The 57,139-nt window shown below is 62.2% G+C and carries 51 protein-coding genes and 1 pseudogene (2 of these 52 cut by a window edge); 20 read left to right on the top strand and 32 right to left on the bottom strand.

Annotation, left to right across the window (positions count from 1 at the left end; all coding sequences use genetic code 11):
• The 12 genes from HFO99_RS06225 to HFO99_RS06280 form a co-directional block, all read right to left on the bottom strand.
• Positions 1-1,206, bottom strand: the 5' portion of a protein-coding gene (locus HFO99_RS06225) for an NAD(P)-binding domain-containing protein (RefSeq protein ID WP_222359983.1). 132 nt of this gene lie to the left of the window's left edge; only the first 1,206 of its 1,338 coding nucleotides appear in the window; its start codon is at positions 1,204-1,206; its stop codon lies off the left edge, out of view.
• A 40-nt stretch (positions 1,207-1,246) separates the two neighbouring features.
• Positions 1,247-2,287 carry a heme-dependent oxidative N-demethylase family protein gene (locus HFO99_RS06230; RefSeq protein ID WP_222359984.1) on the bottom strand — a complete coding sequence of 347 codons (1,041 nt, stop codon included), beginning with the start codon at positions 2,285-2,287 and terminating at the stop codon, positions 1,247-1,249.
• A 31-nt stretch (positions 2,288-2,318) separates the two neighbouring features.
• Positions 2,319-3,284, bottom strand: coding sequence for a PDR/VanB family oxidoreductase (locus tag HFO99_RS06235; protein WP_222300749.1), 966 nt, complete (start codon positions 3,282-3,284; stop codon positions 2,319-2,321).
• Positions 3,281-3,886: a dimethylamine monooxygenase subunit DmmA family protein gene (locus HFO99_RS06240; RefSeq protein ID WP_075224575.1), complete on the bottom strand. Its 606-nt coding sequence runs from the start codon at positions 3,884-3,886 to the stop codon at positions 3,281-3,283. The genes HFO99_RS06235 and HFO99_RS06240 overlap by 4 nt, the downstream gene beginning before the upstream one ends.
• 11 nt (positions 3,887-3,897) lie before the next feature.
• Positions 3,898-5,031 carry an aminomethyltransferase family protein gene (locus HFO99_RS06245; RefSeq protein ID WP_222300747.1) on the bottom strand — a complete coding sequence of 378 codons (1,134 nt, stop codon included), beginning with the start codon at positions 5,029-5,031 and terminating at the stop codon, positions 3,898-3,900.
• Between the two features lie 149 nt (positions 5,032-5,180).
• The gene (purU, locus tag HFO99_RS06250) at positions 5,181-6,065 is read right to left on the bottom strand and encodes a formyltetrahydrofolate deformylase (RefSeq protein ID WP_222359985.1); all 885 of its coding nucleotides are present in this window, start codon (positions 6,063-6,065) and stop codon (positions 5,181-5,183) included.
• 97 nt (positions 6,066-6,162) lie between these two features.
• Positions 6,163-7,470, bottom strand: a complete 1,308-nt coding sequence (glnT, locus tag HFO99_RS06255) for a type III glutamate--ammonia ligase (RefSeq protein ID WP_027665464.1) — start codon at positions 7,468-7,470, stop codon at positions 6,163-6,165.
• 79 nt (positions 7,471-7,549) lie between these two features.
• Positions 7,550-8,878, bottom strand: coding sequence for an FMN-binding glutamate synthase family protein (locus HFO99_RS06260; RefSeq protein ID WP_003548137.1), 1,329 nt, complete (start codon positions 8,876-8,878; stop codon positions 7,550-7,552).
• Between the two features lie 14 nt (positions 8,879-8,892).
• The gene (locus HFO99_RS06265; RefSeq protein ID WP_222359986.1) at positions 8,893-9,579 is read right to left on the bottom strand and encodes a GXGXG domain-containing protein; all 687 of its coding nucleotides are present in this window, start codon (positions 9,577-9,579) and stop codon (positions 8,893-8,895) included.
• A gap of 38 nt (positions 9,580-9,617) precedes the next feature.
• Positions 9,618-10,526: a class II glutamine amidotransferase gene (locus tag HFO99_RS06270; RefSeq protein ID WP_222250511.1), complete on the bottom strand. Its 909-nt coding sequence runs from the start codon at positions 10,524-10,526 to the stop codon at positions 9,618-9,620.
• An 88-nt stretch (positions 10,527-10,614) separates the two neighbouring features.
• Positions 10,615-11,298, bottom strand: coding sequence for a helix-turn-helix domain-containing protein (locus HFO99_RS06275; RefSeq protein ID WP_168305081.1), 684 nt, complete (start codon positions 11,296-11,298; stop codon positions 10,615-10,617).
• 79 nt (positions 11,299-11,377) lie between these two features.
• Positions 11,378-12,337 (bottom strand): GlxA family transcriptional regulator, encoded by a 960-nt coding sequence (locus HFO99_RS06280; protein WP_222359987.1) that lies wholly within the window; start codon positions 12,335-12,337, stop codon positions 11,378-11,380.
• An 87-nt stretch (positions 12,338-12,424) separates the two neighbouring features.
• On the opposite strand from HFO99_RS06280, the gene HFO99_RS06285 reads away from it, so the two are divergent.
• Genes HFO99_RS06285 through HFO99_RS06300 form a run of 4 tightly spaced genes read left to right on the top strand, consistent with a single transcriptional unit; the run spans position 12,425 to position 17,482 of the window.
• A complete protein-coding gene (locus HFO99_RS06285) occupies positions 12,425-13,675 on the top strand; it encodes a sarcosine oxidase subunit beta family protein (protein ID WP_222359988.1) in 1,251 nt (416 codons plus the stop codon).
• Positions 13,676-13,687: 12 nt separating this feature from the next.
• The gene (locus tag HFO99_RS06290) at positions 13,688-13,969 is read left to right on the top strand and encodes a sarcosine oxidase subunit delta (RefSeq protein ID WP_222333886.1); all 282 of its coding nucleotides are present in this window, start codon (positions 13,688-13,690) and stop codon (positions 13,967-13,969) included.
• A complete protein-coding gene (locus HFO99_RS06295; protein WP_222359989.1) occupies positions 13,966-16,938 on the top strand; it encodes a sarcosine oxidase subunit alpha family protein in 2,973 nt (990 codons plus the stop codon). The genes HFO99_RS06290 and HFO99_RS06295 overlap by 4 nt, the downstream gene beginning before the upstream one ends.
• Positions 16,916-17,482, top strand: coding sequence for a sarcosine oxidase subunit gamma family protein (locus tag HFO99_RS06300; protein WP_222359990.1), 567 nt, complete (start codon positions 16,916-16,918; stop codon positions 17,480-17,482). Before HFO99_RS06295 ends, HFO99_RS06300 begins: the two co-directional genes overlap by 23 nt.
• Here the strand turns inward: HFO99_RS06300 and HFO99_RS06305 are convergent.
• Together HFO99_RS06305 and HFO99_RS33330 are read right to left on the bottom strand one after the other, a co-directional pair.
• Positions 17,479-18,621, bottom strand: coding sequence for a CpaF family protein (locus HFO99_RS06305; protein ID WP_222272113.1), 1,143 nt, complete (start codon positions 18,619-18,621; stop codon positions 17,479-17,481). The two genes, HFO99_RS06300 and HFO99_RS06305, sit on opposite strands and share 4 nt — an antisense overlap.
• On the bottom strand, positions 18,621-18,752 hold the full coding sequence (locus HFO99_RS33330; RefSeq protein ID WP_257785324.1) for a hypothetical protein: 132 nt from the start codon (positions 18,750-18,752) through the stop codon (positions 18,621-18,623). The genes HFO99_RS06305 and HFO99_RS33330 overlap by 1 nt, the downstream gene beginning before the upstream one ends.
• A gap of 508 nt (positions 18,753-19,260) precedes the next feature.
• Between HFO99_RS33330 and HFO99_RS06310 the strand changes: the two genes are divergently transcribed.
• The 11 genes from HFO99_RS06310 to HFO99_RS06360 are packed head-to-tail and all read left to right on the top strand — an operon-like array spanning position 19,261 to position 29,562.
• Positions 19,261-19,464, top strand: a complete 204-nt coding sequence (locus HFO99_RS06310) for a hypothetical protein (RefSeq protein WP_003548168.1) — start codon at positions 19,261-19,263, stop codon at positions 19,462-19,464.
• 13 nt (positions 19,465-19,477) lie between these two features.
• On the top strand, positions 19,478-20,041 hold the full coding sequence (locus HFO99_RS06315; RefSeq protein ID WP_017968491.1) for a prepilin peptidase: 564 nt from the start codon (positions 19,478-19,480) through the stop codon (positions 20,039-20,041).
• Positions 20,042-20,046: 5 nt separating this feature from the next.
• A complete protein-coding gene (locus HFO99_RS06320; protein ID WP_222250525.1) occupies positions 20,047-20,844 on the top strand; it encodes a TadE/TadG family type IV pilus assembly protein in 798 nt (265 codons plus the stop codon).
• Positions 20,841-22,481, top strand: coding sequence for a TadE/TadG family type IV pilus assembly protein (locus HFO99_RS06325; protein ID WP_222359992.1), 1,641 nt, complete (start codon positions 20,841-20,843; stop codon positions 22,479-22,481). Before HFO99_RS06320 ends, HFO99_RS06325 begins: the two co-directional genes overlap by 4 nt.
• Positions 22,453-23,133, top strand: a complete 681-nt coding sequence (locus tag HFO99_RS06330; protein ID WP_222359994.1) for a TadE/TadG family type IV pilus assembly protein — start codon at positions 22,453-22,455, stop codon at positions 23,131-23,133. The genes HFO99_RS06325 and HFO99_RS06330 overlap by 29 nt, the downstream gene beginning before the upstream one ends.
• 1 nt (position 23,134) lies before the next feature.
• Positions 23,135-24,049: a hypothetical protein gene (locus tag HFO99_RS06335; protein WP_222359996.1), complete on the top strand. Its 915-nt coding sequence runs from the start codon at positions 23,135-23,137 to the stop codon at positions 24,047-24,049.
• A complete protein-coding gene (locus HFO99_RS06340) occupies positions 24,046-24,984 on the top strand; it encodes a Flp pilus assembly protein CpaB (protein ID WP_222359998.1) in 939 nt (312 codons plus the stop codon). Before HFO99_RS06335 ends, HFO99_RS06340 begins: the two co-directional genes overlap by 4 nt.
• 20 nt (positions 24,985-25,004) lie before the next feature.
• A complete protein-coding gene (locus tag HFO99_RS06345) occupies positions 25,005-26,903 on the top strand; it encodes an ATPase, T2SS/T4P/T4SS family (RefSeq protein WP_222250535.1) in 1,899 nt (632 codons plus the stop codon).
• Positions 26,904-26,915: 12 nt separating this feature from the next.
• A complete protein-coding gene (locus HFO99_RS06350; protein WP_222250537.1) occupies positions 26,916-27,779 on the top strand; it encodes a type II secretion system F family protein in 864 nt (287 codons plus the stop codon).
• Positions 27,779-28,681 carry a type II secretion system F family protein gene (locus HFO99_RS06355; protein WP_222360000.1) on the top strand — a complete coding sequence of 301 codons (903 nt, stop codon included), beginning with the start codon at positions 27,779-27,781 and terminating at the stop codon, positions 28,679-28,681. The genes HFO99_RS06350 and HFO99_RS06355 overlap by 1 nt, the downstream gene beginning before the upstream one ends.
• Before the next feature lie 2 nt (positions 28,682-28,683).
• Complete coding sequence (locus HFO99_RS06360) at positions 28,684-29,562, top strand: FHA domain-containing protein (RefSeq protein WP_222360002.1); 879 nt, start codon at positions 28,684-28,686, stop codon at positions 29,560-29,562.
• Between the two features lie 72 nt (positions 29,563-29,634).
• Here the strand turns inward: HFO99_RS06360 and HFO99_RS06365 are convergent, their stop codons facing one another.
• Complete coding sequence (locus tag HFO99_RS06365) at positions 29,635-31,563, bottom strand: adenylate/guanylate cyclase domain-containing protein (RefSeq protein ID WP_222360004.1); 1,929 nt, start codon at positions 31,561-31,563, stop codon at positions 29,635-29,637.
• Positions 31,564-31,896: 333 nt separating this feature from the next.
• On the opposite strand from HFO99_RS06365, the gene HFO99_RS06370 reads away from it, so the two are divergent.
• Entirely contained in the window at positions 31,897-32,337 is a 441-nt protein-coding gene (locus HFO99_RS06370) for a hypothetical protein (protein ID WP_222360006.1), read from the top strand.
• A gap of 172 nt (positions 32,338-32,509) precedes the next feature.
• Here HFO99_RS06370 and HFO99_RS06375 read toward each other — a convergent pair whose 3' ends face one another.
• The 8 genes from HFO99_RS06375 to HFO99_RS06410 all read right to left on the bottom strand — a co-directional run bounded on the left by HFO99_RS06375 (position 32,510) and on the right by HFO99_RS06410 (position 44,037).
• Positions 32,510-32,821 (bottom strand): DUF982 domain-containing protein, encoded by a 312-nt coding sequence (locus HFO99_RS06375; RefSeq protein WP_180696810.1) that lies wholly within the window; start codon positions 32,819-32,821, stop codon positions 32,510-32,512.
• Positions 32,822-32,989: 168 nt separating this feature from the next.
• Entirely contained in the window at positions 32,990-35,395 is a 2,406-nt protein-coding gene (locus HFO99_RS06380; protein ID WP_222360008.1) for a protein kinase domain-containing protein, read from the bottom strand.
• A gap of 42 nt (positions 35,396-35,437) precedes the next feature.
• A complete protein-coding gene (locus HFO99_RS06385; RefSeq protein ID WP_222360010.1) occupies positions 35,438-36,610 on the bottom strand; it encodes a serpin family protein in 1,173 nt (390 codons plus the stop codon).
• Positions 36,611-36,623: 13 nt separating this feature from the next.
• The gene (locus tag HFO99_RS06390) at positions 36,624-39,140 is read right to left on the bottom strand and encodes a trypsin-like serine protease (protein WP_222360012.1); all 2,517 of its coding nucleotides are present in this window, start codon (positions 39,138-39,140) and stop codon (positions 36,624-36,626) included.
• Positions 39,137-40,750: a caspase family protein gene (locus tag HFO99_RS06395; RefSeq protein ID WP_222360014.1), complete on the bottom strand. Its 1,614-nt coding sequence runs from the start codon at positions 40,748-40,750 to the stop codon at positions 39,137-39,139. The genes HFO99_RS06390 and HFO99_RS06395 overlap by 4 nt, the downstream gene beginning before the upstream one ends.
• A 23-nt stretch (positions 40,751-40,773) precedes the next feature.
• Entirely contained in the window at positions 40,774-42,723 is a 1,950-nt protein-coding gene (locus tag HFO99_RS06400) for a DUF4384 domain-containing protein (protein WP_222360017.1), read from the bottom strand.
• Between the two features lie 211 nt (positions 42,724-42,934).
• A complete protein-coding gene (locus HFO99_RS06405; protein WP_222360019.1) occupies positions 42,935-43,312 on the bottom strand; it encodes a hypothetical protein in 378 nt (125 codons plus the stop codon).
• A 134-nt stretch (positions 43,313-43,446) separates the two neighbouring features.
• Positions 43,447-44,037, bottom strand: coding sequence for a hypothetical protein (locus HFO99_RS06410; RefSeq protein ID WP_222360021.1), 591 nt, complete (start codon positions 44,035-44,037; stop codon positions 43,447-43,449).
• A 258-nt stretch (positions 44,038-44,295) separates the two neighbouring features.
• Here HFO99_RS06410 and HFO99_RS06415 point away from each other — a divergent pair, with 258 nt between their 5' ends.
• Positions 44,296-45,903 (top strand): hypothetical protein, encoded by a 1,608-nt coding sequence (locus HFO99_RS06415; RefSeq protein ID WP_222333861.1) that lies wholly within the window; start codon positions 44,296-44,298, stop codon positions 45,901-45,903.
• A gap of 249 nt (positions 45,904-46,152) precedes the next feature.
• Here the strand turns inward: HFO99_RS06415 and HFO99_RS33335 are convergent.
• From HFO99_RS33335 to HFO99_RS06440, 5 genes and pseudogenes are all read right to left on the bottom strand, one after another.
• Positions 46,153-46,534, bottom strand: a pseudogene (locus HFO99_RS33335) (hypothetical protein); the annotation flags it as partial.
• Positions 46,535-46,621: 87 nt separating this feature from the next.
• Positions 46,622-46,942, bottom strand: a complete 321-nt coding sequence (locus tag HFO99_RS06425; protein ID WP_222360025.1) for a hypothetical protein — start codon at positions 46,940-46,942, stop codon at positions 46,622-46,624.
• 24 nt (positions 46,943-46,966) lie between these two features.
• A complete protein-coding gene (locus HFO99_RS06430; RefSeq protein ID WP_222360027.1) occupies positions 46,967-49,546 on the bottom strand; it encodes a caspase family protein in 2,580 nt (859 codons plus the stop codon).
• 224 nt (positions 49,547-49,770) lie between these two features.
• Positions 49,771-51,048, bottom strand: a complete 1,278-nt coding sequence (locus HFO99_RS06435; protein WP_222360029.1) for an L-fuconate dehydratase — start codon at positions 51,046-51,048, stop codon at positions 49,771-49,773.
• A 109-nt stretch (positions 51,049-51,157) separates the two neighbouring features.
• Positions 51,158-51,892 carry an SDR family oxidoreductase gene (locus HFO99_RS06440; protein WP_130680108.1) on the bottom strand — a complete coding sequence of 245 codons (735 nt, stop codon included), beginning with the start codon at positions 51,890-51,892 and terminating at the stop codon, positions 51,158-51,160.
• A gap of 441 nt (positions 51,893-52,333) precedes the next feature.
• Between HFO99_RS06440 and HFO99_RS06445 the strand changes: the two genes are divergently transcribed.
• The 3 genes from HFO99_RS06445 (at position 52,334) to HFO99_RS06455 (ending at position 54,643) form a co-directional block, all read left to right on the top strand.
• Entirely contained in the window at positions 52,334-53,119 is a 786-nt protein-coding gene (locus HFO99_RS06445; protein WP_222360031.1) for an IclR family transcriptional regulator, read from the top strand.
• A gap of 77 nt (positions 53,120-53,196) precedes the next feature.
• Complete coding sequence (locus tag HFO99_RS06450) at positions 53,197-54,033, top strand: amidohydrolase family protein (RefSeq protein WP_222360033.1); 837 nt, start codon at positions 53,197-53,199, stop codon at positions 54,031-54,033.
• 205 nt (positions 54,034-54,238) lie between these two features.
• On the top strand, positions 54,239-54,643 hold the full coding sequence (locus HFO99_RS06455) for a helix-turn-helix domain-containing protein (RefSeq protein ID WP_018071616.1): 405 nt from the start codon (positions 54,239-54,241) through the stop codon (positions 54,641-54,643).
• 62 nt (positions 54,644-54,705) lie between these two features.
• Here HFO99_RS06455 and HFO99_RS06460 read toward each other — a convergent pair whose 3' ends face one another.
• The 4 genes from HFO99_RS06460 to HFO99_RS06475 all read right to left on the bottom strand — a co-directional run.
• On the bottom strand, positions 54,706-54,972 hold the full coding sequence (locus HFO99_RS06460) for a hypothetical protein (RefSeq protein ID WP_017968524.1): 267 nt from the start codon (positions 54,970-54,972) through the stop codon (positions 54,706-54,708).
• 66 nt (positions 54,973-55,038) lie between these two features.
• Positions 55,039-55,782 carry a TfuA-like protein gene (locus tag HFO99_RS06465; RefSeq protein WP_222360035.1) on the bottom strand — a complete coding sequence of 248 codons (744 nt, stop codon included), beginning with the start codon at positions 55,780-55,782 and terminating at the stop codon, positions 55,039-55,041.
• Complete coding sequence (locus HFO99_RS06470) at positions 55,779-57,041, bottom strand: YcaO-like family protein (RefSeq protein ID WP_222360037.1); 1,263 nt, start codon at positions 57,039-57,041, stop codon at positions 55,779-55,781. The genes HFO99_RS06465 and HFO99_RS06470 overlap by 4 nt, the downstream gene beginning before the upstream one ends.
• Before the next feature lie 13 nt (positions 57,042-57,054).
• Positions 57,055-57,139, bottom strand: partial view of a hypothetical protein gene (locus HFO99_RS06475; protein ID WP_003553391.1) — the 3' portion only. The gene runs 59 nt beyond the window's last position; 85 of the gene's 144 nt are visible here — the last part of the coding sequence; its start codon lies off the right edge, out of view; its stop codon occupies positions 57,055-57,057.

The raw sequence follows: 57,139 nt of genomic DNA on the forward strand, positions 1-57,139 counted from the left end.
GTGATGTTCCCACTCCATGAAGGTCTGGTTGGTCCCCTCGATGTCGAAGGAGGGATAATCGGTTTCGGCGAGCAGTTCCTTCACATAGTCGCCCTGATACCAGATCATCTGCTCGGCATCTTCGAGCGTCTCCTCGCGGGCGCGCCACATGTCGAAATTGGCCTTCAGCTCTTCTTCCGGCGGCAGGGTGATGCGGCCCATCATCACGTCGCGCGCCCACCAGGCCTGCACGTCGAACATGTTGAAGGTGTAGAACTGGTCCTGCATGCCGATGTAGAAAAGCTGCGGGTTCTTGTCGAAGATCACCCCCTTGTAGAGGCTGTCTGCCCAGAGGCGGTTGGCCGTCTTCAGCCGGAGATCGTCAGGCAGGAAGGGGAAATGGTGCTGGTATCCGGTGCAAAGGATCACGGCATCGACCTCTTTGGTCGAGCCGTCGAGGAAGTGGGCGGTGCGGTTTTCGAGCTTCATCAGCAGCGGCCGTTCTTCGAAATTCTCCGGCCACTTGAAGCCCATCGGCTTCGAGCGGTAGCTCGTCGTCACCGATTTCGCGCCGTATTTCCAGCATTGCGAGCCGATGTCCTCGGCCGAATAGCTGCGGCCGACGAGCAGGATGTCCTTGCCCTTGAACTCCAGCGCGTCGCGGAAGTCGTGGGCGTGCAGCACGCGGCCGTTGAACGTCCTCACGCCCTCGAAATAGGGCACGTTCGGCGTCGAGAAGTGACCCGATGCCACGACGACATAGTCGAACTCCTCGTCATACATCCGGTCCTCGACGCGGTTATGCGCCGTCACCGTGAATTTCTTCGTCTGATCGTCGAAGCGAACCATGCGCACCGGCGAGCTGAAGCGCACCCAGTGGCGGACATTTGCCTTCTCGACGCGGCCCTTGATATAATCCCAGAGCACGGCGCGCGGCGGATAGGAAGCGATCGGCTTGCCGAAATGCTCCTCGAAGGAATAATCGGCAAATTCGAGGCATTCCTTCGGGCCGTTCGACCAGAGGTAACGATACATGCTGCCGTGGACTGGCTCGCCATATTCGTCGAGCCCGGTGCGCCAGGTATAATTCCAGAGCCCACCCCAGTCCGACTGCTTTTCGAAGCAGACGATCTCCGGGATTTCGGCGCCCTTCTGGGCGGCCGATTGAAAGGCGCGCAACTGCGCCAGCCCGGAAGGCCCGGCACCGATGACGGCTACTCTTGTCATGAAGCATTCCCCTCTTGATTATATCGCATTGTCGTGCGTGTCAGTCCGGATAGATGCCGGGGCTGGTCGGCGCCCCGTCGTCATATTTGGAAAGCCAGTCGACCGTCGTTTCGCGGAAGCGGGTGAGGCCCTTGTAGTCGATGAGCTCGGGCGGCAGCGTTTTCAGCACGCGCGGGAAGCGCCGCGCCCATTTCGGCACGGTGACCAGCTCTTCCATGTTCATCAGGTAGCAGCGGATGACGAAAAGGATGGCGTTGGAGCGCGGCAGGCGCCAGAGGCTCTGCACTTCGACGCGCAGATGCACCTTCTCGCCGACATTCTCCGGCGTCACCGTGGTACGGTCGGGACCCCATTTGTGATAATTCTCCGGGCTGGTGTCGAGCCGAGGATTGATCGTCATCGTCCAGTTGAAGCGCCGTGTCGGCTTGCCCTGCTGCAGGTTCAACAGGAATTTCAGCGCCCGGTCGAAGACGCCGATCTGGTGGGCGAGCGGCACCGGGCCATGCCATTCCATGAAGTTCATACCGATATCGAAATCGAGCGACCAGTCGGCCTGCGTCGTCACCATGCCGGCATCCATCCAGAGATTGCTGTCGCGTTGGTCGACGATGCAGAAATCGCCTTGGGCCTGGCGGGTGATATATTCGAAGGGTTCATAAGGCAGCGTCGAGGCATCGCCAAAGGTGAAGCTGTCGTCGATGCCAAGCGGGCGATTGATCCAGCGCCACTGGTCGCCGTTGCGGATCAGCGTGAAATGGTCGGGGTAACCCGCCGCCTGCTCTTCCATCAAAAGTTCGAGCGTATCCCATTGCGCGCTCATCATGTGCGGCAGCGCCTGATAGCGTAGCGGATCTTCCTTCAGGACCAGCGCCCGGTCGTGCATCTCGGCGACATAATGCTCGTCGACGTCGATGAGGCTTTCGTAGACGGTTCCCGCCCGACCGTGCACATGCGGCTCCATATTGACGGAATACATGTATTCGTCACGGTCGAAGGGAAACGGGAAACGCCGGATGTTATCGGGGCTGTTCCGATAGCTGAAATCGTTCCGGAAGGTTTCCTGCTTGAAGACGATTGCCATGTCCGGACTCCTTGTTCCGCTTCCGATGCCGCTAGAGATCAAGATGCAGCGTGTTTCCCTCGAAGCGGGAAACGCAGATCATCACCTTGCTGCCGGATGCTTTTTCTTCGTTCGTCAGATAGACGTCGTGGTGCAGCAGCTTGCCGTCGCAGGTGACGACCCCGGTCTCGCATTGACCGCAGGCGCCGCCACGACAGAGGAAGGGCGCGTCGACGCCCGCCGCCTCGATCGCCTCCAGCATGCTTTCGTGATGGCCGACCTTCACGGTCTTGCCTGACCGCAGGAGCTCGATCGCGAAGGGCTTGCCGGGCAGCGACGACAGGAACCGTTCCGAATGCAGGTTCTGCTCCGGCCAGCCGGCATCCAGTCCCGCCTTCAGCACGCCGTCGATCATGCCTGTGGGGCCGCAGACATAGAGGTGCGTGCCGAGCGGCTGGGTGCCGAGCAGGCGCGTCAGGGGCATGGCGTCGCCTTCGGCATCGCAATAGATCTTGATGCGATGTCGGCCATAGCGCTCGACGAGTTGCTGCCAATACGCGCCGCGGTCGCGCGTGCGGATGGCGTAATGCAGCTCGAAATTGGCGCCTTCGCGGGAAAATTGCTCCATCATTGCGATGAAGGGTGTAATGCCGATGCCGCCGGCGATCAGCAGGTGCTTGCGCCCGCGCCAGTCCGGCTGGAACAGGTTGACGGGATAGCTTACCTTGAGCTCGTCACCTTCGCTGAGCTTCTCATGCATGAAGGTGGAGCCGCCGCGTGAATCCTCGACATGCAGCACGCTGATCTCATAGGCTGCGCAATCATGCGGCGGCGACATCAGCGAATAAGCATTGCGGCGCATATGACCGCCATCGTTCATCAAAACGATGACGTGGGCGCCGCCGGAGAAATAAGGCATTGGCTTGCCGTCAAGGCGTTCGAAACGGAAGCGCTTGACGCGCTCGGCGATTGGCGTGATCCGCGCCACGCGGACAGGAATTTCAGTACCACCGCTCAAAGGAACAACTCCTCCGGGTCAGGCGCGCTGCCCGGTTCTTCCGCATCGATATTGACGCCCTGGAAGGCGGCGAGCCTGCGCGAATAATGGTCGCGCACCAGAAGCGGCAGCCCGCAATGGCTACAAGTGAAAGGGCTGGTGGTGACGTCGTCGGTGATGCCCTTGCAATGGACGCATTGCACACGCCGGGCGAGCGAACCGCGATGCTCGGTGATGACGGAGGCATGGTCCATGCCGTAATCGAGCGCCACCAGCATTGCCTGGCCGATGAAGCCTTCCGTGCCCGACAGATAAAGCCGCGTGCCCATATGGGCGGTGGCAAGCGACCCCTTCAATCGGAAGAGCAGCGTGGCGATCGTCGGCGCCGTGAAGAACATGTCGGCGCCGAGGCGGGCGAGCGCCTCGTCCAGGCCGGTACCCTGCGAGCCGCGGGCGACATAGAGGATCTCGCTGCGGGAAAGAGCCGTTTCGTCCAGCCCCGGCTGCTGATCGAGCAGAGCCTTGGCGCCCTCCCCTTCGAGCGCGAAAATGTGCCGCCGGGCGCGCGGCTGGATGGTCAGGCCCGTGTAGACTGGTCGGCTCTTGATGCCTGCAACGAGCATTCGCGTGCTCCTTAACCTACGGCAATCCTCTTCTTCTTCTCCGGATCGTCGAAAGGAAGCGTGTGGGCGGTGGCGCCTGCCTTCACGGTCTTGCCGCGGACCTCGAGTTTCGTCCCATGCACCGCCTTGTCAACGTCCAGACGGGCAATCGCCATGGATTTCTTCGTCAGCGATGAATAGCTCGGGCAGGTAATGACGCCAACCTTTTTGCCGTCGGCAAAGACTTCGTCGCCGAGATCGGCCGGTCCGTCGGTCTCGATCAGCATGCCGAAGATCTTGAAGCGTTCCTTGCCCTTGAGGCGGGCATGTTCCTCGGCGCCGCGGAAGCCCGTCTTGCCGGGGCTGACGGTGAAGTCGAGGCCGAGTTCCCAGAGGCTGTCGCCAGGCGGCTGATCGGCGAAGGGATACATCTGCGAATTGTCGTAGGGGTAGAAGAGCAGGTAGCTTTCGACCCGCAGCATGTCGAGAACCGAGAAGCAGCAGGGGATGATGCCCATCTCCTTGCCTTCCTCGACGATCCGGTCCCAGACCATGACGGCGTCCTGGCCGCGCACGAAGATCTCGTAGCCGCGCTCGCCGGTATAGCCGGTGCGCGAGATCATCACCGGTGCGCCGAACAGTGTCGTCTGCATATGATGGAAATATTTGAGGTCGCGGATGCCGGGGACATATTTGGCGAGATAATCGACCGCGATCGGCCCCTGCAGCGACAGGTCGTGCAGGTCATCGTCGAAGAGCACGGCGCAATTGCGGCCGGCGGCCTGCTTGACGAGTTCCTCGTGGCCGGAGCCCGAGCCATGCACCAGCATCCAGGAATTCGGGCCGGTGCGATAGACGATGCAGTCGTCGGTGAAGTGGCCGCGCTCGTTCAGCATGGTCGCGTAGACCGACCGGCCGGGGTAGATCTTCGTCAGGTCGCGGGTGGTGATGGAGTCAAGCACGGCGATGGCGTGCGGGCCGACCAAGTGCACCTTCTTCAGGCCTGAGACATCCATGATGCCGGCCTTGGTGCGAACGGCGACATGTTCTTCCGACATGTCCTTGTCGTAGGTCCAGGCGGTGCCCATACCGCTCCAGTCCTCGAGCTTCGATCCCAGAGCGCGATGCCGATCCGCCAAGACGGAGAAACGCCATGATAAAGCCATTGTCCGTTCCCTTTTGTTTCCTCTACGGAATATTTATTTCCTGACTATATAAGTCTTTCGCGCCGTGGCAACCCCGCCCGACATGCATTTCCCAAACTTTGATGGCATAGGCGCTGTGGCGCGATGGGTGCGATGACGCCAATCATCACTCAGCCCATCCGCTCCGATGCGTAACTTCCGGGGCTTGCCGGGAAGACGACGGTGCGGTTGCCGTTGATGAAGGTGCGGTGATGGATATGGGCATGAATGGCACGCGCCAGCACCTGGCTTTCGACATCGCGGCCGATCGAGACGTAGTCGTCGGGCGACTGCGCATGGGTGATGCGCGCCGTATCCTGCTCGATGATCGGGCCTTCGTCGAGATCGGCGGTGACGTAATGCGCCGTCGCCCCGATCAGCTTCACGCCGCGGCCATAGGCCTGCTTGTAAGGATTGGCGCCCTTGAAGCTCGGCAGGAAGGAATGGTGGATATTGATGATCTTCCCGGACATTTTCTGGCACATCTCGTCGGACAGGATCTGCATGTAGCGGGCGAGCACGATCAGTTCGGTGCCGGTCTGCTCGGCCACCTCCATGATGCGGGCCTCGGCCTGCACCTTGTTGGCCTTGGTGACCGGAATATGGTGGAAGGGAATGTCGTGGTTGACCACGACCTTCTGGTAGTCGAAATGGTTGGAGACGACGCCGACGATATCGATCGGCAGTGCGCCGATCTTCCAGCGGTAGAGCAGATCGTTGAGGCAATGGCCGAAGCGCGACACCATCAGCAGCACCTTCATGCGCTTCTCGCTGTCGTGAATATCGTAATCCATCTCGAAGGGTGCCGCGACGGCTGCAAAACCGGCGTCGATATCGGCGCCCGAAAGACCTTCTTCCGAAATGAAGCTGACGCGCATGAAGAACTTGCCGGTATCGAGATCGTCGAACTGCGAGCTGTCGATGATGTTGCAGCCCTTGTCGGCCAGATAGCTCGAAATCGCCGCGACGATGCCGCGTGTCGATTTGCAGGATACGGTGAGTACGAAGTTCTTCATGCTGTCACTTTCTTCGCCATATCAAATGCAGAAGGTCCGATCACGCCGGAGCTTGTCTGCTCCGGCGCATCAGCGTGTCTTCAGAACGTCCGTCCGTTCAGATATCGAGCGTGCTGTCGCGTTCCCATTGGGTGAAATGCGAGCAGTAGGCATTCCATTCCTGATGCTTGAGCTTGAGATAGGCGGCGGAAAACTCGGCCCCGATCGCCTGCTTCAAGCCCTCGTCGGCATCATAGGCGCGCAGCGCGTCGAGCAGATTGAGCGGCAGCCGCGGCGCATCCTTCACCAGATACCCCTCGGCATACATGTCGATATCGTAGTGCCGGCCGGGATCGGCTTGGCTGCGGATGCCGTCGAGGCCGGCCGCGATGATGATCGCCTGCAGCAGGTACGGGTTGACCGCACCATCCGGCAGGCGCAGCTCGAAGCGGCCCGGTCCCGGCACGCGCACCATGTGGGTGCGGTTATTGCCCGTCCAGGTCACCGTGTTCGGCGCCCAGGTCGCGCCCGATGTGGTGCGCGGCGCGTTGATGCGCTTGTAGGAATTGACCGTCGGATTGGTGATCGCGGCAAGCGCGGAGGCGTGCTTCATGATGCCGCCGAGGAAGGTTTTACCCTGAGCGGAGAGCCCAAATGGCATTTCCTTATCCGCGAAGGCGTTGACCTTGCCATCGATGTCCCAGACCGAAATATGGGCATGGCACCCGTTTCCGGTCAGGCCCTTGAAGGGCTTCGGCATGAACGTCGCGCGAAGGCCATGCTTTTCGGCGACCGACTTGACCATGAACTTGAAGAAGGAGTGCTTGTCCGCCGTCTGAAGCGCGTCGTCATATTCCCAGTTCATCTCGAACTGGCCGTTCGCGTCCTCGTGGTCGTTCTGATAGGGCTTCCAGCCGAGCTCGAGCATGTAGTCGCAGATTTCGGCGATGACGTCATAGCGACGCATCACGGCCTGCTGGTCGTAGCAGGGCTTTTCGGCTGTATCGAACTGGTCAGAAATCACCGAGCCGTCCGCGGAGATGAGAAAGAACTCGGGCTCCACGCCGGTTTTCACCCGGAGCCCTTCTTTCGCAGCTTCAGCGACCAGTCTTTTCAGCACCACACGCGGTGCCTGTTCGACAGGCTGATCGTCCATGACGCAGTCGGCAGCAACCCATGCGACGTCTTTCTTCCAGGGTAATTGGATGACGGAGGAAGCATCGGGAAGCGCGAACAGGTCGGGATGGGCAGGCGTCAAATCGAGCCAGGTTGCGAAGCCCGCAAAGCCGGCGCCATCTTTCTGCATATCGGCGATGGCTTCCGCGGGCACCAGCTTGGCGCGTTGGCCGCCGAACAGGTCGGTATAGCTGATCATGAAATATTTGATGCCTTTGTCTCTAGCAAAAGCAGCAAGGTCCAGTGTCATTTCGTTCCCCTTTGGATTTCTTGGAGACACTTTGCTTATGGATGCGAGACGGCCGGGACGTTTGCCCGGCCGGTAGAAATCAGTAGCCTCCCTTGCCGGGATACCAGTTTGTGCCGGCGAGCGGGATCTGGGCCATGGCGGCGGCCTCCATTGTCAGGGCGCAAAGATCTTCCGGTTCCAGGTTGTGCAGGTGGTTCTTGCCGCAGGCGCGCGCGATGGTCTGGGCTTCCAGCGTCATGACCTTCAGATAGTTGGCGAGACGGCGGCCTGCGGCGATCGGATCAAGCCGCTTCATCAGTTCCGGATCCTGCGTGGTGATGCCCGCCGGGTCCTTGCCTTCGTGCCAGTCGTCATAGGCGCCGGCCGTCGTGCCGAGCTTCTGGTATTCTTCTTCCCAATGCGGATCGTTGTCGCCGATCGCAACGAGTGCTGCCGTGCCGATGGCAACCGCATCGGCGCCCAGCGCCAGCGCCTTGGCCACGTCGGCGCCCGAACGGATGCCGCCCGAGATGATCAGTTGCACCTTGCGATGCATGCCGAGATCCTGCAGCGCCTGGACCGCGGGGCGGATGCAGGCGAGCGTCGGCATGCCGACATTCTCGATGAAGACATCCTGCGTGGCTGCGGTTCCGCCCTGCATGCCATCGAGCACCACCACGTCGGCCCCGGCCTTCACAGCAAGCGCTGTATCGTAATAAGGCCGCGCGCCGCCGACCTTCACATAGATCGGCTTTTCCCAGTCGGTGATCTCGCGCAGTTCCAGGATCTTGATTTCGAGGTCGTCCGGGCCAGTCCAATCCGGATGGCGGCAGGCCGAGCGCTGGTCGATGCCCTTAGGCAGGTTGCGCATGTTGGCGACGCGATCGGAGATCTTCTGGCCGAGCAGCATGCCGCCGCCGCCGGGCTTTGCGCCTTGACCGACAACCACTTCGATCGCATCGGCGCGACGCAGATCCTTGGGGTTCATGCCGTATCGCGACGGCAGATATTGGTAGACCAGCGTCTGCGAATGGCCGCGCTCTTCATCGGTCATCCCGCCGTCGCCTGTTGTGGTGGATGTTCCGGCAATCGTCGCGCCGCGTCCGAGCGCTTCCTTGGCATTGCCGGAGAGCGCGCCGAAGCTCATGCCGGCAATGGTGATCGGCGTCTTCAGGTGAATGGGCTTTTTGGCGAAGCGCGCGCCGAGGACAACCGAGGTATCGCACTTCTCGCGGTATCCTTCGAGCGGATAGCGCGAGATCGATGCGCCGAGAAACAGCAGGTCGTCGAAATGCGGAACCTTCCGTTTGGTGCCGGCGCCGCGGATGTCGTAAATGCCGGTCGCCGCAGCTCGGCGGATTTCCGCCAGCGTGTAATCGTCGAAGGTCGCGGACTTGCGCGGCGGGGTATAGGGGTTGTGATAGCTCATGATGGTCCCTCGCCTTAATATGCGTCAGCGTTGTCGATATTGAAATTGTAGAGCTTGCGGGCGGAGCCGTAACGCTTGAATTCCTCGGGCCTCACTTCGGGCACGCCCGCCTTTTCAAGAAGTTCGGCCAGCTTCGTCAGGTGCTCGGGACGCAGCTCCTTTTCGATGCAATCGGCACCCAGGCTCTTGACCGAACCGCGCACGAAGAGCTTCGCTTCATAGAGCGAATCCCCAAGCGCATCGCCGGCATCGCCGAGCACCACGAGGTGGCCGGACTGACCCATGAAGGCGGACATGTGGCCGATATTGCCATGAACGACGATGTCGATGCCCTTCATCGAGATGCCGCAGCGCGATGCCGCATTGCCCTTGATGACAAGGAGGCCGCCGCGGCCGGTTGCGCCGGCATACTGGCTGGCATCGCCCTCGATGACGACGGTTCCAGACATCATGTTTTCCGCAACGCCCGGACCTGCCGAACCGTGAACGGTGACGGTCCCGCCGTCGTTCATGCCGGCGCAGTAATAGCCGACCGACCCCTTTACATCGACCGTGACCGGCGCATCGATGCCGACGGCAACCGAATGGCTGCCGCGCGGATTGACGACTTCGAAGGAAAGATCGTTCGAACCGTTCTGGATGTTGTGCAGGGCGCTGTTGAGTTCACGTAACGGCGTAGTGGCAAGATCAATGACAGGCATGTTTTGATAACCCTTGGAGAATACGCATGAGGCGCCGGTCAAGCGACCTTCTGGTGATCCCAGAAATAGACGGTTGCAGGCTCCGGCTCCCAGACCCGGGCATTCTCGATGCCGGGCAGATTGACGAGCGCCCGGTATTCCGAACCGAAGGCGACATACTGCTCCGTTTCGGCCATGACGGCGGGCTTGCAGGCGATCGCATCGCGCACGACGCCGAAGCCGGACTTCGTGCCGACGACGAAGGTGAAGAAGCCGTCGAGGTCATCCACCGCGCCTTCCAGCGCCTGGCCGAGATTCTTGCCCTTGGCCATCTCAGCCGTCAGATAGGCGGCGGCGACCTCGGTGTCGTTTTCGGTTTCGAAGGTCATGCCTTCGCGCTTCAGCTCGCGGCGGAGATTGTTGTGGTTGGACAGCGAGCCATTATGCACCAGGCATTGGTCGGAGCCGGTGGAGAAAGGATGGGCGCCGAGCGTCGTGACGGCTGATTCCGTCGCCATGCGGGTATGGCCGATGCCGTGGGTGCCGGCCATTGAATTGACCGCGAAGCGCGAGACGACATCCTTCGGCAGGCCGGTTTCCTTGTAGATCTCGATGGCGTCGCCGCTGCTCATGATGCGGATGTTCGGACGCAATTCCGAAACGGCTGCCTTGCCAGCGTCGAGTAGATCCTTCGCAAGCGTGATGACGGCATGCGTGCTCTTCACCTGGATGGCGACCGATGCGCCAACCGCCTGGCCGAGCTCGGCCTCGAGGCCGGCGAAATCCTTCTTCGGATTGGCCGACTGGATGGTGATCTTGGCATTGCTGCTGCTGGCGTCGCCATAGATCGCGATGCCGGCGCTGTCCGGCCCCCGATCCGTCATCGTCACCAGCATCGAGGACAGCAGTGCCCCGAGCTCCGGTTCGAGACTTTTATCCTTGAGGAAGAGACCCACAATTCCGCACATGACCAGACCTCCGTTCGTGTTGAGAAAGGACTAGCAGGTCTGCTTTCGGTTTTCAACTCGGAAGAAAGATTTTTTCTTTTAAAGCAAGTCAGCTTTTCGAGCTCTGCTGTGGATAGCTGATGATCGACAGGTATTTGCTCGGCAGTTTCACCAGCTGCTCCGGCCCATGCGGCGCATCGGCGTCGAAGAACAGGCTGTCGCCCGGCTGCATCTGGAAAAGCTGGTCGCCGTGGCGGTAAACGACTTCGCCCTCGAGCATATAGAGAAACTCCATCCCCTCGTGCTGGAAGGTCGGGAAGATGTCGGAGTCGGTCGTCAGGGTGATGAGGTAGGGCTCGACGATGACGCCGCTGGTATTGTTGTCGATGTGACCGAGCACATTATATTGGTGACCGGCGCGGGTGCCGCGCCGTTCGAGCTCGATGCCCTGGCCTGCCTTGACGAAGACGGCGTTGCGCGGTTCCTCGAAACGGCGGAAGAAGGCGGTCAGCGGCACGCCAAGCGCCCGCGAGAGCGATTGCAGCGTCGTGAGCGACGGCGATATGTTGCCGTTCTCGATCTTCGACAGCATGCCGAGCGAAATGCCGGTCGCCGCCGCCAGATCGGTCACCGTAATGCCGAGTTTCTTGCGGTAGGCGCGCACCTCATGGCCGATCGCCATTTCGAGGTTGTTTTCCTTCGGCTCGCGGACGGCGTGCGGGTCCTGGGAAAAGGGAGCGCGTCCGCCATGCGCCTGTTCCGGTTGCTCTGCCGCTGCACGCTTGGATTTCATGGATTTTCCCCCGCCGCCTTCTCTTTTGTCCAAGGCAACCCTATCGTCATAGTGAAAATTCCTCAACCGTGAAGAAAACTTATTCCCGTCGCGCCTCGCGCGGGGCGATGCCGTAGACGGCACGAAACATGCGGGAAAAATGGCTCAGGCTGGAAAAGCCGGTGGCCACCGCGATTTCCGAGACGGAAAGCGGGCTCTGCTTCAGCAGCCGATGGGCATGCTGCAGCCTGATCCTGCGGTACTGCTCGAGGAAGGTACTGCCGAGGTGAGCCGAAAAGAGCCGGTCGAGATGGCGGGTGGTGACGCCGGCGATGCGCGCCATGGCGGCGCGCTCGAGCGGCATCTCGATCGTCTCCTCCATCCGTTCGAGAACGCTAAGAAGGCCGGGATGATGGACGCCATAACGCTGCGCCAGCGAGGCGCGCTGGGGCGCAGCCGGCTCGTTGACCTCGGTATGAAGATACCAGTCGCTGACGCGGCGGGCGAAATCCGGCCCCATGCGCTCGGCGATCAGCACATGCATCATGTCGAGCGGGGCGATGCCGCCGCCGCAGGTAATCCGGTTGCTGTCGATCATGAAGCGTGCCTGGCGCGGCGTGAGATCCGGGAAGGCTTCGAGAAGGGCTGAGGCATGCTCCCAGTGGATGGTGAAGTCGCGGCCGCCGAGCAGTCCGGCGGCGGCCATCAGATAGGGACCGCCCGAGATGCCGCCGATCCTCACACCTTCGCGCGACAGCTGCCGCAAGCAGGACAGCACGCCGGGATACCGCCAGTCGCGGGGCAAGCCGCCGGCGCAGACGAAGGCCGTTCCGAGCCCCGAGCCCCTGGCGGGCAGAGGTTCGGCGGGGACGCTGACGCCCGACGAGGAGAGCGCCGGTGCGCCATCCGGCGAGAAGATCTGCAGCCGATAGATCTCGCGTCCGGCCAGAAGATTTGCCGCCCTGAACGGTTCGGTCGCCGAGGCATAGGACATCAGCGCAAATCCCGGGATGAGGATGAAGCCGATCGTCTGCACATTTCTGCTATCAAGCGAGGACATGTCTCATTCTTAGCGATTGATGTCCCTTCTGTGCAAGTCCGTCCTCCCCTTTCTGGCATCATGCACCTGTTCTTTCCGGGGTGACCCATGCGCTATTCCGCTCTTTCGATTTTCCTGAACGGCCTTCGCGGCAACAAAGGCTGGGCGCCGGCCTGGCGCGATCCGGCGCCGAAGCCGCATTACGACGTCATCATCGTCGGCGGCGGCGGCCATGGCCTTGCCACCGCCTATTATCTTGCCAAGGAATTCGGCGTCACCAATGTCGCCGTCCTCGAAAAGGGCTATCTCGGCTCCGGCAATATCGGCAGGAACACGACGATCATCCGCTCGAACTACCTGCTGCCTGGTAATAATCCCTTCTACGAGCTGTCGATGAAGCTCTGGGAAGGGCTGGAGCAGGACTTCAACTTCAACGCCATGGTCTCGCAGCGCGGCGTGCTCAACCTCTTCCATTCCGACGCGCAGCGCGACGCCTATACGCGCCGCGGCAACGCCATGCGGCTGCACGGCGTCGACGCCGAGCTTCTCGATCGGCAGGCGGTGCGCAAGAAATTGCCCTTCCTCGACTTCGACAATGCCCGTTTCCCTATTATGGGCGGCCTGTTCCAGCCGCGCGGCGGCACGGTGCGCCATGATGCCGTCGCCTGGGGTTATGCGCGCGGCGCCGATCAACGCGGCGTCGACATCATCACCCAGTGCGAGGTGACCGGCATCCGCCGCGAAAACGGTGAGGTGACCGGCGTCGAGACCAGCAAGGGTTTCATCGGCTGCGGCAAGCTGGCGCTGGCGGCCGCCGGCAATTCCACCGTCGTCGCCGATATGGCCGGCCTTCGCCTGCCGATCGAAAGCCATGTGCTGCAGGCCTTCGTCTCCGAAGGGCTCAAACCGTTCATCGAGACGGTCGTCACCTTCGGCGCCGGGCATTTCTACGCGTCCCAGTCGGATAAGGGCGGCCTTGTCTTCGGCGGCGACATCGACGGCTACAATTCCTATGCCCAGCGCGGCAATCTCGCTTCGGTCGAGCATGTCGCCGAAGCCGGGCTGGCGCTGATTCCGTCGCTGTCGCGCGTGCGTTATCTGCGCTCCTGGGGCGGCGTTATGGATATGAGCATGGACGGCTCGCCGATCATCGACCGCACCCATATCGACAATCTCTATCTCAACACCGGCTGGTGTTACGGCGGCTTCAAGGCCACACCCGCCTCCGGCTTCTGCTACGCCCATCTGATCGCCCGCAATACGCCGCATCAGACCGCCCGCGCCTTCCGGCTCGATCGTTTCGCGCGCGGCTATCCGATCGACGAAAAGGGCGTCGGCGCCCAGCCCAATCTGCACTGAGGATTTTCGACGATGGCAAGCCTGATTTCCTGCCCTCACTGCGGCTCCCGACCGAAGGAGGAGTTTTCGATCCGCGGCGACGCGGGCCTGATAAGGCCCGCGCCGGATGCCGGTGCGGCGGCTTGGTTCGATTATGTCTATCTGCGCGACAATCCGAGGGGCCGGCACAGCGAATACTGGCACCACTCCTCGGGATGCCGGCGCTGGCTGATCGTCGAACGCGATACCGTCACCCATGCGGTCCACGGCGTCAGGGATGCCGCCCTCTCCAAGCTCGGTGGAGAACCGGCATGACGAGCTTCCGTCTTTCCTCCGGCGGCCGCATCGACCGCGCCACGACGCTCGGCTTCACCTTCGACGGCAGGGCGCTCGAAGGTCATACGGGCGATACGCTTGCCTCGGCGCTGCTTGCCAACGGCGTCCAGCTCGTCGGCCGCAGCTTCAAATATCACCGCCCGCGCGGCATCCTGACGGCGGGAGCTGCCGAACCGAACGCGCTGGTGACGACAGGCAGCGGCGGGCGCACCGAACCGAATACGCGCGCGACGATGATCGAGCTTTACCAGGGGCTGACGGCAAAGAGTCAGAACCGCTGGCCCTCGCTCGGCTTCGATGTCGGCGCGGTCAACGGACTGCTGTCGCCCTTCCTCAGCGCCGGTTTCTACTACAAAACCTTCATGTGGCCGGCGGCCCTCTGGGAAAAGCTCTACGAGCCGGTGATCCGCAAGGCGGCAGGGCTCGGCAGAGCATCCTATGAGGCCGATCCCGATTCCTACGAAAAATGCTGGGCGCATTGCGATCTGCTGGTGATCGGCGCCGGCCCCGCCGGTCTTGCCGCAGCGCTGACCGCCGGCCGTGCCGGTGCGCGCGTCATCCTCGCCGACGAGGGATCCGAACTCGGCGGCAGCCTGCTTTCCGACAGCGGCACCATTGACGGCAAGCCGGCGGACGCGCTTCTCGGTGAGCTGCTTGCCGAACTGGCGAGCCTGGAGAACGTGCGCCGCCTGCCGCGCATGACGGTGTTCGGCTGGTACGACGACAATGTCTTCGGTGCGGTCGAACGGGTGCAGAAGCATGTGGCGATGCCCGACCCCGAACGTCCCGTCGAACGATTGTGGCGCATCGTCGCCCGCCAGGCGATCCTTGCAACCGGCGCCGAAGAGCGGCCGCTCGTCTTCGGCGGCAACGACATTCCCGGTGTGATGATGGCAGGCGCGATGCGCAGTTATCTCAATCGGCAGGCGGTCGCACCGGGCAGAAGTACTGTCATCTTCACCACCAGCGACGCCGGATATCGCACCGCTGCCGATCTTGAAGCCGCGGGCCTCGCGGTAACAGCGATCGTCGACAGCCGCGGGGATGGAGGTGGGAGTTGGCAGGGCCGCGCCGCAGTGCTGGAGGGCGCCAGGGTCATCGATGCGTTTGGCGGCAAGAGCCTGCGCGGCGTCAACGTCAAGACCGCAGACGCCACCCGCCGGATCGAAGCGGATGCGCTTGCCATGTCGGGCGGCTGGAGCCCGATCATTCATCTTGCCTGTCATCGCGGCGCGAAGCCGCAATGGTCGCACGAGGCCTCGGCGTTTCTGGCGCCCGCCCAGCAGGAAGGTCTTGCCGTTGCCGGCTCGGCCGCCGGCCTTGCGAAGACGGCGACCTGCCTTGGGGATGGCGCCGCAAAGGCAGCTGCCGCATTGAAGGCGATCGGTTTCGCAGCGGCGGAGCCGGCCTTTGCCGCGGCGTCCGAGACGGCTGCACAGGCAAAGCCGCTCTGGTCGATCAAGGGCTCGAAGGGTAAGGCTTTCGTCGACTACCAGAACGACGTGCATCTCAAGGATTTGGGTCTCGCCGTCCGCGAAGGCTACGGCCATGTCGAACTCGCCAAGCGTTACACCACATCAGGCATGGCGACCGACCAGGGCAAACTTTCCAACATCAACGCCATCGGCATCCTTGCCGAGGCGCGTGGCTTGTCACCCGCTGAAGTTGGAACGACGACCTTCCGGCCCTTCTATACGCCGGTTTCCTTCGGTGCTTTGACCGGGACATCGCGCGGCAAACATTTCCAGCCGGCGCGCAAATCGCCGCTGCATGGCTGGGCCGAGAAGAACGGCGCGATCTTCGTCGAAACCGGCATCTGGTATCGTTCCTCCTGGTTTCCGCGCGCCGGAGAGGCGACATGGCGCGAAAGCGTCGACCGCGAGGTGCTGAACATCCGGAAGAATGCCGGCCTCTGCGACGTCTCGACCCTCGGCAAGATCGAAATCTTTGGCAAGGATGCCGCGACCTTCCTCGATCGCATCTATTGTAACGGCTTCGCCAAGCTCGCCGTCGGCAAGGCGCGTTACGGCATCATGCTGCGTGAGGACGGCTTCATCTATGATGACGGCACCACCAGCCGGTTCGGTGACGACCATTTCTTCATGACGACGACGACGGCGCTCGCCGCCGGCGTGCTGACCCATCTGGAATTCTGCGCCCAGACGCTGTGGCCGGAACTCGACGTCTGCTTCGCCTCCTCGACCGATCAATGGGCGCAGATGGCCGTCGCCGGGCCGAAGTCGCGCACCATTCTTGAGGAGATCGTCGACGAGGATTTGTCGGATGCGGCCTTCCCCTTCATGAGCGCCCGCAAGGTCTCCCTCTTCGGCGGCCGCCTCGAAGGCCGGCTCTTTCGGATCTCCTTCTCAGGCGAACTTGCCTACGAGCTGGCGGTGCCGGCTGGCTACGGCGAAGGCGTTGCCGATGCGGTCATGGCGGCGGGCGAGAGATATGGCATCTGCGCCTACGGCGCCGAAGCGCTTGGCGTCATGCGCATCGAGAAGGGTCATGTCACCCATGCCGAAATCAACGGCACGGTGACGCCTGGTGACCTCGGTTTCGGCCGCATGGTTTCATCAACCAAGCCGGATTTCATCGGGAGGGCAATGCTGGCGCGCGAAGGGCTGCAGGATCCCGAGCGACCGCGCCTCGTCGGCGTCAAGCCGCTTAATCCGGCAAGCGGTTTCCGCACCGGCTCGCATATCCTTGCCGAGGGTGCTGCGGCGACGCTCGAAAACGACCAAGGCTACGTGACATCAAGCGCCTTCTCGCCGACGCTCGGCCATATGATCGGCCTGGCCCTTGTCCGGCGTGGGCCGGAGCGCATCGGTGAAAAGGTGACGGTCTGGAACGGCCTGCGCAACGAATTCACCGATGCGGTGCTCTGCCATCCCGTCTTCATCGACCCCGAAAACGAGAAGCTCCATGCGTTATCTTCCGCAACATAAACCGGTTCTGGCCGGCATGGCATATAATGGCATCTCAGGGGCCGGCCTCCGGTTGGAAGCCTTGCCGGAGGGTCATATCCTGCATGTGCTCGGCTCAATCGAACCATCAGCGCTCGCCGCGGAATTGGTGAAAGCAGGCTTTGCGAAAAGTTCGATCCGCAAGGCGGGCTTCCGGCAATGGTTCGTTGCCGGCGATGAGCCGCTTGTCCAGGCCAGCCTCGATGCTCTCGCGGCAGCGCTTGCGGGAAAGGCCTTCGTCATGGATCAGAGCCACGGGCGCGTGCGTATCGGCGTTTCCGGCCGTTCTTCGCGGGCGCTTCTCTCAAGGGGGACCGCCGTCGATCTCGATCCTTCCGTCTTTCCGGAAGGCCATTCGGCCATGACGATGGTCGGTCATCTCTCGGTACAGATCATCCGCACCGGCGATGACAGCTTCGAACTCACGGTCCTGCGCAGTTTTGCCGAAAGCCTCTGGGGCGATCTCGCGCATATGGCGGCGAGCGCGGAAAAGGATAGCGTTAGAGGCGGGTTTCGATCGTTTTAAGCTATATGCAGCGCGGTGGCACCGACCCATTCGGGGCGCTCCGCACCTTGCAACTCTTCCACCGCATCGGCGGCAAAGCTCGGCACGACGCCGGTCCACAGCAGTGCGCCATCGGGATTGGAATGGCCGTCGCCCTCGAGCTTGTAGATGCTTTCGACGATATACTGGCCGTCATTGTTCAGGCCCTTGATCTCGGAGATCTCGATCACCCGGCGCCTTCCGGTGCGCTTGAAGCGGGCGATCTGCACGACGACGTCGACCGCCGAGGCGATCTGGGCGCGCAGCGGCCGAAGCGGCATGTCGATATCAGACATCAGCGCCAGCGTTTCCAGCCGGTGCAGGGAGTCATAGGGCGTGTTCGCATGTACCGTCGAAAGGCTGCCGCTGTGGCCTGATGTCATCGCCTGGATCATATCGAGCGCCTCGCCGCCGCGGCACTCGCCGACGATGACCCGGTCCGGCCGCATGCGCAGCGACGAGCGGAACAGGTCACGGATGCTGGCGCCGCCGCGGCCGAAACGGTCGGGCTTGGTCACTTCGAGATAGACGACGTGTTCCTTGCGGATCTGCAGTTCCGACGTGTCCTCGATGACGATGATGCGCTCGTGGTCGGCAAAGGCTTCCGACAGCGCGTTCAGCATCGTCGTCTTGCCGGTGCCGGTGCCGCCGGAGATGATCACGTTTTTCTGCAGCCCGACGGCCGCCTGCAGCAGCGTCAGCGACTGGTCGGTCAGGCTACCCTGGGTGACGAGATCGCGAATGCTGCGATGTTCTTTCAAAAAGCGGCGAATGGAGATGCAGAGCCCGGTGCGGGAGGCGGGCGGCTGGATCATCTGCACGCGCGAACCATCCGGCAGACGCGCCTCGATGCTTGGCTCCTCCGGCGTCAGCCGCTTGCCGGAGAACTGCGCGATGCTGCGCGCGGCCGATTCCAGATCCTCGCGGCTGGCGAAGCGCGTATCGGCCCGTTCGAGCTTGCCTCGCCTTTCGACGAAGATGTCGGATGTGCCATTGATCAGGATTTCGGACACGCTCGGATCATCGAGGAGAAAACGGATCGGCCCGAGCAGCTTGTCCAGCGCCCGGGTCAGGACCTGAAAGGTCGCCTGTTCGGCGGCGTCGTCTGAAACCGCCTTCATCAGAGCGGCATCCCGACCAGGACCGTGCTCATGCCGAATAGTGTCGCCATCATCTGAACCGCGGACGGAAAGAACATCATCAATGGAATGAGGACCAATGCAAGTATTAAGATGCTGCTCATCGTTTCCATCGTTTTCTCTCCGGATCGACTGGCGGGCGGTACCCACCATTTTGGGAAAGCTTAATCCAGATCGCCAAACAACGCCATGGCCGGGCCCCGCGGAGGCAGTCATTATGATCGCCGCACGCCGTTTCTTCTATCGCGTTGAAAGAATTGACCAATTATGGAGCAGTAGACGAGGCTCTACAAGATTGACAAAAACTTCGGCCATGCAGCTAAAATCTCAGCCCATTCAAGTGGTTAGTTGAAAAAATATGACGTCAACTGCGATTGTGCCGGCGATGCCTCCAAGACAATTGGAACCCTTCGTTTCGTTTGCTTGACGGAGGGCTGGCCTTGGGCGCACTCTTGGGTCTTAATGGTGTTGTTCAACAAACGTTGGCAGCCGGGGAAGATAAGCTGAAGCAGAAAATATCATTGGATCGAGCAACATGCTCGTTCGGATCGATGGCGTATGCTTGGTTCATCTTCACCAGGGCTTCGAACCGAAACAAACCTGGGAATGAGGAGTAATCACATGTTTGGTAAACTCAAGACTCTCGCAATTGCACTTCACAAGGACGAGCGTGGCGACATGGCCCAGATCGTCCTGGCCGTCGCCCTGATCGTCATTCCGCTGATGCTGATCCTGCTCGCATTCGGCAAACAGATCGGCGAATGGTTCAACGAAAAGAACACGGCGCTCTCGGATGCTGAGAGAATTCCTGAGCCGGGTCAATAAGCGGGTCGGGATCATGGATACGACCTATGATCTGACCCTGATGCCTGCAGCGGCGGCTCTTGCCGTCGCCTGCACCATGACCGCGGCGGTGCTCGACCATCGCCACGGTCATATCCCGAACGCCGTCACCTATCCCTGCCTGCTTGGCGGGTTCATGTTGGCGGCAGTCAGCGGCGGTCTCGCAGGAATAGGGCTTGCCTTCGCAGGCCTCCTTGCAGCCGGCCTGATCTTTTTCATCGCCTTCGCAGCCGGAAGCTGCGGCGGCGGCGACGTTAAGCTGATGGCGGCGCTCGGCGCCATTCTCGGCCTCTGGCCCGCCATCGACGTCACCCTTGCATCGCTCATGGTCGGCGGCGTGATCGCCGTTTTCTCCATGGCGAGGCGTGTTCAGTGGAGCGTGCTGGCCCGAACGGTCGGACTGTTTGCGCTTCTCCTGCCTGCTGGTTTCCGCGATGCCGCTTCCGTGCTGAAGCCGCGCGAAACACATCATACCGTGCGCTTCGGCGTTGCCGCTGCACTCGGACTTCTCTGGTGCCTTTTCATGCCCGATTTCACCCCTCTTTCACTCGTGAGGTAACGGCAATGCGCGCGGAACTCGAACGCCCCATCTTCGACGGTGCCTTCTGGAGTTCGATCCTGCACTCGCGGACCTTCTGGGTCCCTCAGGATCACGGCGCGCTCCTCGGTACCTTTGCGATCGCCATGATGCTGCTTGCCTCGATGCTGCTGCTGCCGCGGCTGTCCGCCCGCCGGCGCCGGATATCGGAGCTTCACGGCGATACCTCCGGCAGCACGACGATGATGGATTTCGTTCTCGTGACACCGGTCTTCGTCTTCTTCATGTTCGTGGTCTTCCAGTTCACCATCCTGGCCAAGAACCACCTCTTCACCCACTATGCCGCCTATGCGGCGGCGCGCAGCGCTCGCGTCTATTTCTGCCCGGCCCTGCCGATCACCATCCGGAGCTTGATCGACGCCAGGACCTGCGACGACGATGCTGCCGCCGGCAAGGCCGATCTTGCCGCCCGCCTGGCGCTGATCCCGGCCGCACCCTACGACCAGCTGAAATGCGTCGGCGCCTGCCAGCCACCGGAAGAGGCGCTCAAAAGCCTTGCCGATGCCTCGGGTCTTTCGAAGAACTGGCGGGCGATGCGCAACCAGGCCCGCTACATGTTCGATCCGCAGAACGTCACCGTGACCGTCGACCGCGCGCCGATGGCGCTCTATGCCGCCATCAACCGCTCGCCGCATGTGCCGGTCACTGCCAAGGTGGAAGCGCGCTTCCTGCTGCTCGAATATGCCGGCTGGGTTTTTGCCCGCGGTCAGAGGAAGGACGGCCGCTACTACACGATCTCGACGGCGGAGGTGAACCTGCTATGACACCGGCCCTCATCAAACGCCTGCACCGCGACGAACGCGGCTTCCTGTCACCGATCATCCTCTACATGACGATCGCGCTTGCCCTGATGATCGTCTGGATCCTGAACACGGGACAGATGATCTACGACAAGCAGCGCACGCAGGATACCGCCGATGCCGCCGCTCTCGTCCATGCCGACTGGGAAGCGCGCTATCTCAACATCATGGCGATGAACAATGTCGCATCGTCGCAGGCAACCGTCGTCATGGCCACGTCGGTCGCTTTCCAGCTGACGACGGCGGAACTGGCCCTGCGCTCGACCGTCATTCTGGCGAAACTCGCCCAATATTCCTTCACGGAAGGCTTGGGCCCGGCGTCGCTCCTGCCGCCGATGCCGCCGATGCCCCATTGCCCGGGCTGGCAGAAGGTCCCGGTCGTCGGCGGCATCATCTACGGTGCTTGCTTGGCGTTCCAGGGGTTCCGGGCGATAGGAGCCACCAAGGCGCTTGTATATACGGTAAAAGCACAGGTCGATTATGATCCCTTAGGCCTCATCGTGAAGTCTAGCGACATCATCGACGCGATGAATGATCTCAACGACTACCTCGTCGAGAGCTTTCCGCAGCGGGTCGGCAACGAAGCCTTGCATCTGGTGCGCCTGAACAAGTCGGATCACGTCGTCTTCCATCCGCCGTGTGAGTCCTGCGACCAGGCCGGAGAAGGTGCGGGCGGTAACCTGCCGGTCGATCGCGACGGCATCAATCCCGCTGCGGCCTATGCTGAAATGTGCCTGGCGATGAGCAAGGGCACGGAAGGACAGGACCCGTTTCTGATGCGCGGAGAGTTTGCCAATCGTGGGTTCCCCAACGGCAAGGGTCCGCTGACGGCAGGCGGCGTCGACGGCAGCCATATTCGCGACTGGGTCAACCACGAGAGCGGCATCGACGATGCTTTAGTGGACTTCTACATCTTTTATGAAGCCTTCGGCCCGGCCTATCTGAGCAAGGTCCCGTTCAAGGCGATCATCGAGCAATTTGGCGATCTCAGCTGGTGGGAGGAACTGCTGCTCGATGGCAGCTTCTATGTCGCCGAGAAATTCTTCGGCATCGAGTTCGGCGTCGTGAACCCCTTCCAGTTGCCGATCGACGTGCCGCCGCGCTATTCCGACAAGCAGACAAAAGACGAGAACGATTTCACCCGCAAGTTCGACATGATCTGGAACCAGGTCTGCGGCCCAGCCGGTGGCGCGATTTCCGTGGCGGGTGCTCCCCTGCCCGTCATCTCCTTACCGAAGCCTTACTGGCTGAAAGGACGCATACCGTTTAACTTCACGCCTTTTGGAGGCGAGCAGCTCGACGACTACCAGACGCTGGCGATCGTCTCCCGCGCCCCGCGCGCCAGACTGCAGATCCGCATCTTCAAGGACAAGACACCGTCCGCCTATGCGCTCGCGCAGAGCTGGGTCCACAATTACACGGCCTTCGACCTCTACACCCAGGACTGGCTGGCATCGCTTGCGCCCGCCACGCTTGCCGACGATATCGGCGAGGTTTCCAATACCATCAAGCAGAGCCCGGCGGCCGATAGTTTTGCCGGCTTGACCCGCGTCTTCGACCGAGGAGGAGCCAATGCCTGGGCTGCCGTCAACACACACTGAGCCTATGGGTGGCACTCCGGGCCGCGGGCTGCTGATGCGGCTGCACCGCGACAGGCGCGGTCTTGCCTCGATCGAATTCGTGCTCGCCGCGCCGGTCATCTTGCTGATCGTGATTTTCGTCATCCACGCGAACAAGATTTCCACCAAGAAGGTCGGAACCATGCTTGCGATGCGCAACGCCGCCTTCGCCGAGGCAAATGGGCTGAACTGCACGTCGGATTTCTCGAATGTCTTCCCGATCCCGGCTCTGCCGGCACTGCCGGGGGGCGACGCCATCAACTGCTCGCGCACACCATCGCATGAAGGCGACGGCGATCCGCAGCGCACCTTTGTCTGGGACGATGTTCAAAATACCTTGAAGAGCGACGGCCGCGACTTCGGCGACATAGTCGGCGACCTCGCCAATGAGAAGCCGCAGCTCGTCACCGCGACAGCCGACCGCGTCTACAAGTTCAGGGATTCCGACGATCTCGATACGATCAGGAGCCTCCGTTGGAAGGATGCGTTCATGGTTGATGATTCGACACTGTTTGCCTCGCACAACAATGACACCACGAGCAGCGGCTACGATCCGACGCTGCGCCGGGAAATTCGCGACGTGGCCGACGATTCCGGCGATCTGTTTGACGGCGTCTTTCCGGGAGCGAAATAAGATGAGACAAGGGCCCCGCATCTCCGTTCATCTCGCCGGTTTGGCGCTCGTCATCGGGCTTGCTGCCGCCATGGCCACACCTGTTCGAGCCGAGATCTACAAGGACTTGAGAGTGACGCTGAATTCGATGCTGGCCGGTATCGTCGGCGCGCCGGAACGGGCGCCACGCGATCTCGTCATCAACGGCCAACCGCTTGAATTCACGCCCTATCAGAGCGATCGCAGCATTTCCGATATCACCGACGAATGGCTGCGGGTATTGGCCGTCAATACAAGGCCTGCCCTGCCGAAAAGCAACGACAGGCAAGAGCTGACTGCGGTCATTGCCGCCAACATGCTGATCGTCCCGAAGATGAGCCGCATCCGCGACGATCTTGCCGTGGTGGTACGGTTCTTCGACGGCGACGGCGAGGCGGCCCTCGACTATCTCAGACGCCAGGATCCGGCCAATCCCTCGGCAAGGGCGCCGATCCCCGGCGTCTCGATCATGATCCGCCGGCCCGCCGATGCGCCGATGACCGAGGTGCTGATGAGCCGCTTCGAGGATGTAGCCGCGACGCTGCCGGCCTTCGCGGCTCCCGCCGATGTCAGCAAGCTGCCGATGTCGCTGCGTCCGCCGGCCGGTGTCGAGGTGCTGAGCGATATCGGCGATCGCGACAAGGGCCACACGTCGCGCACGGTCGTGTCGAAAGGCACGCTGTCGGCCACGCGCTGGTCGGATCAGCGCGCCGATCTTCTTGCCCGCGACGGCTTCACCATCGAGACGCCGCCAGCGCAGCACGGCCGGATCACGGCACTTTACGGCCGACGCGGCAGCGTCGAGGCCAATGTCTTGTACACCCGTAGTAAAACCGACGGCCGGACCGTCGAAGTCATCCAAATCAGGCAACCCTTCGTCGAAGGAATAACACCATGAACTGGAAGCTCATCGCGGCCGTCATCGTCGGGCTCATCACCGGCGTTCTGCTCTACTTCTGGACCGAGAGCGTCAAGAACGAGCAGGTGGCCTATGCCTTCATGCGGCTCCAGCCCGACAGGAAGGTGACGCGAGGTCAGGCGATTACGCCCGACATGCTCGCCGAACCGGTGATGCTGCCGGAAAGCTTCGGGGCGTTGGCAAAGCTCGCGGTTCCCGCGGCCAGCGCCTATCAGGAATGGCTGAAGGACAGGACGGCCGCCGCCGACATTCCGGCCGGCTCGGTGCTGCTCTTCCAGTATTTCGACGATACCGATGGCGGGCGCCTGACGACGATGATCGCACCCGGCAAGCGGGCACTGACCCTTCCCGTCAACGCCGCCTCGGCTGTCGGCCATTTCGTCGAGCCGGGCAGCTATGTCGATATCCTCGGCACGGTCGACGAACCGGTCGAACCCGTGGCGCCAGCCGCAGCAGCCCAGCCGGGAGCCCGTGGCCAGGCTCCTGCCGTCCCGGGTCAGGCGCCGGCCGCAGCCGGACAGCCGCAGGCTCCAGCCCAGCCGCAGTCGCCGGTCGAGCAGATGCTGAAGAACTATCTCACCCAGTATCCGGGCGCCGACGAGAACGATGTCAACGCTTACCGCAAACAGGCGCAGGACTATAAACTCGGCATCAGCTCGCGCACCCGCGTCGTCACCCGCACCTTCCTGCAGAATGTCAAAGTGCTGGCCGTCGGCGCGGCAACGACGGCGGAAGGTGCAGTCACCAAGGCCAACAGCACCTACAACAATGTGACCGTGGAAGTGACGCCGTCGGAAGCCGAAATGCTGATTTTTGCCATGGGCCAGTCGAACGGCAGCCTCAATCTCGTGCTGCGCAATCCGGCCGACAATACCGTCGAAGACCTGCCGAGCATCAACTGGACGCGCATGTGACCGTCGCGGGGGAATGAGCCATGCTGTTGAAGATTTCCTATGAGGACGGCAGCGGTCGGGAGGTGATCCCGCTCTCGGCGAACGAGACCTATTTCGTCGGCGAAAGCAGCACGCTGACGCTGCCGGCCGGCGCAGGCGTCGTGAGGCTGCGCGGCAGCCATGTCTCCTCGCCGCAATTCGTGCTGCGGAAATCGGGCCAGGGCTGGTCGGTGCAGCATCACGGCCGCAACCCGACACGCGTCGACGATCAGCCGCTTCGGGCCGGCACGCCGGTCGCGGTATCGGCCGGCATGTCGATCTGGGTGCCGAACGTCACGATCGAACTCGTCGAGCCGGCCGCGGCCGCGGTAGCGGTCACGCAATTTCCCGATCAGGAACGTGTGCTCGCCCTGCAGATGGAAATCCACGAGCGCCTGCTGAAGGACACGCAATATGACCGGCTGGTGAAATCCGCCGATTTCGGCCGAGAGGAGACGCGCACCCGCATCCGCGAACGCCTCGACATGTTCATAAAGGAGGCGCTCGACGCTGCGCCGCAGGATCTCGTCATCCTCGTCATCAAGAACGCCGTCTATCGCTGGCTGGCCAAACGCATCGCCCGCACGGGCCGGCGTGACGCCTCATCGAATGCTGCAACCCTGTCGCGCGAGGAGCAGGACAATCGCCGCCTCTTCGACGTCGGCAAGGCGCTGATTTCGGCCCTGCAGCTCAAGCTGAACTTCGAATCCACCCGCTCGGACTTCGCCCAGCTCGACACGCGGTTCAGCGCCGCCTTCCAGTCCCGCCAGGCTCTTTTCAACGCCGGCGACCGCTATGAGATCGCCCATATGCACCTGCGCTCCAGCATCGAGGAGCTGATGTATCGCTGGGGGACGATCTCCGAACTGATGGATCTCGACGTCATCTCGGAAATCATGGTCACGCGCTATGACGAGATCTACGTCGAAAAATTCGGCCTGCTGGAACGTTACCCCTTCGCCTTCGCCAATGAGCGACAGCTGATGAAGGTGATCGAGCGCATCGCCGTCGATTCCAACCGCTCGATCAACGAGAGCGAGGCGATGGCCGACTTCCGCATGCCGGATGGCTCACGCGTCAACGCCGTCATTCCACCGCTGGCGGTCAAGGGCGCTTGCCTCACCATCCGCAAGTTCGGCGGCAAGTCGCGGCTCGATATCAGCAAGCTGGTGACCGCCGGCGCGCTCAGCGAGCCGATGCGCGCCTTCCTCGAGGCGGCTGTCCGCTCGCGCAAGAACATCGTCGTCTCAGGCGGCACCGGCTCCGGCAAGACGACGCTTTTGAACAGCCTGTCGCAGTTCATCCCGGTCGGCGAGCGCGTCGTTGCCGTCGAGGACACGTCAGAACTGCAGCTCGACGGGATCCATGTCGTCTATCTGCAATCGCGGCCGAAGACGGCGGAGTCCGAGACCAGCGTCACCATCCGCGATCTCGTGCGCAACGCGCTGCGCATGCGGCCCGACCGCATCATCGTCGGCGAGTGCCGCGGTGCGGAGGCGATCGACATGCTGCAGGCGATGAACACCGGCCATGCCGGCTCGATGACGACGGCGCATGCCAACACGCCGCAGGACATGATGACCCGCCTGGAAGTGATGGTGCTACAAGGGCAGAGCTCGCTGCCTGTCATGGCGATCCGCCAGCAGATCGTTGCCGCCGTCGAGCTCGTCGTGCAGCTGAACCGCCTGGCGAACGGCCGGCGCGCGGTGACGGAGATTTCCGAAGTGATCGGTATCGATCCGGATACCGGCCTCATCATCGTCGAGCCGATCTTCAATCTCGTCGGCCGCGCCGGCGGCCAGGCCGTGCATGCCTTCACCGGCTACTTGCCGAGCTTCGTCGCCGAGCTCGTCGAGTTCAACGACGACGGCGAAATCGAAAAACTAGACATGTTCGTCTGATGGGGGAAAACCATGAATGTCAGCATTCTGCAGATTTTTACGGTCGCCCTCGGCGCGGTCACAGTGGGACTGCTCGTCTGGGGCGCGCCGGTGCGCTGGCCGGCGCCGTTGCTGCGCGCCACCGAACGTGACATTGCGCTCGCCAGCGAGGCAGCACAGGTCTTCGGGCGCGATGCCGTTCCGCCCTATACGATGATCCTCGCCTACGGCATCACGGCGATCGTCGTCTTCCTGGTGATCTCACTGATCTTCGGGCCGATCTTCGGCTTCGTCATCGCCATCCCGGTCGCGATCTTCCTCCCCAAGGGCGTGATCCGTTATTTTCTGCAGCGCCGCTGGCTGCAAATCGAATCGCAGCTTCCCTACGCCGTCGACCAGATCGTCTCGGCGGTGCGCACCGGCAAGCCGCTTGCCATCGCCGTCAATGCGGTAGCCGATACCGGCCAGATGCCGGCCTCGCGCGAGTTCGAGCGCATTGCCCGCGAACAGAAGCTCGGCATCGGCCTGGTCGAGGCGCTCGACCGCCACGGCCGCAACGTGCCGAGCCTGCACTTCAAGATGGTCGATGCGGCCCTCGGTCTCTTTGCCCGCCAGGGCGGCGACATTTCCGAACCGCTGACGGAAATGTCGAAATCCTTCAAGGAAATCTGGAAGCTCGATCAGAAGATCACCACCTCGTCGTCGCAGGCGCGCATGAATTTCCGCGTCGTCAACGGCGGTGCGCTGTTCATGATCCTGATGATCTTCTTCGGCCAGCCTGAACTGATCGATAAGGTGTTCGGTAACGCCATCGGCATCGTCATCGCGATCGTCGGCGCCATCCTCTACGCGACCGGTTTCTTCTGGATGCGCTCGATGATGAAGGTGTCGGTCTGATGTCTCAGATACCTCTTGGCCTCATCGCCGTCGTCTTTGCCGGGATCACCGCTGCACTGTTCGTCTGGTGGATCGGCGATCTGCTCGGCAGCATTCAGGTGGTGCGCCGGTCCGCCGGCGGCGATGGTCCGCCACCCAATATCGTCGACAGCATTGGCATGCGCACCCCGGTCGAATTCGTGCTGACGCATTTCGAGGCCCTCCTGGCCGATTACGGCGCCCAGCTCGAGCAGAAGCTGATCTATGCCGGCCGGCCGTTCGGCGGCGTCACGGGACGGGAATATATCGCACTTCTCGTGGTTCTCAGCCTCTTCGGTTTCGTCGTGCTCGGCCTGCTGTTCGGCATTGCCAGCGGCAGCGTGATCGGCGGGCTGGTGGCCGGGCTGATCCTCGGCCTGATCCCCGCCATCTATTTCTGGGTCGTCGCCGACGACAAGGCGCAGGACCGCAAGGAACGCATCTCGCGCGAATTTCCCTATTTCCTCGATCTCGTCGTCATGACGCAGCAGGCGCAGGCGACGCTGCCGGAAAGCCTGAGACTTTATGCCGAGGCCGCACCCGGCACCGTCATGAGCGAGGAGATCGAACAGACGCTGAAGGACGTGGCGCTCGGCACCGGCATGATCGAGGCGCTGCAGCGGCTGGAGCGCCGCATGACCGCCGAAGAGGTCATCCGCGTCATCCGCGCCGTGATCCAGGGCGAAGTCGAGGGCAGCAACCGCGTCGAATTGTTGCGCGAACATGCGCGCGACCTGCGTTTCCGCCGCTGGGAAAAGGCCGACAGGGCCAGTGAAAAGCTGAAGGCCAAGATCGTCATGCCGGCGATGATGATCGTCGTATCAATCCTGCTTCTGGTGCTGGCGCCTGCAATTGTCGAGATGATGTCGAGTGGGATGTTCTGATCATGGCCTTTTTTTCCTTCTTTCGCGGAAACAAACCAAGCCTTCTGCAGACCGGTCCCGGCGGCCAGAGCCGCAGCCATGTGCTCGACCGGCCGGAAATGTCGATCGGCCGGGCTGCTAATGCCGATATCGTCGTCGACGATCCGTTCCTGGCGCCGATCCATGCGCGCATCGAGCGGCAAAGCGACGGCGGCTTCATCATTCGCCGAATGGGGCTGAACCCGATCATGCTGCGCGGCGAAGCGCTGTTGCAGACGGCGTCGCTGAAAGCCGGCGACAGCTTCCGTCTCGGCAAGGACGTCGAATTCCAATTCGTCGTCAAGGCCGCCGCCAAGGAAGCGCCGAAGAAGGGGGCCTCCAAGGCAAGTGACGACAAGCCGAAAAAGTCGCTCCTCAAACAGCCGGCCTTTCTGGCCGGCATGGGTGTCGCCTATCTCGCCATCGTCGGCATCATCGGCTACGTGATCCTGTCCGGCGGCAGCAGCGCGGAAAGCGGCCCGACGGCAGAGCGCATCAATGCGGAAGCCGGCCGCATTCCGACATGCATCAAGAATGCCAGGCGCATGCGCCAGGTGTCTGAGCAAAGTTTCAACGGGGCTGTCGGCGGCCGCGTCGGCAGGGATGGCGAGGCAACCTATGCCGCCCTTTCGCTGGCAGCCGAACCGTCTGATGACGCCGCACTGGCAAAGGCCGCCGAACCAATCGTCGAGGCCTACAAACGCACGGCCCTTGCCGCCCTTGCCTCGGAAAACCGCGGCAACAATACGCTGGCGCAGAGCCTCTACCAGCAGACCTACGATCTCGTTCCCGACATCAACTGCTCGGCCGCGCGCTTCGCGCTGCAGCGCCGCGCCGCCACGAAGCCGCCCGCCCGCCGCTGATGGCAGGCCTGCAGCAGGCAATGCTCGCCGGTGCCGGGGTGATCAGAGGCGCGCGCGTTGCACAGGTCTGCTCTATGGCTGCCCGGGGGGCTTGGCCCTCCCCGCCTCGCATTCCGGCAGTCGCACAGGCTTGGCGAGGTTCGCCAGCGCCTCGGGCTTGGCGCATGCCGGGAAGCCAGCGAGCGGCATTGTCTCTGTGAACCGATTGCGCTCGATTATGCTTAGGCCGGGTTCACTGATCATGCTCTCGACAGTCACCTCGGGGTGCTGCTTGAGAGTTTCCATAGCTGAGGCATGCGCCTCATCGGTTCGGCCCAGTGCCGCAAGCGAGCTGCTACGGACCACCCAAGTCCACCTTTGGTAGTTGTTGGGCGTCATGCGCTCCAACATCGTCACCGCGTCTTCATACCGCCCCGCCATAAAATAGGCAGGTGCGAAGAAGTTGGACGCCCACATCGGATAATTCGGGTCGAGCCGCATGACCTTGTCGACCATTTGAGCACCGCGTTCTGGTTCACCGAATCGTGCTGCATAGCCGCTGTAAAAAGTCAGGATTTCGGACGAACCCGGTGCGAGACGAAGGGCCGTGTCGAATTCGGACTTGCCGCGGCCCATATCGCCCTTATTGGCAAGGCTCATACCAAACACCGCATGGGCTTCAGCGTCGCTCGGATCAAGCCGCACCGCGCGTTCGGCCACATCGGCGGCCACCTTGCGGTTGCTTTCGGGATCGACGCCAAACACACCCATCAGATCATGAGCATGGTAAAGTTCTACCCAGGCCCGTGCCAGCCCGGGGTCCAGTTCGACGGCGCGGTTGAGAAACGTGATGGCCTCCTCGTCATCGGCTTTGGTGAGCTTTTCGATCTTCTCGGACCCGAGAAGATAGTAATCATAGGCATTCAGGTTTTCAGGCCGTTTGCGTTTGGCTGCAGCCCGCCCGGCCTCTTGAATCAGTCCCACTCCGCCGCCGAGGCGGTTGGCGACCTGTTCTGCGATTTCGGTCTGAACGGCGAACACGTCCTCAGCGGGCCGGTCCCAATTCTCCGACCAAAGATGGTGGCCGGTTTTCGCATCGATCAACTGTGCTGTGATCCGAACCCGGCCACTCTGCCGCTGGATCGAGCCTTCCAGTACGAAGCCGACATGGAGCGCGCTTGCGACCTGGCGGGCATCCACGGGCTTGCCTTTATAAACTTCCGTCGAATTCCGCGCCACCACCTCGAATTCGGGAAACCGCGCGAGGTCGGTGATGATGTCCTCAGTCAGGCCATCGGCCAGACGCCCGCTGGCCTCGTCGCCGCCATAATTGTTGAAGGGCAGCACTGCCACCGAAGGCTTGCCACTCAAGGGTTCGGGCTGCAAGAACCACCAGACCCCGCCGCCCGCCAGAGCTAGCGCCACGATCCCCGCTGCAGCCGCCTTGGCCCAGCGCGGTATCATTTTGAGAAGGGGCCGACGCGCCCGTTTGCCGTCGAGCCTCAGCCGATACATCCGTACCGGGCGGCTGATGTTCTTGACCTGCTGCTCGCCGGCGAAATCGAGCGGCCAGTCGAGTTTGCCCTGGAGATGATCGTATGCCGTGCCCGACACCACCACGCCGCCCGGCTCGGCCAAATGCTCCAGCCGCGCGGCGACATTCACCCCATCCCCATAGACATCGCCATCCACCAGGGCCACATCGCCCAGATTGATCCCGACGCGAAATACGATGCGCTCAGGCTCCGGTAGGTCGGCGTTGCGCGCCGCCACGACATTCTGAAACTCCGCGGCGCAGGCAACCGCATCAACCACGCTGTCGAAGGCGACGAGCGTGCCGTCACCCATTAGCTTGATAACGGTGCCATGGCGCTGAGAGATGGCGGGATTGATCAGTTCGGCGCGGATGGCCTTCAGTCGCTTGATGGTGCCGGCCTCATCGGCCTCCATCGCCTTCGAGTAGCCGACCATATCCGCCGCTAGGATCGCGAGCAGCTTCCGGTCAAGCGTGGGGGTACCCATCATCATTGCCTTGCATGAACATGCAATAGTGTCGGCAGTCTACACCCATCGACGCGCCGCAACTAGCACACCGCCAAAACGGCAGATCTGCTTGTGGTGCTATCCGGCCGTAGAAGTCGTTCTTGAAGTTGCCCGGAAAGCTTTAGCTGCCACCGGCCCTGCCACCGAGACTATGTTTGCCATCCGCCGCGCTTTGTGACGGCCTTTTCGCAGCCGGATTCTGGCCGCGTGTTTGGAACTAATGACGGGCGAGATTGTTTCAGCAGTGACTTTGGCATGGCGCTTACGTTCCCTCCTGGCTGGGTAAGCCTCGATTTTGAGGAGACTCGCATCATGAAGATTTCATCTGGATATCGTTCAGTCGCGGCTGCGGTTATCGCTGCAGCAGGAATCAGCTTTGCCGGCTCCGCGCATGCCGACAGTGGTACGATCAGCTTCTCAGTCTACAAGGCTGCCTTCTTTGTGGGTGGTTCTGGAGGCGAGGGCACGCTGACCTTCCATGGTCGCCATTATCCCATTTCTGTCGGCGGCATTTCGGGCGGCCTCGCTTTCGGGGCTTCTAAGACCTATTTCCATGGTGCCGTTCGCCACATTCGCCGCGCCCGGGATGTGACGGGGGTCTACGGTGCGGCTGGCGGTGGCGGCGCGGTCGGCAAAGGGGCACAGGTAATCGTCATGACCAATGACAAGGGCGCCCAACTCGAACTCTCAGGCAAGCAGGTAGGCCTGCAAGTAAACGCCGATCTCAGCGGCATTGCCATCACGGTGAAGTAAGGGCCGTCGCTCCGTTCGTCATCCCTTCAGTCGGCCCAGCTTTCAGCGCTACCATCTAGGAAGCGGTCGTTCCCCTGTCGGCCTCAAATCGGTCGTTCCTTCACACCGATCCCAACGACTGGTCCTGGCGCAAACGTAACGTCGATAGGCGGATAGCCCCTGGAAACAAGGCCTATGTTCGCATCATTGGGGGAAGGTCCGGTCGTCGCTCTCCCATTCCCTGCCGGACGAGCGATAGGGTAGCAATACCCGCCTCATCGGCCGCACGCAGAAGCGCTTCCCGGAATTGTTCCGGGGCAATCTTGCCGCTCAATGCGTCGACGCAGGCTTTGACGGCAGCCACATATTCCTCGCCGTCATCGCAAGGCCAGTCGTTGATCAGGAGACGCGCCGCGTCGCCCAGCGTCCATACGATCTTGCGAGATGCCGGGCCTCGCAAAGCAAACCCAACCGGCGTGAATGCTGATGATGTGTTCCAGCACATTGTCCTCGACCCCTCAAGGCACGGATACTGCAGTCCCCAGTTCAATATACGCGCGTATTTTGAAATTTGGAATTGAAATTTGTCGAATAATGCGGCTTGAACGCGAGCTGCCGAATGAAGCAGAAACGGCGCTCAAACTTCCCTATTCGGTCCCATTTTTCGCCGCGCTCACCGCAATTCTGCAGTAACCCGAAAGATGCCGCCGGCCGACGCGTCGGAGCAGACGACGAAGGTCGAGCCCTCCTGCGCCATGAAGGCGACATTGCCGCCGGCTTCGCAGGGGGTGGCGCTCCATTGCAGGATGATATCGCCATTGTCGGGCAGTTTTTCCAGCGTGACCTTCGCTGCACTTGCCATCCACTCCGTCGCCGATGGCAGGTGGACGGGGGCGTTCAGCTGCTTCGACAGCCAGGCGGTATAATTCTGCGCCACGGCAAGCGGCACGTCGTCGGCCGGCTGCTGTGGATTGTCGGCATAGGCCTGTGCGGCGGCAGGATCGGAATTGGCGGTGTAATATTCTGCCATCTCGGCACGGGTGACCGCCTTCGTCTGCATGCAGAAGGACTTGTCGATCGTCACGGCGCCATTGGCAACGCCAAGCATGCCGCCGAGCTCCTTCATCGACGAGGTCATCAGCCGGACATTCTCCAGTGAATAACTTCCGGCCGGAACGGTCTCGAAGGCAAGCGTCTGCGATACCGGGCAGAAGCCGCGTGCCGACAGCGCCTCGAGATCGGCAAGGATCGGCTGGTAGGCAACGATCGCGAGCTTATAGGCTTCCGCAGTGTAACGGCCGTCGGCCTCGCCGATCTTCGGGGCGAGGGCCGCAAGCGTCGGATCGGCCGCACCGGCGCGTGTGGCGATCGAGGCGTTGAGATCGGTGACTTTCTGCTTCAGCGCCGTCGCCTCGTCCTTTGCCGCCATGACATCGGCGATGACGGCGTCGAACAGTTTGGCGGCATCGCCATAGCCTGAGGTTGCGGCCGGCATCTGCCACTGCTCGGCCTTGGCCTTGGCCTCGGTCATCAGCCCGCTCGCCTTCTTAACGTCGGGGCTATCGCCGGCGCCGATGCGATCGACCGTTTCGCGCTTTGCCACCGCCTCCTTTTCGGCCGCCGTCAGCGCGGTCAGCGCTTTGGCGAGGTCGTCAAATGTCGTTTTCGATGCGTCGTAGGCGTCGACCGCAGCATGCATCTGCTTGGCAGTGGCGGCCTCGACGGCAGTCTTCATCTTGGCGTCGGCCTCGGCAAAACCTGGCGCCTTGTCGCCGCCGGCGGCAGACGCGGCAGCTTTTGCCTTTTCGGCATTCTCCTTCGAGATACCGATCAGCGCGTTGCCGAGATTGATGGCGGCCGTCTGGAAGCCCGGAAGGGCCTTTTCATAGTCTTCGTCCTTGAGCAGCGCGTCGGCCGATGTCAGCGCCGCGGCGCCGGTATCATAGGCGAGCTTTGCCTGGTCACCGGAAGGGCGCTCCGGCGCCTTGGCGGCGATCGCCTTCTGCTTGCGGCTTTCGGCCTCCTTCTTCCAGGTACCGACATCGGCGACAAGCTTCGGGTCCGGGCGCAGCAGCTTCGGGATGGTGACGACACCGACGCCGATGCAGATCAAGAGCAGCGCGCCGATCATGGACAGCTTGGCAAGCGTCCATTTTTTCGGCTTCGGCGCCTCCAGCTGCTGTTGCATGCCGCCGCGCGGATCCCACGACATCGGCTGGATACCAGTCGTGACGCGAGCGAATTCGCCCAGCGCATCGGCGCCCATGCGCGGTCGCGCGGCCGGGTCGCGGCTCAGCATCCTTTCCACAAGGCTTGCAAGCCCCTCGGGGAAACCGGGGATCAGCACGTCCAAGCGGGGAAAGACGTTGGAAGGGTCGAGATGGATGTTCTTCCAGCTCTGCTCGCGCTGGTGCTCGTCTTCCCAGACCATGACGCTGTCGAAGACGCTGGCATAGGTCTGCCGCGGCAGGAAGAGCTTGTAGGCGATCATGCCCATGGCGTAGATATCGAGTGCCGATGAGGCGGAGAAGGTGCCGCTGGCATAGATCTCCGGCGCGCCGAATTCCGGCACGTAGGGCGGGATGATGTGCTCGCCGATCTTCGAGATCAGGTGCAGGTTGCCGATCCGCACCGACAGGCCGGAATAATCCTCCGACACATAGATGCACTGGTCCGTCAGGGCGTTGTGGGCATAACCGGCGCCGTGCAGCGTCGCCAGGCCTTCGAGGATGTGGCGGCCGATTTCGACGGCGCGCTCGTAAGCCACCATTTCCGTTTCGTCGAGATACTGGTGCAGCGTTTTCGATGGCCGCTTCTCGACGATATAAAAATTGTCGTCTTCCGGCGACGGCGGAATGAGGTCCTCGATTTCGACGAAGCGCCGGGCCGTGAGCGATTTGGCCTCGTTTATGGAGGTCCAGACCCGCTCGAAACGAGCCTTGTCCAGTTTCAGCGCCATATCGGGCGCGACGATGAAGACCGAATGGTCCATCCGCTTGTCCTGGGCCGGATAGACGATGAATTCGTTTTCATAGATCGGTTCGCCGATCGTGTAGCGGGCGATCAGATCACTTCTCATGCACGTGTCCCCCTGCATTCATTGCATTCATGAAACCGAATTCTATTCGCCTGCCAGTAATGGATCGCCGATCAGGCCTGCAGCGAGCAGCAGGCCGGTCTTGGTATCGCGCAGCGCGAAGGCAAAACGGGCATCGGCGACCACGCGAACAAGCTTCGGATCGATGCTGCGTTCCGTGATAACAGCCGTGGCCGCTGCCGCCTCCGTCCCGTTTTCGTCAACCTTGATCATCGTCTTCTGCAGGACGCGCGACAAGCGGATGTTTTCCTTGGTGAAACCCGGGAAACCCGCATCCTTGGCCTTCTCGGGCGCCACTCCCATCGCATTGAGTATCGGCATCAAATCACGCCCGTCGTTCAGGGAAAAGCGGGGCAGGAAGATTTCGCCCTTGGCCGCTTCGAATTTCTCGCCTTGCAGCCAGGAAGCGAGCGCCTTCAGGTCCGCGCCGCCGACACCCTTGCCGGATCGCGCCGCCACCACGACCATACTGTAGCTCTCGCCGGCATAGGCAAGGTCGACGGCGGTGAATTTCTCGTTGGAGCGGAACCTCTGGCCATCGCCGGCAAGATGCATCATCGGCACAGAAATCGTCGACCCATCCGGCCGCTGAAACGGGCTTGCCGGGCTTTCCCTATCGAAGGAGGTCTTCCAGCGCGCCTTGAAGGAGAGCGCGCCAAGACTGACGAAGCCGCCGCCCGGCGGTGCGTCCAGGATGACAGGAATGGCGCCTCGCGTTGCTTGTTTGACCCAGCCGTTGATGTGCTCGACAGATTTCGGTCCGTCGAGATCCTCGATCGAAGGATTGATGCGGTGGCCGGCGAGCATAGAGAGCGCATTGGGGACGAGCACCAGCCTGTCGTCGAAGACGATCGCAACCGCCGTCGCCAAAGGCGCATCCGCCGCTGCCGGCTTCTCGGGGGTCATGGCGTCAAGCGCCATCTCCGGTCCCTTCGCCTCGCCGCCGAAGCCGAGGCCCTTGGCGATCGAGGCCTTGCCTTGCTCGGAGGCGCCAAGGGCGGCAAGACCGAGTGCTGCGGCAAGGCTTGCCGGCGACACCATGATATTGGCAGCACCCTCCTTTGCCAGCGTCCGTTCGATCAGTTCGGCGGCGAGCCCGGCTTGCGCTGTAAGCATCGCCTTGCTGTCGCCGGCATGAGCCGGAGCAAGCGCCAACAGGGAAGCGGCAAGACCCGCCAGCAGAGTGGATTTCGGCATGGTTCGCTCCTGTTCAGCGGATGCGATAGAATTTGGAATCGAACGACCATTTGCCTTGGGCGCCGGTCTCGTCGTCGCCGACGATCCTGAGGCTTCGGGCGAGATCGTAGACATAGTTGAAGGCGGCGCGCTGGCCGACGAGCGGCGTCGGCACATCCGGCAGGTCGAGCACTTCGATCGGCTTGTCGCTGAGGATGGCAACGACCATACCGACGCCTGCCGGCCCCTCCACCACATATTCGAAGCCGGTATAGGGATTGCGCGCATCGGGCACGACGACCGGCCGGGCCGGATCGAGCCGGTTGTCGCCGCTTTTGGCTGATGGTTTCAGGCCCATGGAACGCTTGTTCGGGTAAAGCTGCGTCAGCTTGCCGGAGGCGTCGATATCGACCAGGATCAGGTAACCGGACTTCTTGGTGGAGACGCGCATCGCCACCTTGTCGCCGATGCTGACCGCGGTGCCGGGCAGCACGTCGACGGCGACGCCCGCCTCGTTGTCGCTCTTCAGCGTGTTCTCGACGGCGGCGACTGCCGTCTTCGCCTGCTCGCCGGTGATCACATCCCGGCCAAGCGCATCCGGCTGGCCATAAAATTGTGGCACCGGTGTGAAGCGGCAATCCTCGGCATGCGTCCGGCAATATTCGTCGGATTTGCGCCGGACATAATCGAGCAAAGCGGCATTGCTGACATTCGGCTTGTCGGCCGCGCGCGCCACGCCATCCTGGACGCCTTCGATGAAGTGGCGGGTGAAGACGCCGAGCGCCGGCTTGGCCTCGCGGTCGACGAGCGCCCATTGCCCCGCGTTGACGGCCGACCAGACCATGGCGTTTTCGCCGCCGAAGGAGAATTTCGCTTCCTTGCCAGATTTGTTCGGCGGTTCGAGCGCTGCCAGCGCCGGGCCGAGGCAACGCACGGTGCCGGAGGGTGCGGCCACCGCGCTGCGGCTGCCGGGGCCGACATGGCAGGCATCAATCAGCAGCGTGACGCGGCGGTCCTTGAGGCTGTTCAGCCTTGCGGCGATTTCGGTTTCGCGGATCTGGTTGGTGACGGTCACCTTGCCGCCCTCGCGCACCAGCTTGGCATCGGCTGCAACCAGCGTCGGGCTGGTCGTCGCCTCCGCCCCCATTTCCTCCGAGCCCTGACCGCTGAAATAGAGGAAGACGCGGCTTCCGTGCGTCGACTGGCGCACCAGCCAGTCGTCGATTTCGGCAAGGATCGCCTCGCGGCTCGCCTTGCGGTTGGTCAGCGTGTGGATCTGTTCCGGGCGGTAGGCAAGCGTCTTGACGAGGAAGACCTGCATCGCTTTCACATCGGTGGCGGACCCGGTCAGCTTCGCCTCGCGCATCTCGTAATCGTCGATGCCGATCAACAGCGCGCGGTCGCCGGGCGAGCTTTCGATCACCGGCGTCTGGACGACGGGCGGCTGAACGGCGGGTTCGTCGGCGACGGGCTTGTCAGCCGGCGGAGTATCGCTGGCGGGCGTTTCGGTCGTAGCAGCCGGCGCGGTATCGCCGGCGGGCGGGGTGGTAATGGTGAGATTGGCCAGTTTCTGCCCGGACTGCCGCTGCTTCGTCCCGCCACCAGTCGTGGTGGACGCGACCTGATCGTCGGCAGCGGGCCCTTCAACATTCGGCACGTCACCATCGGTCTTTGCGGCGATCCAGTCGCGGAAGGCGGCAACACGAGTATAGACGCCGTAGTGCTCCGCCTCGGCGCAGCCGGCGCCCCAGCTGACGATGCCGAGCTGGATCCAGCGCTTGTCGGGACGCTGGGCAACCAGTGGCCCGCCGCTGTCGCCCTGGCAGGCATCCTTGCCGCCTTCGGCATAACCGGCGCAGACATTGCGCTCGTCGATCGGGTTCATGCGCATCGAGCTGTCGCGGTAGGCGGCGCGGCAGTCCTCGCGCGGGACGATCGGCAGTTCCACTTCCTGCAGCTCGGTCGGCAGGTATTTGTCGTCCCAGCCGTGATCGGCCTTGGTGTAGCCCCAGCCGGTGACGACGGCCGGGTGGCCTGCGGCCTCCACTTCGTCATCGGAGGCCGAGGCAAGGATCGCCGGCTTCGACTTGGCGGGCTCGCTCAGCTTGATCAGGGCGATGTCGTTGGCGAATACTTTGCGGTCGAAATCCTCGTGGATGATCACCTCTTCCACGGCAAGCCCCGGCTTGTCGGGCCCGTCGACCGCGATCACCTTGTCGATCTTCGACTTGCCCTCGACGATCAGCAGGTCGCGGGCGAAGAGATCCTGCTTGCCGGAGCGGCCGCTGGTGACGCAATGGGCGGCCGTCAATATCCAGCGCGGCGAAATCAGCGAGCCGCCGCAATGGCCGCCGAAGCGGCCGCGCTGTTCGGGGTCGGGCGCGAGGATCTTCACCTGCCAGGGCCATTCGCCCTTCTTGGCCGTCTGGCCGCCGATGACACGCCCGCCATCTTCACCGGCGAAATCGGTATCCTGCTGCGCAAGAGCCGGAGAGCCGAGCAGCAGCATGACGGCCGTAACGTTGAGGATCCTGCTGATCGGCGTGCTCATAGCTTGGCTCCGGCGGAGGTATAGAGGACCGTGAATCCGAGGCGCGCGCCCTCGGGCAGGAATTCGCCGAGGCGCTTGGCGATATTGCCGGCGGTGCGGCGCCTGTCGTTCTGCTTCAGGAATTCAATAAGGTCGGGCATCGGGGTTTCAGAGGTGACGGCGACGAGCAGGTCCGTGCCAAAAGGTGCGACGACGGAAAGGTCGAGATCGAAGGTCTGAGACATCTCGGCATCGACCTCCTTCTCGTTCGGATAGAGGAACTGTACGCTCCCATTGCCGGTGACGTCGAAGAGCACGAGCTTGCGGGCTGATAGATCCGAAACCGTGACGCCGACGCGCTCGCCTTCGCGATGGACGGTGTCGGAAGGCGTCACGCGCACGGTCTGCGGGTTGGTCTCGGAGAGCCGCTTCAGCGCATCGAGCGCGGCCATCCGGTCGACGACGAAAGGCATATCCCCGGCGCCGACGCCGGAGGCGACGACATCGCCGCCGGCAATCGCCTCGCGTTTTTCGGGATCGAAGACGAGTTCGGCATCAGCACCCTCCGTCAGCTTGAACGACGTGACGGCTGATACAATCCCCTGCAGCACCGGCTCGGAGCCGAGGGCGGCAACGCTGATCGACGCGGGCTCGGCGGGCAGCGGAGTTTTTGATTTCTCCGCCGCCTGGGCCCCCGCCCCTTCGTAATGATAGACGACCGCGCGATCGAGATCGGTTCCGGGCGCGCTTTCGGTAAAGATGTTCTGTCGCTGGTTGGTGAACTGATAGACCGCCTGGCGCACATATTCGAACAGTTCACGGCGGCTGACGGCGCCGTCGCCGTTGCGGTCCGCGGCCCCTTCGAAGGCGCGGGCGGTGGCATAGCTCAGCGCGCCGCGTTTCTGCGGAATGCCGGGAATTGATATTTCCGGCGACTTGGTGTTTTCGTCGACGGCGGCGAGAAAGGTCAGCCGCTTGAAATCGAAGCCGGTGGACAGCGCGTCCGCCGTCGTCGAAATCGGCGCGAGATCGTCCTCCTCGATCGTATAGGAAGGCGCCTGACGCCAGGTGATCTCGGCGCCGCGCGGATCGACGTCGCGGGTCATGCCGCCGGCATGGCAGGTATCGGCGATGAAGACGACATCGGCGCCCTTGGCCTCGAGCTTGCGGATCAGCGTCTTGAATTCGTCGCCGAAGATGCGCTCGCGCGATCCCGGCAGCCGGGTGTCGAAGCCTGCAAGGATATAGACTTCGTCGCGGCCGCTCGGTTTGGAACCCTTGACGCGTTCCGGCTCGCTCGACCCGTGACCCGCGATGCCGAGCACGATCAGGTCGCCAGGCCCTGCCCGTTCCGTCACGGCCTCGATCGCATGAAAAATGCCCTCGCGGTCGGCAGCGCCGTTCTTCAAGAGCGTCATGTCCTCGACGCCGACCGAGCGCAGCGAAAGCGAAAGGTCGTCGGCGTCGGCGACGGCGCCGTGCAGCGGCGGAACATTGCGGTAGAGGTCGATGCCGATCAGCACGGCCCTGACTGCACCACGCTCGGGCGCCTCGATCACCTTTGCCAGGCTGTCGGTGGCCGCCATGGTGAGGAGGGCAAGTGCTGCGGCCATGGAAACGAATGCGGTCATGGCCAGATTCCCCCTCGCCCGGCCTATTCGCGGCGCCATTCGACGCGGCGGTTCAGCGCATCGACATCGTCTTCGGTGAGGTTTGCGGTTGCCGTGACGTCCACCGGTTCGGATGCCCCGCGGCCTTCGGCGTCGATTGTCGCGTCGAGGCCGTTGCTCTTCAGGAAGTCGGCGACGGCCTGGGCGCGGCGTTCGGAAAGCTTCTGATTGTAGTCGTCACCGCCGCGCCGGTCGGTATGGCCAACGAGGATGATGCGGCCGGGCTTCTGCTCCTTCAGCGCCTCCAGCAATTCCTGGGCTGCTTCGGTGCCGATCGAGGTGAAGCTCGACTTGTTGAAGTCGAAGGTGATCGGAACCGGAATGGAGACCGGCACGATGCCGCGCACATTCTCGGAATAGATGCCGCCGAGCACGCCGCTGCGGTGGTCCTTCTCGGCCGGCACGAAGCTACCTTCAGGATTGTCGCTCGTCGGGTTGGCGGCAAGGATGCGGGCCTGGGCGGCGCGCTGGATGAGATCGGAGATCGTCTCGGCGGACGGCGCTTTCGGCGTGCGGGTCTCGTTCTTGATGATCTCGATCGCCTGCTGGTAATCGGCGGCGGCATCGGCGAAGCGGCGTGCGGAGAAATAGATCTCGCCGAGCGTGGCGGAGGCCTGCCAGAGAACCTGCGGGCTGTCGGCGGCGACAAGCAGCGGCTCGTAATCGGCGACCGGCTGGTTGGCGGCCATCATCTCCTGGGCTGCTGAAAGCCTGAGGGCCGCGACGCGGCGCTGGGCATTCACCTGGAACTGGCCGCAATCGGCGCTGACGGCGATCGCATCGGCCTCAGCCGCGGCAGCACCGATATCCTTGGCGGCGACGGCGGTGTTCAGCTTGTCGAGAAGGGCGGTGCAAACAGGCGTATCGGCGTTCGCTACCACGATCTCCTCCCCGGTCTGGCCAGGTTCGGCCGAACGGCCGAGATTTAGCTGCGGCATCTTGATGCTGAAACCGCCGGGAAGCTTGAATTGCGGCATCTTGATCTGCGGCATCGGCAGTTTCGGCATCTTCGTCTGCGAAGACTGGCTCGGCTGCTTGTACTGCGTGGGCTGCTTATATTGGGTCGGCCGGGTGGATGAGGTGGTGTCGGCCGGACCGATCAGCTCCAGTTCGTCGGCGGCAAGCTCCTGGCCGGGCGCCAGATTGGTGACGATCTTGTATTTCTTCGGCGGCTGCTGGGTTGCCTGCTCGACAGGCTTCGGCGCGACCTTTTTCGGGGCAGCCGGCTTCGGTTTTTCCACCACCGTTTCCGGCTTCTTGGCGACTTCCTGTTTCGTTACCGGCTTCGGCTTCGGAGCAGCCGCAGGTTTCGGCGCAACGGGCGGCTTTGCAGCCTGCTCGACCGGTTTCGCTGCGGGGGCGGCTGCGACGGGCGGGATGGCAGCCGGACTATCGACCGTCGTCAGCATCAGCGTCTTGCTGCTGATCTTGGTGCCGAGGCTGCGGGCTTCTTCAAGGCTACGGGAAACGGCATCCATGCCGCCGTCGATCGAGCGGAACATACCGCCGCCGCTGCCGCCGAGATCGGCGAAGATGGTCAGCGGCTTGGAGGAATAGAATACTTTGATCTGCTCTTGGCCGACCGGGCCTGAAACCTGCAGCTTGGCGCCGCTTGCCGGATCCGGCACCTGCACGCGCTTGCCGGCGCCGACAAGGGCGTCCGTCTGGTACTTGTTCGGGAAAAGCTTCACGACCGCGCCGTTCGGCGAGACGTTCAGCACCGTAACATAGGCATTCTCGGTCGACTGGATGAAGAGGCCGACAACTTCGCCGATGGCGTATTTGGCTTCAGCGCGATCGAAGGTGATGCTGACAGGCCCAGTCTGCGCCGGCGCTTCGGTCAATGTGCGTTCGTTCTGCGCCTCGACGGCGGGAACCACCGAAAAGAACGAAAGAAAGGTGGCTGCTGCCAGGATGGCTTTACGGTTCGGCATTGAAAAACCTCCTCTTCGAACATCTCACACTGTGTTGAAGATGAGAATAGCACTGACTGGCGAAATTGGGATGGCTTCGCCTGTCTTGCTTGAGGGAGGGTTACAAATTATTTGGAGCCGGGAAGAATCCGCCAAGGCAAAGACGTGAGCAAGACTCACGCTCGGCAATATCCGGTGCCTTTTATAGTCCCGTTCGACTGCGAGGTGACGGTTAGTTCTTGGGTTTTTGCCCGGCTGATTTCAAAATCGAGATCAGGTCGCTCATTCCCTCGGGAGAGGAATTGTAGAGCCAGAGAATATCCGGATTGTCGATCGTGAATTCCTTGCCGGGGCCCGAGCCCATGTCGCGGCCGGGCGAGGTCGCATCGGGCAGCTTCGCCTCGCCGGGCGCCAGCCCCTTGGCGCGTTCGTGTTCGGCGATGATCGCAGTCGCCGCAGCAAAGGCCTTCTCGTTCTGTTGGCGCAGCGCTGCCAGCGAGGGGTTTCGCGCCGCAAGCGCGTCCTCAGCCGGGCCGGAATAGGCAAGCCCGGGTATCTGCAGCGCCAGCAGAAGGCCGATCGACAAGGTTAGGAGCCAGGATTTCGTCATGTCGTCAAATCCGTTATCAACCTGATGCGCGCCGCAATAGGACAAGCAGCCCGACAATAGGGAGAGGCCGGAAGGAAGGCAACGGCGCTCAGTGCCAATCGATTGGGAGGGTTGAAATCGACTGGCAACTGATGTCAGAGGATCTTCAATTGCTGCAGGCCGAGGCGCAGGTCGCGCAACATCTCGCCGAAGATCTCCTCGATCATTCCCGTCGACCAGACGACCATGGTGCCGTAGGGCGAGCGTTTGCGCTGCATGAAGCCTGCCGTCTCGAAATCGATCAACGTCTTGCGGCAGGTCTCGCTCGACATCACCGCGACGAGGAAACGGGCGAGATTGGACTGGTCGATCGCGCCGGCTTTCTCTGCCCAGTTCTGGATCAGCCGCGGCTTGGTGTCGGCAGTGAACATCGAGGCGAGCGCACGTTCCTGCGAGAGCCCCAGACGCTGCAGCTTGGCCGGATCGCGGGTGAGCGAAACCACGTAATCATTGTGCAGGTTGGCGAAGCGTTCGATATCCTCGGCGGTGCTGATGCCGAAGACCTTCATCGAATAGAGGAACTCGGCCATCAGATAGGTCGGCTCCGAGCGCAGCTGCGCCAGATGCTTGTCGTCCTTGCTGGCCGAGGCGGCGCAGACGCGGTCGGAGAAGTTGATCCTTGCCGCGCGAACCTGCTCCAGCAAGCTTATATCGAGCGCCAGTTCGTCACCGTTCCATTCCAGCATAAGCATTTCCTGCCGATAAATCTTCGAGACGATGATCTTGTACTATCGCCGGCGGAGATCTCCAAATCGTTTGGAAAGCAATAGCTTGCTGACGAGGCACAACTATCCTACCATTTTAAAGACTTGACGGTCACAGAGCATGATGCCGAAAAGTGCGAGCGGTTTTCGGACGACATCATGCTCTTGCTTTAATTGAGAACAGGATTCAGATTTTAGGCCGGATCGGCCTAAAATCATCCTGTTCTGGGGGTCGAGGCAATGCGTAGTTTTGGGTCGCATATTTTGTTTGCCGCGGCACTTGCGGTCGCCTCGCCGGTTTTCGCCAAGGACACGACGATTATAGAGCTTCGCGGCGGCGACGGCGCGCGCTCGGTCGGCATCATTTCTTCCAACGAGGAAGTCGAGGCATCCGGGCCGGCGGCGATCACCGTCGGCGACGACGGCACCATTTACATCCTCGACCAGAACAACGGCCGCGTGCTCGCCGTCGACGCCGAACGCTCGCAGGCCGATCCCGAAATCCTGCCGCTGCCGGAAAATGCGGCGCCGGAGGATCTCGCCGTCGTCCACAACGAACTCTACCTCTGGTCGGATGGTGTCGTGCCGCTCGAGCGCTCCACCGATGCCGACGGCCGGTCGCAGACGCTGCGCGCCGTCGACGGCGGCGATGCCGACGACTATACCCGCTCGGTCTTCGCCTCGATGGGCTCGGTATCGCCCGGTCCGCTGAACAGCATCATCGACGAGATCGGCCGCAGCACCAGCCGGCCCGAGGCCCGCCCGCCGGTTATTCAATACGTGCCGAGCCGCGGGCTCGGCGATATTGTCGCCGAGGTTTCGGCTGCCACAAACGACAAGGCGGAGATCCTGCTGCGGCGCAGCAGCTCGGAGGAGAATTTCCTCTCGCTGCAGCTCGCCTCGGAAGGCCGCATCGGCACCGTCGAACTTCTCGACATCGACACGACAGGCAGGCCCTATGCGCTGGTCGAACTCGTGCCCGCCGACCGGCCCGAGCGCACCGGCATGCTGGTGGTGCGCTTCACGCCGAATGGGGCGATGGACCGGGTCTACGACCTGCCGATCGACCCGGGAACGGTGTTCTCCAGGCGTTTTGTGGCGATCGGCCCACGCGGCGACGTGCTCTATCTGCGCTCGCAGGAAAGCCGGGCGCAGGTGCTGCGGCTCGACGGCCGGGAGCCCGGCGGCAAGCTCGCCGCCGCCCTGCCCGCAAAACAGTTGAATGCCGGTAAGCCCGGCAAGGCGCCGAAGGTGGCGATCGTGCCGAAATCGCGCAGCGACGTCATCGAGCGGGCCATCGGCTTCGAGACGCTGAACTGGCTGGTGACGCCGGCTGCTTACGGCAGGGATCCGGGGCCTGGCTGCGTCAACATGAACCGGCTGCGCCGTCCGATCTATCTGATCGGCAAGCGCGGCCAAACGGTCAAGGGTGTTCCCTATTGCTGGGGCTGCAAGACGCCACTCGAGAATTTCATCGGCGGCGTCGAAAAGGGCCAGACCGCCGGCAATGTCTGCACCAAGAGCGCGCCGCAATCCAACGTCCTCGGCGTCGATTGCTCCGGTTTCGTCAGCGACGCCTGGGGCCTGAAGATGCACGTTTCGACGCGCGCTATCCCCGGGATCACCAAGCGCCTCTCCGACCCCTGGTCGATGCGGCCGGGCGACGCGCTGAACAAGCCGGGCTCGCATGTGCTGTTGTTCATGCGCTTCACCGACGACCGCAAGGTGGAAGTGATGGAGGCCTCGCCGAATGCCTGCAAGGGTCGCGTCTGCCGCAATACCTATTCGCTCGGCAGCCTGTTGATGCGCGGCTACCAGCCGGTGCGCTTCAAGGGGCTGGATGGGTGAGAGGCGGGAGCGTCGCGCCGGCTGTCTGCTGCATAATTCAAAGTATTATAGCGGCCGCCGCTGTCTGAGGCATGCGGACCACAGTCCTGACGTGGGTGTCCACGCTATGATTTGCCACTTCCGCCCACCTCGTCCTCCGTCATGCTCGGCCTTGAGCCGAGCATCCACACGGCACCCACCAGCAGCCGCTGCATGGGTCCTCGAGTCAAGCCCGAGGATTACGGAGTGGGAGACGCGTTTCCGCCAAACTCACCCTCGCCACATCCCGTGGGTCTTCAGACGCGTGGCGCCCTCTCTCGGCGCCAGACGACGCTTCGTCGTCGCTAAAAGCCCATGCGCCGCGACGTTCTCGGCATAGTCACGATAGGCGGGATCACGGCTCAGCAGGCGCTCTTCGGCGCGGGCGCGCAGCAGGTAGACGAGACTGACGATCGCCAGCATGCCGGCTCGCGCCAGTCCTTCGGCAAGGCCCTGGCGATGAAGCTCGGGGTCGCAAACAGATACCAGGAGATGTTCTTCGAGATATAGGCCGTGATGCCGCGATGGGTCAGGTTAGAAAAGCGAGGCCGGAGACAATGGTCGCCCAGGCGTAGATTATCGCGCAGGACAGCGTCGCGACGCTCCAGAGGATCGGAGGGATGAGTCTCAGTCCTTGAGCCACGAAGAGACGAATTCTCAATAAAATATAGATAAAATGGACGCCGACGGACAATCTGTCCTAGTGCCAACTGCCGCCGCCATCGCCGCTAGAGCCGCCACCGCCACCGCCACCATTGTCGCCGCCGCCCATGCCGCCGCCAGAACTGGAATTTCCGCCGGATCCGTTTTCAGAACGGACAAAAGCCGGTTCATTGCTCCTTGCTGCTACCTTTTTGACGATGGGTGTTCGTTTTACTGTCGGCTGTTTATTGGCTGCCGGCTCTTCGCTGGTGAAAAGCGTCCTGGCGCCTGGATCGAAGATGCAGCTTTGCAGGATTGCGCCTGAGCCAACGATGAATGTCGAGCACAACAGGACCCGGATGATTTGATTGCTATTCATATAAGGCGCCCCCATGCCGCCGTCTCAGAAGAGATCGTACCTCGGATTTCGCTTTGCCCATGTCGCCTTGGCGAGCTGGATGAGTCTGTCGTTGAGTGATTTGGCTTTCGGAAGCGCCTTTTGTTCCTGAGCGGTCAGCTCGGCTGAGAAAATTCCTTCCGCTTTTTTCTTTGCAACGTCAGGCAGCGCCTTGAGTTCCGCCAACGCCTGATTTTTCGGATCACCGCTACCAGGCCTGTTTACCGCCATCGCCAGCGCAAAATAGTGTGCAGCGATCGCAAGGCTGTCGGGGTCGACGCCCTCATCTTTGGCCAGCTTGGCGCGGTCGAGAGCACCCCAATAGTCGCCGCGTTCTGCGCCTATCTCCAGCCATTTCACCGCTTCCGCCTTGTCCTCGGCAACGCCGACACCGTCGCGGTACATGCGTCCGAGGTTTGTCGGAGCGTAGGGCTGACCACCTTCTGCTGCCCGCGTGAATAGGTCTAGAGCTTTAGAAAGATCCTGCGGCGCGCCCTTACCAAAGCGATAGACCAGCGCTAGATTGTTCTGGGAATAGATGTCGTTGCGTTCGACTCCGGCCTCGTAAAAGCGAATGCCGCGCTCCGGATCGGCCGGAACTTTGACGCCATTAAGAAAGATATAGCCGAGAGCGTTCATTGCGTAGGTATGGCCGAGATCGGCAGCCTGCAGCATCATGCGCAATCCTTGCTGCTGGTCTGCTTTGACGCCCCGCCCGTAATACAGATCGTTCCCGAAGCTGTGCAGTGCGTAAGGGTCGCCTTTCTTGGCGGCTGCTTGAACGATTTCTGCAGCTTTATCGACATTGCGAGGCACTGAGGCACCAATTTCGTACATGGTCGAAAGATGATGGATCGCCCGGACATGTCCGGCATCCATCGCCTTCTTGATCGTCGCAAAAGCCGTCTTAGCGTCGCGGTTGGCCAGCTGGGCGCGGCCCAGTTGATAGACGAAGCGCGCGACTTCGGGATAGGCCTTCATAGCCTCCGTGCAGGCGGGCAGCGCTATGTCCGGATCGATCTCGTTCGGCAGTTTGCCCGATGTCACGCCCTGCAGGTCGAGGGGGGCTGCGGCTGATGTGTCGCAGGCGTCGAGCACCGGCTTGAAAGTGACGGTCGCCGGCGGCAGGTCGTCATTGGCAGCCTGCAGCGTCAGGGCGAAAGGCTGGTTTTCGCTGCCGATCTGCGGCTCGTAGGAAAGGGCCGGAATATCGGCTGCTTCGAGCACGTGACCGAGCCCGATCACCCGGTCTCCGGCCCGCAGCGTGCCCTTGTCGGGCAGGGCTGCGACCTTGAAGGTCATCTCCGCAACCGATGCCGGCACGACCGGCAGGCTGGCTTCAACAGGGCCGACGCCGATCGTGGTGCTCACGTCACGCGGCAGGGTCTTCAGATACGCGTCGGCATCGGCCAACCGCACCTGCTTTTCCTGGGCGAGCTGGGCGAGCTTGGCGCCGGCATCCGCCGAGACGGTGATCGCGACGACACCTTGCGTCGCCTGGCCATAAGGGTCGCTGACGGTATAGCCGATCAGGCCGACGGTTCCGGCGGTAACACCTGAAGAATCATAGGTCAGTGCCGTCAGTGCCGCGGCAGGCATCTTCGCGCCCTGCTCGACCGGCTTGCCGTCGAAGCTGAGCTTGCCGGTCTTGGGAAGCTGGTTGAGGGTGACGAGCAGCGCCGAGCCGGTCTCGTCATGCGGCGGGGCGATCGGCAATCTGGTCGCGGCCGCACCCTCCGGCACGCTCACCTGCTGCATCGATTCGACGCTCGGCGGCGGCGGCGCCGGAATGAAATAGAAACTGTCCATCAGCGAGGAATTTTCCCAGGGGACCTGCTTGCCGTTGGTCATGGCGATCACATCACGGCGCACGTCGGTGAGGACCTGGCGGATTTCCTTGTTGGGTTCGCTCGCCCGCTTGATGAAGGATTCGGAATAGGGGCTGAGCGCTCCGGTGCCATCGAGCGCCACCTGACCCGGTTCTGTGGAAAAGGCGATCAGAGTGCCGAGGTCGCTATCGATACGTGCGAGTCCGCGTGTGCTGCCGACGGGTTCCAGTTTTTCCGCCATCCAGAACTTCTGGGCGTTGAAGGGATTGTTGCGGCAGGCGTCGAGGAAGATCAGTTGCACCCGCGAATTCTGCTTGAGATGGTTCAGGATGAGGTCGAGCGGCATGGTCTGCGTCTCGACGTCATAGGGCGTCTCCAGTGTCGCATCGACCGGTACAAGGAAATTCTGACCGCCCACCTGGATGCCGTGGCCCGAATAATAGATCAGGCCGGCCTCGGCATTGCTGGTCGAACGCAGGAAGCGGCGAACCGTATCTTCGAGCCCGATACGGTCGACATTGACGCCGATCGTCACGTCGAAACCGGCGGCGCGCAACGTGGTGGCGACCTCTTCGACATCATTGGCAGGATTGGGAAGCGAGGGCAGCGTCTTATAGACCGAGTTGCCGATGACGAGAGCGACGCGGCGTCCGCTCTCTTCTGTAATGGCGGCAAATGCCGTGCCGATCGACAGCAGCATTGCCGCGACGATCAGCAGATAAGCGCACAGTCTGTTGATGTGGTGAAACTTGGGCATGGCTCGATCGCAAACATTCTATTGTCCAGAGTTCAATAAAATTTGCTGGCCTGCTGGTGCTGGGCCCCCTCCGCATTCACAGTTCAAAACTATTCCTCGGCGCTCTAAAAAGCAAGCTTCGCCGCCTCCAAGTCAATTGGAGCAGCCCCGTCAGATTGGAGGCCCGTCGTCGACAAGAAAGACCGTCGAAATCAAGAATTTAACATGCGGCCGGCGAAGTTTCCTTAGCCTCGAAACGTATAGTTGCCGATCGAGGCCGGTTTCATCTCGATGGAGAAGCCCGGCAGGGTGGGCGGCATGTAGGCGGCGTTCTCGATCAGGCAGGGGTCGAGGAAGTGTTCGTGCAGATGATCGACATATTCGATGACGCGGCCTTCCTTGGTCCCCGACACCGCGACGTAATCGATCATCGACAGATGCTGCACATATTCACAGAGGCCGACGCCGCCGGCATGCGGCCAGACCGGCAGCCCGAACTTGGCGGCAATCAGCAGCACGGAGAGAACTTCGTTCAGCCCGCCCATGCGGCAGGAATCGATCTGCACGATGTCGATTGCGCCCTCGGCGATGAACTGCTTGAACATGATGCGGTTCTGGCACATCTCGCCGGTCGCGACCTTCACCGGAGCGATCGCCTGGCGGATCTTGCGGTGGCCGGCGACATCATCGGGGCTTGTGGGTTCCTCGATGAAGAAGGGCTTGGCGAAGGAGAGCGCCTTCACCCAGTCGATCGCCTGGCCGACGTCCCATACCTGGTTGGCGTCGATCATCAGGTAACGATCGGGACCGATCACCTCGCGGGCGATCCTCAGACGGCGGATATCGTCTTCGAGATCGCGGCCGACCTTCATCTTGATATGGTTGAAGCCGGCGTCGATCGCTTCCTGGCAGAGGCGGCGCAGCTTTTCGTCGCCGTAGCCGAGCCAGCCGGCCGAGGTCGTGTAGCAGGCGTAGCCCTCTTTTTCGAGGATGGCGATGCGTTCCGCCTTGCCCGCCTCGGCGCGCTTCAGGATCTCGACCGCCTCGACGCGCGTCAGCACGTCGGTGAGATAGCGGTAATCGACGATATCGGCGATTTCTTCCGGCGACATCTCGGCGACGAGCCGCCAGACGGGCTTGCCGGCCTGCTTGGCGAGCAGATCCCAGACGGCATTGACGACCGAGCCGGTCGCGAGGTGAATGGCGCCCTTTTCCGGGCCGATCCAGCGCAGCTGGCTATCGCTGGTCAGATGGCGCCAGAAGGTGCCGGGATGGGCGAGAACCTCGGCAAGGTCGGCGCCGACGATGAGGTGGCGCATCGCCTCGATCGCCATGCAGCAAATGTCGTTGCCGCGGCCGATGGTGAAGGTCAGGCCGTGGCCGGCAAGATCAGGCGCATCCGTATCGAGAATGACGTAGGCGGCCGAATAGTCCGGATCGGGATTCATCGCATCGGATCCATCCAGGCTTTGCGAGGTGGGAAAGCGGAGATCGAAGACACGAAGGTCGGTGATGCGGGTCATGGTTGTTCCTCCCGATGATATGGGCCGATGATATGGGCCGATTATATAGAGCCGATTGCAATGGCCGGGCCGGCCGGCAAGACTGCCGGGCCGGCTGCATCAGCTGAAATCAGATCGTCCAGCCGCCGTCGATGGCGATCGCCTGGCCCGACGTGTAGGTCGCGCCGGCGAGATAAACGGCGAGGTCGGCGATCTCTTCCGGCGAGCCGAGCCGGCCCATCGGCTGGCGGGCGATGAAGGCGGCGCGCGCCGCGTCGTAATCGCCCTGCGCGCGCATGCGGTCCTGCAGCGACGGGCTTTCCACCGTGCCGGGGCAGATGGCGTTGCAGCGGATACCCTGACCGACATAATCGGCGGCGACGGCTTTGGTGAGCCCGATCACCGCCGCCTTGGTGACACCGTAGGCGAAGCGGTTCGGCACGCCCTTGATGCTGGAGGCGACGGAGGCCATGTTGATGATCGCTCCGTCCTTGCGTTCGATCATGCCCGGCAGCACGGCCCGGATGGTACGGATCATCGCCTTGACGTTGAGGTCGAAGGCGAATTCGAGATCGGAATCCTTCATCTCGAGGATCGAGCCGGCATGGACGAAGCCGGCGCAGTTGAACAGCACGTCAACAGTGCCGATCTCGGCGACGAGGGCCTTGACCGCATCCTCTTCGAGCACGTTCAGCTTATGAGTGGAAACGCCGGTCTCAGCGGCAAGCGTCGCCAGCGCCTCGGTGTTGATGTCAGTCGCGTGAACCTTGGCGCCGATCGCGGCAAAGGCTGCCGCCGTCGCCCGGCCGATGCCCTGACCGGCGGCGGTGATGAGAACGGTCTTGCCGGAAAGTCTGTTTGTCATGTCACGGGCCTTTTCTGGAATTGTCTACGCTCGACGATGGAGTGCGGCTGATGTCTTGGCGAAGCTCGGTCGTGATGGAGCACTCCGGTCTGCTTCGGCAGGTGCACGGCTCTCTGCGTTAAATGGAGGAGTTGGCGCCGTTGCACAGGCAGATCAGCGGGAGATTCACCCGATTGGCTGCTTTTTCGGCGATCTCCGCCGGCGGCAGGGCCGATGACCATTCCCATGCGCTGCACGGTCTTCCTCCCTGTCCCCGGCTTGCTTATGATCCTGCCGCTCGGGCGCCTTCGATACCTCAGCCGCTCGTTTTCGATCGACCTTTTCAGTGATGAGTTGTCTGTTTATAGACAAACAGACGATTGGCCAAGGGTCAAGTGCGAAGTTTTCCTTTTCCGGCTGCGGTTCTGCGTATATGCAGAATGATATTCACAGGAGGAAGGAATGGAGACCGACGAGTCCGACCGCTACCGCGCTCCTGCCCTCGACAAGGGCCTCGATATCCTGGAATTGCTCGCCGGCGTCGACAGTGGCCTCACCCAGGCCGAAATCGCCAAACGGCTCGACCGCAGCCCCAACGAATTCTACCGCATGCTCGACCGGCTGGTGCGCCGCGGTTACGTCACCCGGCTGGATGGCGACCGCTATTCGCTGACACTGAAGCTCTTCGGTCTTGCCCAACTGCACGCGCCGGTGCGCCGGCTCGCCTCCTATGCCACGCCGCTGATGCGCGATCTCGCCCAGCGCACGCGCCAGGCCAATCATCTTGCCGTCTTCGATCGTGGCGCTGCCGTCGTCATCGCCCAGCAGGAGGCGCCGGACTATTGGGGATTCTCGATCCGCATCGGCGCCCATATCAGCCTCTTCGACACCGGCTCGGGACATGTGCTGCTTGCCTTCCGCAGCGAGGAGGAGCGGGAAATGATGATCTCGGAACATGTGCGTAGCCGCTCGGAGATCGAACTCGGGCCCGAATTCTACGATCGTCTCCACCAGATCCGCGAGCGCGGCTACGAGATGATGGCGAGCGCCCAGACATCAGGCGTCTACAATCTTTCCGCTCCCGTTCTTGGACCGGACCGCCGCTGCATCGCCGCCCTCACCTGCCCCTTTATCGCGCTCGTCAATGCGCCGTCCGCTCCCGATATCACGCAGGCGATCACACTGGTGCAGAAGACCGCCGCCCAGCTTTCGCTGCTTGCCGGCGCCGATGTCGTCAACCCCGCCTGAAGCCTGAGAATTTTTATTTGAACAATCCATTCACCAGGAATAGGTTTGCCGCAAAACCACTCTGGGAGGAGAAGAGCGTGTTCATCGACACCCATCTGCACATCATCGACCGGTCGGCCCTGCCCTATCCCTGGCTCACCGGCGCGCCTGATCTCGATCATGATTTCCTTTACGAAACCTATGCGACTGAGGCTCGGCGCTGTGGCATCACCACGGCGCTGCACATGGAGGTCGACGTCGATCCCGCCGCGATGCAGGCCGAGACTGACCACGTCGCCAACATCTCTAAGAAGGAAGCCAGTCTGATTGCCGGTGCCATTGTCTCCTGCCGACCGGAAGAGGACGGCTTTGCCGCCTATCTCGAGCGGCAAAAGGCCGATCCCTTCGTCAAGGGGTTCCGCCGCGTGCTGCATGTCGTGCCCGATGATGTCTCCGAAGGCGCCCTGTTCCGTGAAAATATCAGGCGCGTCAGCGGCAGCGGCCTGACCTTCGACCTTTGCACATTGCCGCATCAGGCGGGCCGTGTGACCGCCCTCGTCGATCTTGCGCCCGACGTGCAGTTCGTGCTCGACCATTGCGGCGTACCGGATATCCGCTCGGACGCCTTCCAGCCATGGAAGGCGGGCATATCAGAGATTGCCCGGCGGCCGAACGTCGTCTGCAAGGTCTCCGGCGTCGTCGCCTATGCCGATGCGAAGACATGGGCGGCGCAAACGCTGCGGCCCTATATCGAACATGTGATCGCCAGCTTCGGCTGGGACCGCGCCGTCTGGGGCAGCGACTGGCCGGTTTGCACGCTCGGCGGCGGCCTCTCGACATGGGTCGCGGCGACCCATGCGATGCTTTCGGGCGTGAGCGAGGCGGAGCGTTCCAAGTTGCTTTTCGCCAACGCACAACGCCTCTGGTCGCTCTGACGTCACAAAATGAAGCAACCGATCTCGTCGACGTGCCATTTCGGCATGTTTTTTTGTACCATTCCCGGACAAAAAAGGTGCGATATTCTGCCTTAACGCTATCTACATGCAAGCAATTGCTAGCCTTATTTATCTCGGCTAAAAGTTGTTGACACGGATATGGCGAATACCCCCTTGTCCGCTGCCTTCAGAAGGGAAAAATGAGATGAAAGAAGCACCGCATTCCGTCGATGTTCACGTCGGAAAGACGATCCGTATCCAGCGTCTGTTGAGGAAAGTTTCTCAGACGGAACTGGGCGATCGTGTCGGCGTAACGTTCCAGCAGATCCAGAAATACGAAAAGGGTTCCAACCGCGTTTCCGCCAGCATGCTGGTCGAAATCGCCGGCGCGCTGAAGGTCGACGTCAGGACATTTTTCGACGACATGTCGACACCTGATACGGCCAACGACAACCCCGCTCCGAGCGAGGAATTCGTTATTTCGCGCGAAGGCGTGCTTCTCAATGCGGCGTTCTTTTCGATCAAGAACGAAGCGCTTCGCAAGAAAATCCTGAAGCTCGTCCAGGCGATTGCCCACACTGAACAGTTGGACTCTGAAGCGGCTGAATAGGGTCCTTCACGCGATCCCAACGGACCGCACTAGGCACGAGGATCAATAACAATCGATCGCGCTCAATGGCGATCGATCAGGATTAGATTCTCGCTGGCATCCTTCATTGCGATCTTGGCTTTGCTGCCGAGCAGTTTCTCGAGATTGACGTCAAGCTCCCTGTCGGGATCTATGCCGTCCCAATCGATGACGACCTGCAGCAGCGCCATGTTCGTCAGGTGCATCAGATTACGCAGCCGCAGCTTTTCAGCCTCCTCCTTGGCTGCCGACAGCAGCCGGAAGATCCTTGCGTATTCGCTGCCGGTACCCTCGTTGTGTTGATCAAACATCGTTCCCGCCTCTTTGGTCGTGGAACCCTACGATTCCAACTGTGCTGCATCTTTCCGCCGCGACCGTTATTCAAGCGTTACAGGAACCGAATTGCGCGTGACTTCGGCATGCAAGAGCTCCCAATGTGAGGTCGCGGCAAAGCGCCAGTCACGGTTGACGGGGAGGAATTTATCCCGGCGCAGCCAGTCCAACACCAGTCGCGCGTCGTTGCGCTTGCGCTCGACGCGGCTGCCGCGGATGGCGGCGAGGATATGTTCGCGGCGCGGCTTGCGGAAATGGCACTCGTCGGCCACCTTCGCATAGGTGCGTTCGGAGAAATGCAGAAACCGGCCGGCCAGCAGCAGCTTCTTGCGCTCGCCGGGCGTAATCTCGCCGCTGGCGTAAAGCGCATCGATCGTCGGCTCGAAATCGACCCAGGGAACGGAAAGCGGCAGCCAGCCGAGCTCCTGCGGCGCATGCACCAGCGCGACGGCCTCATCGTCGAGCAACCGTCCGGACTCGTAATCTTCGAAGATCGAGCCGAGCCCGACCATGCCGAAGGGGGCGCATTCGGCTGCCCTGAGCGCCCCCATGCTGGCCCCGCCGGCAACGGCGACATCATGTTCGAGTGCGTACAGTATTTCCTTGTGCCAGACCGAAGGCAGATCGCCGAAATAGCCGTCGACTAGGCCGATCGCAGTGGCGCCGTCCTGAACGGCCTTCAGGATGTCGCCGGCGGCGGCCGGCGGCCGGAAATCGATGCAAGGAGACATGGCTCTTGCCGCGGCCAGATCACTGCCAAGGCTCGGGCCGACGAACAGCACCTTCATGATTCGGCTCCTCTTATGGTGTTGACCGCGCGCATGCCGAGCTGGATGTATTGGCCTGAGATATCGACCTCCAGTCCCGGCACAATCACTCTGACGACGGAGATCGGCAGGGCTCGATGCGGAAACGGCACGACGACGATCTGCTCGATGCCGGTCGCCGCCAGACGATCGGCAATATGGCTCACGGATTCCTGGATCGTCGCCGGGCGGCGATGGCGCACCTGGAATGAGCGCATCCGGCCATCGCCCTCGCAAAGTTCGACCACCTGCTGCATCGCCTCGCTCCTGTCGAGCCGCTGATAGATGCGCGGCGAGAAATCGTCGCGGCTGCCGGCAATCGCGGTCAGCCGGCTCTGCGCCGCTTCGGTGATGGCGCGTAGCGCGGCGCGCACGGGGTCGGGGTGGCAGCCGCAGCCCCCGCAGACATGCGACCAGCGCGCGTCGACACGGTCGGAAAGATTGCCTGGCATGATAACGGCCAGAAAAGCGGGAACGCCGATATCCGTCGTCATGTCGAGCAGCAGCAGTTTCATGCCGGCGCGCTTGATCCGGTCGGTCATGACGTCGATGACCGCATCGCCGAAGGAGGCGGGATCGACGCGGCTCTCCTTCAGCCGTTCAGGCGACTTCAGCTGGGTCAAGGCCCAGGCGTCGCGCTCCACCAGCTCGCAAAGCCCATGCAGCACCGCCTCGGACGGCGTGTTGCCGGAGGCAAGCCCATCGCTCGACTGCTCGAAGCCCGCCGGCCTCTCGCCGCGATGGTCGAGTCCGACGAGCCACCAGGGCACGAAGACGCTGCTGCCTGAAAGGATGTCGAGCCCCGTGCACCAGGGAATAGGCTTGCTGCCGATCTCGTCGGGCGCGCAGCGTGCGACATTGTCGAGATCGATCATCGCCGCATGCTCCGCCCGCATGCTGTCGATCGTCGCCTGCGTCAGGTCGGTGGGGGCAATTTCAGCGATCCGCGTCTCGATCGCTTCCATCGCCGCCGAGGTCATGGCGGCATCATTGTCGATACCCTTGCCCTGAAACACCGAGAGCGTATGGCTGTTCGGCCTCGTTGCGAAGGCGACGGGGATGTTCAAGACGTCGAGTGCTGTCAGCAGACCGACGCGCGTGATGCCGAATTCGCGCAGATGCGGCCTGATGGCCGCGAGGGTCTGAGCCGGCGTGACCGCGCGGTCATGATAATCGCTGACGCCGGCCGATGATCGTTTAAGGTCACCGGCAAGCGTTTCAAGGTCGGTGAAAACGGACATACCGATCTGTTCCTTAGCGGAACCTCAGCGCATGCGTCAGGCTCTCGAGCGCATTGGCGGAAACGTTGAGTTCGTCCTGCTTCAGGGCTGCCCTGGCG

This window comes from Rhizobium leguminosarum, assembly GCF_019798305.1.
GTDB lineage: Bacteria > Pseudomonadota > Alphaproteobacteria > Rhizobiales > Rhizobiaceae > Rhizobium > Rhizobium leguminosarum_U.

Excerpts from the sequence above, each read along its gene's own strand:
- HFO99_RS06415 (WP_222333861.1), top strand. The coding sequence starts at position 44,296 with ATGCGTAGTTTTGGGTCGCATATTTTGTTTGCCGCGGCACTTGCGGTC.
- HFO99_RS06310 (WP_003548168.1), top strand. The coding sequence starts at position 19,261 with ATGTTTGGTAAACTCAAGACTCTCGCAATTGCACTTCACAAGGACGAG.
- HFO99_RS06360 (WP_222360002.1), top strand. The coding sequence starts at position 28,684 with ATGGCCTTTTTTTCCTTCTTTCGCGGAAACAAACCAAGCCTTCTGCAG.
- HFO99_RS06385 (WP_222360010.1), bottom strand. The coding sequence starts at position 36,610 with ATGCCGAAATCCACTCTGCTGGCGGGTCTTGCCGCTTCCCTGTTGGCG.
- HFO99_RS06440 (WP_130680108.1), bottom strand. The coding sequence starts at position 51,892 with ATGACAAACAGACTTTCCGGCAAGACCGTTCTCATCACCGCCGCCGGT.
- HFO99_RS06470 (WP_222360037.1), bottom strand. The coding sequence starts at position 57,041 with ATGTCCGTTTTCACCGACCTTGAAACGCTTGCCGGTGACCTTAAACGA.
- HFO99_RS06285 (WP_222359988.1), top strand. The coding sequence starts at position 12,425 with ATGCGCTATTCCGCTCTTTCGATTTTCCTGAACGGCCTTCGCGGCAAC.
- HFO99_RS06365 (WP_222360004.1), bottom strand. The coding sequence starts at position 31,563 with ATGGGTACCCCCACGCTTGACCGGAAGCTGCTCGCGATCCTAGCGGCG.
- HFO99_RS06295 (WP_222359989.1), top strand. The coding sequence starts at position 13,966 with ATGACGAGCTTCCGTCTTTCCTCCGGCGGCCGCATCGACCGCGCCACG.
- HFO99_RS06325 (WP_222359992.1), top strand. The coding sequence starts at position 20,841 with ATGACACCGGCCCTCATCAAACGCCTGCACCGCGACGAACGCGGCTTC.
- HFO99_RS06400 (WP_222360017.1), bottom strand. The coding sequence starts at position 42,723 with ATGCCGAACCGTAAAGCCATCCTGGCAGCAGCCACCTTTCTTTCGTTC.
- HFO99_RS06380 (WP_222360008.1), bottom strand. The coding sequence starts at position 35,395 with ATGAGAAGTGATCTGATCGCCCGCTACACGATCGGCGAACCGATCTAT.
- HFO99_RS06455 (WP_018071616.1), top strand. The coding sequence starts at position 54,239 with ATGAAAGAAGCACCGCATTCCGTCGATGTTCACGTCGGAAAGACGATC.
- HFO99_RS06265 (WP_222359986.1), bottom strand. The coding sequence starts at position 9,579 with ATGCCTGTCATTGATCTTGCCACTACGCCGTTACGTGAACTCAACAGC.
- HFO99_RS06390 (WP_222360012.1), bottom strand. The coding sequence starts at position 39,140 with ATGAGCACGCCGATCAGCAGGATCCTCAACGTTACGGCCGTCATGCTG.
- HFO99_RS06315 (WP_017968491.1), top strand. The coding sequence starts at position 19,478 with ATGGATACGACCTATGATCTGACCCTGATGCCTGCAGCGGCGGCTCTT.
- HFO99_RS06330 (WP_222359994.1), top strand. The coding sequence starts at position 22,453 with ATGCCTGGGCTGCCGTCAACACACACTGAGCCTATGGGTGGCACTCCG.
- HFO99_RS06345 (WP_222250535.1), top strand. The coding sequence starts at position 25,005 with ATGCTGTTGAAGATTTCCTATGAGGACGGCAGCGGTCGGGAGGTGATC.
- HFO99_RS06260 (WP_003548137.1), bottom strand. The coding sequence starts at position 8,878 with ATGAGCTATCACAACCCCTATACCCCGCCGCGCAAGTCCGCGACCTTC.
- HFO99_RS06460 (WP_017968524.1), bottom strand. The coding sequence starts at position 54,972 with ATGTTTGATCAACACAACGAGGGTACCGGCAGCGAATACGCAAGGATC.
- HFO99_RS06305 (WP_222272113.1), bottom strand. The coding sequence starts at position 18,621 with ATGAAGGCGGTTTCAGACGACGCCGCCGAACAGGCGACCTTTCAGGTC.
- HFO99_RS06445 (WP_222360031.1), top strand. The coding sequence starts at position 52,334 with ATGGAGACCGACGAGTCCGACCGCTACCGCGCTCCTGCCCTCGACAAG.
- HFO99_RS06410 (WP_222360021.1), bottom strand. The coding sequence starts at position 44,037 with ATGCTGGAATGGAACGGTGACGAACTGGCGCTCGATATAAGCTTGCTG.
- HFO99_RS06395 (WP_222360014.1), bottom strand. The coding sequence starts at position 40,750 with ATGACCGCATTCGTTTCCATGGCCGCAGCACTTGCCCTCCTCACCATG.
- HFO99_RS06290 (WP_222333886.1), top strand. The coding sequence starts at position 13,688 with ATGGCAAGCCTGATTTCCTGCCCTCACTGCGGCTCCCGACCGAAGGAG.
- glnT (WP_027665464.1), bottom strand. The coding sequence starts at position 7,470 with ATGACACTGGACCTTGCTGCTTTTGCTAGAGACAAAGGCATCAAATAT.
- HFO99_RS06300 (WP_222359990.1), top strand. The coding sequence starts at position 16,916 with ATGCGTTATCTTCCGCAACATAAACCGGTTCTGGCCGGCATGGCATAT.
- HFO99_RS06465 (WP_222360035.1), bottom strand. The coding sequence starts at position 55,782 with ATGAAGGTGCTGTTCGTCGGCCCGAGCCTTGGCAGTGATCTGGCCGCG.
- HFO99_RS06320 (WP_222250525.1), top strand. The coding sequence starts at position 20,047 with ATGCGCGCGGAACTCGAACGCCCCATCTTCGACGGTGCCTTCTGGAGT.
- HFO99_RS06435 (WP_222360029.1), bottom strand. The coding sequence starts at position 51,048 with ATGACCCGCATCACCGACCTTCGTGTCTTCGATCTCCGCTTTCCCACC.
- HFO99_RS06405 (WP_222360019.1), bottom strand. The coding sequence starts at position 43,312 with ATGACGAAATCCTGGCTCCTAACCTTGTCGATCGGCCTTCTGCTGGCG.
- HFO99_RS06425 (WP_222360025.1), bottom strand. The coding sequence starts at position 46,942 with ATGAATAGCAATCAAATCATCCGGGTCCTGTTGTGCTCGACATTCATC.
- HFO99_RS06275 (WP_168305081.1), bottom strand. The coding sequence starts at position 11,298 with ATGAAATCCAAGCGTGCAGCGGCAGAGCAACCGGAACAGGCGCATGGC.
- HFO99_RS06350 (WP_222250537.1), top strand. The coding sequence starts at position 26,916 with ATGAATGTCAGCATTCTGCAGATTTTTACGGTCGCCCTCGGCGCGGTC.
- HFO99_RS06245 (WP_222300747.1), bottom strand. The coding sequence starts at position 5,031 with ATGGCTTTATCATGGCGTTTCTCCGTCTTGGCGGATCGGCATCGCGCT.
- HFO99_RS06355 (WP_222360000.1), top strand. The coding sequence starts at position 27,779 with ATGTCTCAGATACCTCTTGGCCTCATCGCCGTCGTCTTTGCCGGGATC.
- HFO99_RS06430 (WP_222360027.1), bottom strand. The coding sequence starts at position 49,546 with ATGCCCAAGTTTCACCACATCAACAGACTGTGCGCTTATCTGCTGATC.
- HFO99_RS06230 (WP_222359984.1), bottom strand. The coding sequence starts at position 2,287 with ATGGCAATCGTCTTCAAGCAGGAAACCTTCCGGAACGATTTCAGCTAT.
- HFO99_RS06340 (WP_222359998.1), top strand. The coding sequence starts at position 24,046 with ATGAACTGGAAGCTCATCGCGGCCGTCATCGTCGGGCTCATCACCGGC.
- HFO99_RS06335 (WP_222359996.1), top strand. The coding sequence starts at position 23,135 with ATGAGACAAGGGCCCCGCATCTCCGTTCATCTCGCCGGTTTGGCGCTC.
- HFO99_RS06270 (WP_222250511.1), bottom strand. The coding sequence starts at position 10,526 with ATGTGCGGAATTGTGGGTCTCTTCCTCAAGGATAAAAGTCTCGAACCG.
- HFO99_RS06240 (WP_075224575.1), bottom strand. The coding sequence starts at position 3,886 with ATGCTCGTTGCAGGCATCAAGAGCCGACCAGTCTACACGGGCCTGACC.
- HFO99_RS06280 (WP_222359987.1), bottom strand. The coding sequence starts at position 12,337 with ATGTCCTCGCTTGATAGCAGAAATGTGCAGACGATCGGCTTCATCCTC.
- purU (WP_222359985.1), bottom strand. The coding sequence starts at position 6,065 with ATGAAGAACTTCGTACTCACCGTATCCTGCAAATCGACACGCGGCATC.
- HFO99_RS06375 (WP_180696810.1), bottom strand. The coding sequence starts at position 32,821 with ATGTGCTGGAACACATCATCAGCATTCACGCCGGTTGGGTTTGCTTTG.
- HFO99_RS06370 (WP_222360006.1), top strand. The coding sequence starts at position 31,897 with ATGAAGATTTCATCTGGATATCGTTCAGTCGCGGCTGCGGTTATCGCT.
- HFO99_RS33330 (WP_257785324.1), bottom strand. The coding sequence starts at position 18,752 with ATGGAAACGATGAGCAGCATCTTAATACTTGCATTGGTCCTCATTCCA.